This is a genomic window from Akkermansia muciniphila (assembly GCF_002884975.1).
GTDB classification, from domain to species: Bacteria; Verrucomicrobiota; Verrucomicrobiia; order Verrucomicrobiales; family Akkermansiaceae; genus Akkermansia; species Akkermansia muciniphila_C.
The window spans coordinates 172,005-228,736 of the sequence record NZ_PJKB01000002.1; the positions used below are offsets into that span (position 1 = coordinate 172,005).

Genomic DNA, 56,732 nt, shown 5'->3' on the forward strand with positions numbered 1-56,732 from the left:
TATCCTGAATTGAAGGAACGGCTGCAAGAACATCAGAGGAATGGAGACCTGTGCCTCATGGTTTCCGCCTCCCCCACGTTTTATGCGGAACCCCTGGGGGATTTGCTGGGATTTGACGGCGTTCTGGGAACGGATGTTCTGCTGGAGAGCCGCATGCCGGCGATGCCGGAATTACCTGCCGGCAACAACAAGGGATGCGTGAAGGTGGAGCGTTTGCGTGCGCAGGGCGTTCTGCCGGAGCACGGTGTGCTGCAAAACTCCACCGCCTACAGCGACAGTTCCGCGGATATGCCCATGCTGCTTTCCTGCGGGCGGCGCGTGCTGGTGAATCCGTCCCTTTCCCTGAAGGAAGACGCGCGGCTGGCCGAGGCGGAATGTCTTTATCCTCCTACTCCATGGAATGGGAAGTGTGACAAGATATGGAAAATCTTTCTTTTTGTCATAGGGATGAATAATATAAGTGATTGTAATAGAGTTGATAGCTAAACATGTGGGAGAAAAGGCTTTACATTTGTGACGGAAATGTTTCACTTTTCTTAACAAGGGGGAAAAGGTATTTTTCTTTCCTTGTTAGCAAATCAACAATTAATACCCTAACCAAGTAATAGTCATGCAAACCAAGAACATCATCACTGTGGCAGCGGCTGTGGCATCTTTTGCCGGCGCTGCTTTTGCGGGGACTCCCGTTACGGTTGTTACTCCCACTCCGGTGGCGACTGTCAGTCCGTGGTCCGGCGATATCTATGCCGGTTACGCTTCCAATTACACCAGCCGCGGCATCGTGGCTTCCCACGCCTTGGTGGGAGGGGATAGTGTTATCCCTGCCGGTGTAAACCTGAATTACAAGCTGAGCGACGCCAACTCCATTGTCGGCGCTGCTTCCTACACCTCCCTGACCTCCGGTCACGAGCTGCTTGGCAACAAGGATATTGCGTTCCACAATGAAACCAATTTCAACCTTGGCTGGAAGAACCAGGACGGTCTGCTGAAGAATCTGTCCACTACCCTTGGCTGGAATCTGATTCATGGCGGCCTGCTCGGCAACTTCGCCAAGTATGACTACAGCAACGTTCTTGCCAACGGCACCGTTGGCCAGCGTCACGCTCATTCCGTAGCCCAGGAATTCTATCTGAACCTGAACTATGACCTGTGCAACAGCTGGTTCGCCGGTGTGACCACGAGCTATGGCTTCCAGGGCATGACCGGATGGTGGTTCCAGCCGTATGTGGGTTGGAAGGCCTCCATCTGCCCCGCCACGGACATCATGATCACGGGCGGCATGTCTGCTACTGCCGGTTACTTTGACAGCAAGTCCGCTTTCATGGCCAATGGCTCACAGGCTTGGTGGGTGAAGGTTGAAATGCCTGTCAAGCTGGGTGTGCAAAACCTGGCCGTCGTTCCCTTCGTCAGCTTCAACTGGGCCGGCAACGGCGCCCTGAAGGCTAACAAGCAGTTCGTGGAAGGCAGCAAGCCCTACAAGAACTTCGGCGTGGTGGCTGGTGCCAACCTCGTTTACTCTTTCTAAGCCATCCGGCTTACGATTGAATCATGTTTCAGGAGCGGCGGAGCAATCCGCCGCTCTTTTTGTTCTTTGTTCAGATTCCCGGGAGGAAGGGACACAGGCAAAGCGGCAATCCCTGCACAAAAGCCCGGTTCAGTCCTGTTTATTCTTTCTGGAATGAATGCCTTTCAGCTGGATGAAGCCCCCGGAGCGGAGAAGAATGTTCCTGCGTCTTTTTTGCTTGTTGCCAGCGGGAGCATTTTTATTCAGAATGTTGCAGCACCGTAGTTCCGAGTTTATGCATTTTTCCTTTTCTTCTGCTCTTGGAGCGGTTCTGGCCGTTTCCATTTCAACTTCCCTGGCGGAGTCACGCATTCCGGAGGCTCCTTCCGATCCGCCCCTGAGACCCGTGAGCGGCAGTTTGAAGGCGGGCTATTCCACCAACTATGAGTTCCGCGGTTTGATTCCCGGAGGGTGCAATCCAACGGCCCCCGTGCGCCTGGACTGGAGGAGCGACCTGAATGACCGGTATTCCCTGATTCTGGCCCTGAAGGAGGAGATATTCCTGGGGCATCCGGCGGTGGACATGGAGAATGAAACGGTGGCCGATCTTGGGCTCCAGCGGAAGTTTGGAAAAGCCACTTACGCCGCGTTATCCCTGCGCATGAATGACGGCGGGATGGCGGGGTTTGCTTCCGAACGCCTGTTCGGCAACGGCGGTACGACGTATGAGTCGGCTCTGGTCCTGCGCCATGACCTGGGCTTCCTGCCCGGTTTTTATGCGCAGGGCAGCGCGGCCTATTCCTTTTACGGCATCACGGGATGGTGGTTTGACATGTGCACGGGATCGGATTTCCGGATGACGGAAAATCTTTACATGGGGTTCAAGTTCGGTGCGGTGCTGAGTTCCTCCTACTGGCCTTCCAGCGGCAATGGCTGGCAGTCCCTGTACGTCCGGGTGACGGCTAATTACCGTTTGTTCGGGAACGTTTTTGTGGAGCCGTTTGTGGGGCTTCACTGGCTTGGCAAGGGCGCCCACGGGGTGAACCGGGTATATGGAAGAACGCTGGTGAAGGGCAATAGCTGGGTGACGGGTGTCAGCCTGGTTTATTCCTTCTGAGCAGAAGGGGCCAGATCCGTACGCATGCGGATCATGTCAATGCACTGCACGCCATTGTCCCAGACGGGTTCCGGATAGTTGTCCGTAAAGTGGTTTTTGATGACGCCCGCCGTCCGGAAACCGCAGCTTTCATACAGGGCCATGGGGCCGGGGGAAGCATCGGACGTTCCCAGTTCCGCATAACGGGCGCCCTTGTCCCTGATGATGTTGAGAGCGTGCAGCACCAGAGCGGTTCCGCAACCCTGCCTTCTGTGTTCGGGAGAGACGGAGCAGTTCATGATTTCCCAGGTGTCATCCGCCGTGCGCCTGATGACGATGGCTCCGGCGAGGAGCCCTCGGCTTCGTGCAACGTATAGTTCGCCGTGGGCCAGATGCTCCGCCACCTGGCGTTCGTCCGGATCAGCATCCAGCAGAAGTTCCATCAGGGGCGCGGGGAGCGGCCACACGGCTGGTTCTTGTGCCACGTGGAAGCGGGGAGGTATTTTCATAAGGGTCCGGATGAAGTCCCCAGGGAATGCCGCAGGCTTCTGCTACTCCTGAAGGGGCATGCGGCTAAGACCTCTCTTCTTATTCTGCGCGCATGAAGATGATGGAGTCCGCCAGCAGTTCCCCCTGGAGGCTGTCCCCCTGGATGACGACGGGCTGCCCGGAGATGATCAGCCCTTTTTCCTTCAGCAGGTCCAGTGCGGTGGAAATCATGCGGGCAGGGTCTTTCAGGAAGGGGGATTCAAAGGCGGTGACGTCACGGGCCAGCGCCAGTTGCCGGACGACGACGGGATCATTGCTGAACGCGAAGATAGCCGCCCGTTCCGGCCTGAGCACGGCGGCCTGCGTGGCGGCCAGGCCGCGGCGGGTGAAGACGACCATGCAGGCGTTTTCTACGGAGTCCGCCAGGGAGATGGCCGCCTTGGTGGCTTTCTGGCGGTCTCCGCTTAGGATGGCGGACGCGGCAAAGTTGAGGTTGCCGGAACGTTCCATGCGGTGGGCGATGGAGTCCAGCACTTCCACGCAGCGCACGGGATAATTGCCCACGGAGGTTTCACCGGAGAGCATGACGGCATCTACCTGTTCAAAGATGGCGTTGGATACGTCCGTGACTTCCGCACGGGTGGGGGTGGGCTGGGTGATCATGGATTCCAGCATGTGCGTGGCTACGATGCAGCGGCGGCCCAGCCTGTGGCAGTGGCGGATGATGCGGCGCTGGATGATCGGAAGTTCTTCAATGCTGACTTCAATGCCCAGGTCGCCGCGCGCGACCATGATGACGTCTGCGGCCAGAATAATGTCATCAATATGGCGGATGGCCTGCTGGTCTTCGATTTTGGCCACAATCTGGGCCCTTCCGCCCAGGGTGTCGATGTGTTCCCGGAGCTGGGCGATGTGGGCGGCGTCCCGGACGAAGGACATGGCTACGTAGTCCGTCTCGCATTCCACGGCCACGGCCAGGTCCGCCAGGTCTTTTTCCGTAAGGGCCGGGAGGCGCAGCGCCACGCCGGGGAGGTTGATGTGGCGGCGGGAGCCGAAGACGCCTTCCGTAAGCACCTTGCAGATGAGCCTGTCCGGGCGCACTTCCTCAATGCGCATGAGGATGCCGCCGTTGTCCACCACCATGGTGTGTCCTGCCTGGACGTCCTGCAGGAGCCCGTCATAGTTCACCGTGGTGGAGAAGGGGAGCTCCGGCTTGGCGGTGCTCAGGCGGATTTCCAGCGTATCCCCTTTTTTCAGGTGATAGGGTTCGGCCAGGTCGCCGGTGCGGATGGAGGGCCCCTGGAGGTCAAAGAGAATAGCTACGTTTGCCTGCAGTTCCGCCGCCTTGCGGCGGATGCGGAACACGACTTCCCTGACCCAGTCGTGTTTGGAGTGGCTCATGTTGAGCCGGAAGACGTTGGCTCCGGCTTCAATAAGCTGGCCCAGCATGTCGGAAGTGTCTGTTGCTGGTCCAATGGTGCAGATGATTTTGGTGGCGCGGGGCCGGGAAGGTGTGCTCATGGTCTTTGTCAGTGCCCATACTGTATCCCAAGGCACATTCAAATGAAGTTTTTTGTGGTACATGGCAGGATTGTTGCATGTCACGGGGCGGCTGCGGGCGCATACTGGCGGCATGAATCAGATCAGGGTTGAATTGATCAACACCGGTACGGAGATTTTGCTGGGGAGTGTTGTGAACACGAATGCCGCGTGGCTGGGCAACAGGCTGTTTGAAGCAGGGTTCCGCGTGGAGAGGCAGACCGTGGTTCCCGACGGCTATGCCATTAATGAGGCCATGAGGGAGAGCGCCCGGCGCGCGGATATTGTGATTGTGAGCGGAGGCCTGGGGCCGACAAGCGACGATGTGACCAGGGAAGCCCTGTGCGACGTGTGCGGCGTGGACATGCACCGTGACGAGCGTGTGGCGGAGGGGTTGAAGAGTTATTTTGAGCGCAGGGGGATTTCCATTGCGGAGTGCAATTTCAAGCAGGCCATGGTCCCGGACGGAGCCGCGGTGCTGGAGAATGCCAACGGAACGGCTCCCGGCCTGGTGATGCCTGCCAGCGGCTCCCTGCCCATGTTTATTTTATTGCCCGGGCCTCCGGGAGAGTTGAGGCCGATGGTGGAGCATTCCGTGATGCCGATGCTGGAAGACCTGGCGGAGAAGGATATTCCCCATTTGCGCGTTTTCCGCCTGGTGGGCATTGGGGAGAGCGATCTTCAGGAGCTGGTGGATGGTTCCCTGCACCAGGTGCCGGGGCTGGAGGTGGCGTATTGCGCGCGCATTGGAGAGGTGGACGTGCGCCTGGTGGGGGATGAGGCGGCTTTGAAACAGGGGGAGGCGCGCCTGCGCATCCTGGCCGGGGCTTATGTGCTGGCGCCCGCAGGGGCTTCCCTGGAGAAGGCCGTAGTGCTCCATCTGGCCGCCCAGGGGCTGAAGGTAGCGACGGCGGAGAGCTGTACCGGCGGCCTGATTGCCAAGAGGATTACGGATGTGCCGGGTTCTTCCGGAGTTTTTGAATTCGGCTGGGTGACTTATGCTGACCGGGCAAAGGAGAAGATGCTGGGAGTGCCGGAGGATGTTTTGAAACTCCACGGGGCGGTGAGCGAACCCGTGGCGAAAGCGATGGCGGAGGGCGCCCTGGACCGCTCCGGGGCGGATGTGGCTGTGGCTGTCAGCGGCATTGCAGGGCCGGGAGGCGGCACGCCGGAGAAACCCGTGGGCACCGTCTGGCTTGCCTGGGCTTTCCGGGGGGGAGAAACGCGGACGGAGATGATGCTTTATCCGCGGGACCGCGATTCTTTCCGGCGGATGGTTTCCCAGAAGGCCCTGGCCGGACTTCTGGACGCCAGAAGAAGGGAGGGCGTCACGGAATGAGGAACCACACGGGGAGTATTCCCGCCTCATGCAGGCCGCTGATGAATTCAAAGATGCCGATGAACCAGATGAACCACAGGGCGTCCACGATGTTGTGCGTAAACGTCGCGGGATTGACGGAGTAGGTGGCGGGCGGCGGCTTTAACCGGGAGAGGGAGGGAATGAAGGAAGGGACGTTCCGGCAGTAGTCCCGGTAGGCGTCTCCGAACAGGGAGATGAGCCGTTCCTGTTCCTTTTTAATGACGGACGGGTAATAGATGCCGAAGGCCAGCGCCGTCAGCAGCGGGATGGTGAAGGTTTCCGTGGCGCAGGCCACGCCTATGCCGCCGATGAAGCTGAAGAAGTAAAGCGGGTTGCGGCACATGGAGTACGGGCCTTCAATGACCAGGACGTTGTTTTTATATCCTGCAATATACAGGGAGCACCAGATGCGGCCAAAGGCGCCTATGCCGGCCATGAAGCAGGCCAGCAACATGAGGCTTTCTTCAATGAGCGGGGACATTTCCCAGCGGGATTCCCCGAAGAGAAGGGCGCAGCCGATGGCGAGACCGAAGAAGAGGGAGATGAGCGTGCGGAGGCGTTCGTTGAGTGATTTGGCGCGGGCTTCCATGATTTAAAGGAATGTAGTGGAAGCATCCTACGGCTCCGGAAAGTGGCATGAAGATATTTTCCGTGACGTTTCTGTCACAAGGGGCATGCAAAAAGGGCCGTGCGCCTTGAACGCACAGCCCTTGAGTAAAAGTAAAGGAGGTTTAAGGAATCAGGCGCGCCTGCGGCGCATCATCAGCGCAGCCAGCCCCAGCAGGCTGAGCGTGGCTGTGGCGGGTTCCGGAACCGCTCCCCCTACCACGTATTGTACCTTGATGGTGTTTCCATCCTTGTAAATGTAGTATTGGCCCTGGTGGTCAGCGGCGTTTCCTTCCATTTTGGCGGAGGCTTTGGTCAGGGAACTTCCGTCCTCTGCCAGGAATTCCCCCAGGGAAACGTCACCCCCGTCAAAGCCGCCGGAATTGATCAGCGTGCGCGTGACAAACTGGAATTCCCCCGCGGCTACATCCGTGGAGGTAGTTGCGAGAAGTCCGGAGACGGAGAAACTTCCCGCGCCCCACATTTTCTGGTCCACGTTCAGGATGCCGCCGATGCCGAAGACGAGCCTGGCGCCGTCGCCGCCCGGATCAATGCCGCAGACATTAAGGTTAAGGGTGCCGTCCAGGGTGATCAGGCTGCTTTTAAAATCTACTTGTCCCAGGCTCAGGGTGGAGCCGGTGCCCACGGTGACATTGCCCGTCCAGCGGGAGCCTCCCACGGTAACGGTGCTGTTGCCCGTCACGGTGATGCTGCCGCCGTCAGAGGTATCTACCAGGCTGCCGCTGACATTGATCGTGCCGGTGTTGGCAAAGATGACGTCAGGACCGGCATTGCCGTTGCGGTTCGGAACTCCATTGCTCCAGTTTCCGGCGTTGTTCACATCATAAGTATTGCCTTCCGTAGGGCCGGCTCCGCCAGTCCATGCAGTGACCATGCTGGCAGCATGGAGTCCGGTGCACAACCCGCAGAGCAGGGCGGCAATGGATAAAGTTTTTTTCATGTTGAAAACAGAGGTGTTTTTATTTGGAATGAGTTCAGACGAGACCGCCGGAATCGTTGCGAACCTATCGGATTAACAATCCGGAGTCAATGGTAAAATTTGGGTTGCAGAGGTTTATATGAAATATACATGCCCATAATGGAGAAAATCTTTGGGTATGTGTCGGATAGGCTTTTTTATTTACTCCCCGCAGTTTCTTGAATTTTACGGCGGATTCAAGTTAAAACTACCTTTCCCGGATTGTTAATCCGCAGAGAAAACGGCCAGGGAGGTTTTAGTTTATTCGTTTTCCTGGTCGTGCTCGTCCGCTTCGCGCGTGGAGAAGCGCATGAGTTCCGCTTCAAAGTGAAGCGGAACGTCCCCCGTGGGGCCGTTGCGGTTTTTAGCCAGGTGAAGGTTGGCCCGTCCGGCCATCTGCTGGCGTTTTTCCTCGTCTTCCGCATAGTAGGCGGAGCGGTAGAGCAGGCCGATCATGTCCGCGTCCTGTTCAATGGAGCCGGATTCACGAAGGTCAGAGATGCGGGGCACGCCCAGGCTGGCTCCCGTGCGGCTTTCCGGGCCGCGGTTGAGCTGGGCCAGGACGATGACAGGGACTTTGAGTTCCTTGGCCAGGGCTTTGAGGCCGGCGGAGATTTCCGCTACTTCTCGTTCACGGCTGTTGGCGGCCTGCTTGGAATGGGAGCGCATGAGCTGGAGGTAGTCCACGCCGATGGCCGCCAGCCCCCCCTGGTCCCGCATGACGCGGCGGGCCTTGGCCCGGAGCTCGTTGATGGAGATGGCAGCGGTATCATCAATAACAAGCTGGGACGCCCCCACTTCCTTGACCGCCTGCTTGAAATGCTTCATTTCCAGTTGGGTGAGATTTCCTCTCTTGATGATTTCCCGGCTGCGGACTCCGGAGCGGGCAAAGAGGAGGCGTTCCACGATCTGGACGGCGGGCATTTCACAGGAGAAGAGCAGCGTGGGTTTTTTCTCATTCAGGGAGATGTGCTCCACGATGTTGAGCAGGAAGGAGGTTTTACCCATGGAGGGGCGGGCGGCGATGATGAACATGTCTCCCGGCTTGAGGCCGTTGCTCTTTTTGTCCAGTTCTTCAAATCCGGTGGTCAGGCCCTGGATTTGCCCTTTGCTGGCAATGAATTTTTCAAAGTTGGTGACAGCCTGCTTGAGGATGTTCGCCAGGCTTTGTTCGTCCTTGGCGCTGTTGTACCGCTCCCGGATCTGGAAGATGTGCGTTTCCACGGAATCCAGCAGTTCCGCTACGTCATCCGGGTTGTCAAAAGCCTGGGTGGTGGATTGGGTGGCTATGTCAATGATGGAGCGGAGGATGAATTTATCCTTCAGTACATTGAGGTAGTGTTCAAAGTACGCTCCGGTGGTGGTGAAGGTGTAGATTTCCGCCAGTCCCGCGCTTCCCCCCACGGCTTCCAGCTGGTGCATGTCTTCCAGCGCCTGGGTGATGGAGACGATGTCAATGGGTTCGTTTTTATTGTAGCGGCCCTGGAAGAGGCGCCATAGCAGTTTGTGTGCAGGCAGGTAGAAGTAGTCTTCCGTCATGCCGATGGTGACGCACTGCCCCACGTAGGTGGCGGGGTCCATGGCCATGAGGGCCAGCACGCCCTTTTCCGGACCGGGAGCCTGGGGAATGTCCCGGAGGTCCAGGGCCGGGGCTTTGCGGGGGGCCTTGGTCAGTTCCAGTGGGGAGGAGGATGGGGTGTCCGTAGTGTCCATGATGCGGCGGCGGGATGGGTGGCATCCGGCGGAAAAGGAATAACACAACCGGAGACTGCGGGCAAAATAAATACTGCCCGCAGTTCAGGAAATTCGGAAAAGGCCTAGGCCCGTCAGCTGGGTGAGCCTCCGTTGTTTTCCTGTTCCTTCCTCAGCCTCAATTGACCGCAGGCGGCGTTGATGTCATGGCCTTTTTCATACCGCATGGTGACGGGAATGCGCGCTTTGTGAACGGCGTCCCGGAAGGCGCGGCAGCGGCCTTCCGAGGGGCGTTCCCAGGGGAGGCCCTCCACGGTGTTGTACGGGATGAGGTTGACCTTGGCATGCAGCTTTTTGGCGATGCGGACGAGGTGGGACGCATCCTTCAGGGAGTCGTTCACATCCTTGATGAGGATGTATTCCAGCGTGGGCATCTGGTTCCTGTGCCGCCCCCATTCCTCCAGCGCGGGGATGAGCTGGGAGAGGGGCCATTTTTTGTTGACCGGCATGATCTGGTCCCTTACCTCGTCCGTGGCTCCGTGCAGGGAGACGGCCAGGCGGATTTGCTTGGGATAGGCGGCCAGTTTTTCCAGTCCGGGAACGAATCCGGAGGTGGAGATGGTGATGTGGCGCGCGCCTATTTCCAGCCCCCGGTGGGAGGTGATGATTTCCAGGGCGTCCAGCAGGTTGTCAACGTTGGAGAGCGGTTCCCCCATGCCCATGAAGACGAGGTTGTTGACCCGTTTTCCGGCGATGGATTCCGCAGAGAGGATTTGCCCGATGATTTCCCCGGTGGTGAGGTTGCGTTTGAGCCCCAGCAGGCCGGAGGCGCAGAATTTGCAGCCGAAGGCACAGCCCACCTGGGAAGAGACGCACAAGGTGACGCGGTCCGATTGTTCCCCGTCTTCCGCAGCGGCGGCGGGAATGATGACGAATTCCACCAGGCTGCCGTCTTCCATTCTGGTGAGGAATTTCCGCGTGGTGTCCGCGGAGCCGTGGATTTCCACGATTTCAGGCGAGTGGAAACGGAAGTTTTCCGCCAGCAGGGTTCTGAGCGCCGGGGAAAGGTTGGTCATGGCGTCAAAGGAGGTGACGCGCTTGCGCCAGACCCAGTCCATGACCTGCTGGACACGGAATTTGGTGTGGCCGTGTTCCGTCAGGAATGCGAGCAGTTTTTCCTCCGTCTGGGCGGTGATGAGGGGGAGCGGGGGCATGGGGAGAGTGGCCCGTTACAGCAGGGAATCTACGTAGCGGTCCCGGTTGAAGGGTTCAAAGTCTTCCGCGCCTTCTCCCGTTCCCAGGAAGGCCGGGGAGATGTGCATTTCATCCATGATGGCTACGGCCACGCCGCCTTTTCCGGAACCGTCCATCTTGGTGATGATGACGGAGTCCAGAGGGGTGGCCTTATGGAATTCCCTGGCCTGGGCCAGGGCGTTCGCGCCCGTGGTGGCATCCACCACCAGCAGGGTGCGGTGGGGCGCGGATGCATCCTGCTTGGCGAGGGTGCGGCGGATTTTGGAGAGTTCCTCCATGAGGTTGTGGCGTGTGTGGAGACGCCCCGCGGTGTCGCAGATGAGGTATTGGAAACCTTCACGGAGGGCTTGCGTGTGGGCTTCATAGCAGACGGAGGCCGGATCCTGGTTGTGGGCTCCCTTGTAGATGGGGATGCCCAGCTTGTCCGCCCAGCTCTGGAGCTGTTCCACGGCGGCGGCGCGGAAGGTGTCCGCTGCGGCCAGGAGAACACGGGAACCCTGTTTTTGCAGCAGGTGGGCCAGTTTGGCGGCGGAGGTGGTTTTACCCGTTCCGTTGACGCCTACCACCAGGATGACCAGCGGCCTTCCTTCCGGAGGAGCGGGCAGGGATGGTGCGGTGGCCGGAAAGGCCTGGCGGAGAACTTCACGGGTGGCTTCCACCAGGTTTTCCGCATCCAGGCCCTTGCTTTCCCTCAGCTGGTCCGCAATGGTCATGGCACGCCTGATGCCGATGTCCGCTGTGACCAAGTCCGCTTCCAATTCGTCCCAGTCTATTTTGGCGCCGCGGGAGAATTTGGTGAAGAGTTTTTTAAAGAATCCAGCCATGGTGCAGGGGATGGGTTACGCCGGGCGTTCCGTTTTTGAGATGCCGGCCAGCACGCCGTTGATGAAGCGGGGGGATTCCGCGGAGGAGAAGCGTTCCGCCAGCCGGATGGCTTCCGAGATGACGATGGGGGCGGGAAGGTCCTTGCGGTGCAGGAGTTCATAGGCTCCCAGCCGCAGGATGGCGCGGTCGATGGCGCTGACGCGCTCCGGGGTGTAGTTTTCCAGCGTGGCGTTGATGGCGGCGTCCAGCTCGTCCCGGCGGCGCAGGATTTCTTCTCCCAGGGTTTTAGCTTCACGGTAGAGTTCGTCCGCATCCTGTCCGGCTTCCACCACTTTTTTCATTTCCGCCAGGGAGGGACGGCCGTCCGGGTGGATGATGCAGTTAACGCGGTCGTTGATTTCCTGAAGCTTGTGGCAGGAGGAAATAAGAGGGGCCCAGATGCTGCTGTAAGCCGGGAAGTCCTTGAGCGCGTCCAGCAGGCGGCGGCGCATCTGCATCAGGGTGGTATTGAGCTCCTGGGAGGCGTCGCAGGCGGCGGAAAGCGTGCCCCTGTCATTGGAGGGGTCTTCATGCAGGGCCTTTTTCAGCTGGAGCAGGGAGGCGTTGAATTCCCCTTCCTTGACCAGAAGGTCCTGGAGCTGGTCGCGAACAGGCAGGGTGAGGGGGTCATGCTGGAGTTTGTCTGCCGTTTCCCGCGCGCGGGTGACGAAGAGGCGCAGTTTGTCCGGGTAGTCCCGGGTAAGGTGGCCGGAGACGGCCTTGGCCCTGAGTTTGCAGTAGTCCCCCCGGAAGGGTTCCATCAGGATATCCCAAATGCCCTCGTCCTGTTCCTGCTCCGTTTCCGGAGCCTGTGAGGTGGCATAGAGGTATTGGATGGCTGCTTGTCTGATTTGGTTGCGTGAGAGCATGGCGGTAGAGAAAGGGAAGAGAGTGTGAACCTTATTGCCGGGAGAGGGAGTTGAGGAAGAGTTCCGCCATACGGGCTGCGGTACGCGCCGCTTCCCGTCCGCGGTTGAGCTGGGAGGCGATGCAGCGGGCAAAGGCCTGCTTTTCATCATTTAGAAGCAGGACTTCATGAATGACGGGGGTGGTGAATTCCAGCGCCACCTGCATCAGGGCCTGGGTGATGGTGGAGCCGATGAGGTCCGCATGGTCCGTGCTGCCGCGCAGGATGACCCCCAGCGCCACGACGGCGTCAGGGCGTTTTTCCGGAGAGCGGGAGAGGACTGATTTGATGGTCACCGGGATTTCAAAGGCGCCCGGAACGCGGATGATTTCCAGCCGCACAGCCGGGAGCACGGCTTCCAGCTCTTCCGAGCAGTTGTCTACCAGGGCCTGGGTGTATTGCTCATTGTATTCCGAGGCGACGATGCAGATTTTGGCGCGCGTGCCCGTAGGCCGCTGGCGGGGAGGAAGTTCCGTGGACATGCAGAAGTGGTTGGGATGAGGTTACAGGATATGGCCCAGCTTGCACTTCTTGGTAGCCAGGTATTTGCTGTTTTGGTCGTTGGGAGGGATGATAAGGGGTACCTGTTCCGTGATTTTAATGCCGAAGCCTTCCAGGCCCACAATTTTCCGGGGGTTGTTGGTCAGCAGGCGGAGCTGGTCCGCACCCAGGTCATGCAGGATCTGGGCGCCGATGCCGTAGTCACGGAGGTCGTCCGGGTAGCCGAGCTTGAGGTTGGCCTCCACGGTATCCAGCCCCTGTTCCTGGAGCTTGTAGGCATGGAGTTTTGCCGCCAGGCCGATGCCGCGGCCCTCCTGCCGGAGGTAGAGCAGCACGCCGCCTTCCTGCGCGATGCGGCGCATGGCGGTATGGAGCTGGCTGCCGCAGTCGCAGCGGCGGGAGCCGAAGACGTCCCCGGTAAGGCATTCGCTGTGCACGCGCACCAGCGTGGGTTTGTCCGCGGAGATTTCTCCGTGGACCAGGGCCAGGTGAAGGGCTCCGTCCAGCTGGGATTCATAAAGATGGCAAGTGAATTCTCCGTAGTCCGTGGGCATCTTGACGGTTTCCACCAGGCGGATCTGCTTTTCCTTTGCCCGGCGGTATTCAATGAGCTGGGCCACGGTGCAGGCTTTCAGGCCGTGTTTTTTCTGGAAGCCTCCCAGGTCCCCCGTGCGGGCCATAGTGCCGTCTTCCTTCATGATCTCACAGCATACGCCGGCAGGCTGGAGGCCCGCCATGCGTACGAGGTCAATGGTGGCTTCCGTATGGCCGGCGCGGCGCAGCACCCCGCCGGGGACGGCGCGGAGCGGGAAGGTGTGGCCCGGCTGCACGAAGTCGTTGACGGTGGCCCTGGGGTCCGCCAGCGTGCGGATGGTCAGGGCGCGTTCCGCGGCGCTGATGCCCGTGGTGATGTCATGGGCCGCATCCACGGAGACGGTGAAGGCGGTGGACATGTTTTCCCGGTTGACAGAGGTCATGAGCGGGAGCTGGAGGGCGTCCGCCCGTTCCGGGGAGAGCGGGGCGCAGACGAGGCCCCTGGCATGGGTGACCATGAAGTTAATGGCTTCCGTCGTAGCGAATTCGGCGGCAAGGATGAGGTCCGCTTCATTTTCACGGCCGGGATCGTCCGTAACGATGATCATCCGTCCCTGCCGTATTTCTTCCACGGCTTCGTCAACGGTGCAGAATTGAAGTTGGTTGTCCATATAAGGGAGTAGAAGTGAAAGGAGGGTTATTTTTGCTTCTTGGCCCAGGAGTCCTTGAGGGCCACGGTGCGGTTGAAGACGGGGCGCTGGCCGGGTACGTGGTCCCTGCGGTCCGCCACAAAGTAGCCGAGGCGTTCAAACTGGCAGCGGAATTCCGGTTCTGCGGCGCTCAGGGAGGGTTCCAGCTTGGCGTTTGTGATGACGGTCAGGGAGCCGGGATTCATGACGGAGAGGAAGCCTTCTTCCGCCGCATCCGGGTTTTCCTCCGTAAAGAGGCGGTCGTAAATGCGGATTTCACCGTCCACGGCGTCCCTGGTGCTCACCCAGTGGATGGCCGCCCGGCACTGGATTCCTTCCGGAGGGTTGGAGCCGATGGTGCCGGGGATGTGTTCGCACAGGATTTCCGTGATGTTGCCGTCCGCATCCTGCCTGTAATCCGTGCAGGTAATGCAGTAGCCGCCGCGGAGGCGCACCGTGCGGCCCGGGGCCAGGCGGAAGTATTTCTTGGGCGGGTCCAGCATGAAGTCGTCCCGTTCAATCCAGACTTCCCTGGTGAGGGGAATCTGGCGGCTGCCTTCTTCCGGTTTTTCCGGGTTGTTCAGCACTTCCGCCATTTCCTCCGCGTCTTCCGGCAGGGTGGTGATGGTGACCTTGAGGGGATTGAGCACGGCCATGCGGCGCGGCGCGTTGGCGTTCAGGTCTTCCCTCACGCTGTATTCCAGCAGGGCCACGTCCGTGAAGCCGTTGAATTTGGTGATGCCTATAGTCTGGCAGAAGTTGCGGATGGCGGCGGGCGTGTAGCCCCGGCGGCGCATGCCGGAGACGGTTGGCATCCGGGGATCGTCCCATCCGGTGACGTGGCCTTCCTGCACCAGCTGTAGCAGCTTGCGCTTGCTCATGACGGTGTAGGTGAGGTTGAGCCTGGCGAATTCCGTCTGGCGCGGGCGTGCCGGAACGGGGCAGTTTTCAATCACCCAGTCGTACAAGGGGCGGTGGTTTTCAAATTCCAGCGTGCAGAGGGAGTGGGTGATGTGCTCGTAGGCGTCTTCCAGCGGGTGCGCAAAGTCGTACATGGGGTAGATGCACCAGGTGTTGCCTGTGTTGTGGTGTTCCGCAAACATGATGCGGTACAGCACGGGATCACGCATGTTCATGTTGCTGGAGGCCATGTCTATTTTGGCGCGCAGAATGGCCTTTCCTTCCGGAATTTCCCCATTTTTCATGGCTTGGAAGCGTGCCAGGTTTTCCTCTACGGAACGGTTGCGGTATGGGGATTCCACTCCGGGCACGTTCACGTTGCCGCGCTGGGCGCGTATTTCCTCCACCGTCTGTTCATCCACGTAGGCCAGTCCCTTCTTGATGAGGGCTACGGCGCATTCATGGAAAAAGCCGAACATGTTGCTGGCAAAGAAGAGGTTCTTCCCCCAGTCAAAGCCCAGCCAGCGGATGTCTTCCTGGATGCTGTCCACATATTCCTGGTCTTCCTTGCTGGGGTTGGTATCGTCAAAGCGCAGATGGCAGCGGGCGCCCGGGAATTCCTGGGCGATGCCGAAGTTGAGGCAGATGGATTTGGCATGTCCGATATGGAGGTAACCATTGGGTTCCGGGGGGAAGCGGGTTACCGGTGCCTGATGCTTGCCGGAGGCAAGGTCATCAGAAATCATATCGCGGATGAAATCTCGGCGTTCGGCAGGCTGCAATGACATGGCGAAAATTCTACTACCAAAATCCATCTTCTGCAAGTGTGTTCACTCGGAATGACATGAGGCGGAACGTGACGGATAAAAAGTGTTTTTTATCTTTTTCCGGAGGGCTGTGGTCATACAATTTAAATAATTTCCATACATGCATATTTGGGAATGTGCATTTTTCATGAAGATGGATAAAAAATCCCCAGTCTTTTACTAGGAAAAGACGCAAGCCCGCGCTGCGGGGTGTTTGCAGGATGCTGCGGAAAGGTTTGCTGGTTCGCAAAGTATTGTTTTTAAAAGGTATGGAATAGGTTTAAAGTGGAGAATGGAACAGGTAAAAACCCTGCGGAGGGAGAAAGCTGTTGAAATGGAGTTTAATGGATCAACCTTGAAAATTTATGCAGAATGCCCGGCAAAAGGAAAGTTTGGAAGAGAGGGATTGCAAAAGAATCAAAAACGTGCATATTTGGCTCACGTGAATCTGAATTGTCCACAGTGCAAACGACATATCAATGTTCCTTCCTCCGCGGAGGGTTCTATGGTGAATTGTAGCAAATGCGGCCATGAGTTTCTTTGCGACAGGGAAAAGCTGATCTCCAAAAAACCTTTCGCCAGGGCGAAGAAGGCCATTTCCGTCAGTACCCCCAGGGACCGGAGGGAAGTTATTCAGAGCGCTTTGATGGAGACGGGGCTGATTCAGCTGATGTGCCTTTGCGCGTCCCTGGTCATTGCCGCCGGCTGCCTCTGGCTTTTTTACAATGCGTCTTTCGAGATGGACGGAACCTCCTTCCTTTCCATGCTGCAGCAGCCCCAGCAGAAGGCGTTCGCCCTGTTTTTCGCCTGTTTGGCCGGAGGCCTGATGGCATGTGCCGGGCGGAGGCATAAAATTGTCTTCATCCTGCTGGGCCTGCTGGTCGCCGGGGGCATTGCCTCCCTGCCTTTCGTCTATCCGGTGAAACTGAACCCCTCCCTGCTTGGCGGCAGGGAAAATGCCTCCCAGCCTGAGGAGGAAGACGTCTCCGGCTTTACCAGCATGGGCTGGGAACAGGTTGCCGGTCCTGCCGCTTCCGTCCAGAATTATGGGGAAGGGGACTTGAAACCCTTGTTTGCCGCTATTGACCGCAAGGAAGACCAGGGGGTGCTGGGCGTGTGGGTGGTCGGGGTGAACGGAGCCAACCGGGACATGGTAAAGGCGTATTTGAAGAGGATGACCCAGTCCGAGGACGAGCCCATTTTTTATGACCGCAAGGGAACAGGCGGCGGGTTGTTCGTGATTACCCCCACTCCGATTACGTTCAAGGAGTTTGTGGATGTGGCGTCCAAGATGGGGAAAGTGACCTTGCAGGACAAGGAGCGCTTTTTTGTGGAAGTAGTCCTGAACCGGGACAAGTTTGAAGCCCGTCCCGCTTCCGCCGCATTGCAGGATGAACGTCACCAGTATTTTGTGCTGGCTAATCTAAAGGAATTGTCCTGCCTGGATATCCGGCGCGTCATTGCCGCGGCCAAGCGTCTGGCGTCCGTAAAGCCTGACCGGATGCGCCCTGAAGTTTCCGCCAAGCTGGTGGAGCTTCTCCGGGAGCCGTGGGGTCGTGATGCGGAGTATGTGACCGCGCTGGCGTCAGCCCTGGTGGTGTGGGGGCGTCCGGAGGATGCGGAGGCCCAGCGCGTGGTTTATTATGTAGCCACGGAGTTGAAGAAGGCGGATTGTGAGATTCCGGCTTCCCTGGTCAGGTTTTTGCTGCACGGTCCGGAAAAGAAGAATTTTGCGCTGCTTCTGGATGAGTGGAAAAAGGACCCGCAGAAGTGGGAGGAGGAGTGCGTGGCGGCAGGCCCCACGGGGGAAGCGGACATCATCCGCTTGATGAATGAGTCCGATGATTTTGTGCTGAAGCGCTCCGCCGCCCGAATTCTGGGAGAAATCGGTTCGGAAGCTTCCCTTTCTGCGCTCAAGGCCTTCACCAGGGATACGGACAATGAATTGCGCCTGTGCGCGGAGTTGTCCGTGAACCTGATTGAAAAGCGTCTGGGGATAGACTCTTCCGCCAGGTCCTCTCAATAAGGGGGGGCTCTGCTTCCTGAAGCCGGAGCTTTCCGGATGAACACGGAGCGGCGTATTTTTCCATACGCGGTTTTTTGTGTGGAAAACTTAAACGGCTTTTTTTAGCTGCGCCCCGGATGGAAGGGGAAGGAGGCTTTTTCCCATGAAGGGAAGAAGAAAATAATTGTATTTGTTTTAAAGCCCCGTTCTTTCTTTATAGCTCCCGGCTGTTTTCCTTGTGATATTTCCACTATTTGGATGCATTTCACGGAGGGAAAGTTGTTTTTGTCCCGGAAGCGTCTCTTTTTTGGTTGCGGAGAAAAGCCAATTTACTAGAATGCAACGACCATGACAGACCAAGAAAACATGAAGGCCGCCGTTCCGGATGCGGCCAGGCGATACATGCGCTACCTCCTTATCATGGCCGGTTTGGGCGGCCTTCTTTATGGTGTGGACGTCGGCGTGATTGCTGCGGCGCTCCCCTACATTGAGCAGACGGCTGGCTTTAATCCCTCCCAGCTTTCCCAGGTGGTGGCGGCCGTGCTGTTCGGCAGCGTGCTTTCTTCCCTGTTTGCCGGGTATCTGGCCGACAAGTTGGGACGCAAGGCGCTGATTACCGTAGCCGCCGCCCTGTTCACGGTGAGTATTCCCGTGATCTGCCTGTCCCAGGAAGTGTTCGGCATCATGCTGCTGGGCCGTATTCTCCAGGGCGCCAGCGCCGGTATTGTAGGTGTGGTGGTTCCCCTGTACCTGGCTGAGTGTTTGAGCGCGGAATCCCGTGGCAAAGGGACGGGGATGTTCCAGTTCCTGCTGACGGTGGGCCTGGTGTTCGCCGCCGTAGTCGGCCTGCTTGCCGCCAGCTATGTGGGCGGTGTGGAAAATTCCGGCGCGAGCGAGGAAACGCTGACTTCCGCCAAGATTTTTGCGTGGCAGGCCATTTTCTGGGTTTGCGCCGTTCCCGGCCTTTTCCTGTTCTTCGGTTCCTTCCGTTTGAGCGAATCTCCCCGCTACCTGTTCCGCCGCGGTCGCAAGGATGAAGCCATGGCCGTGCTGGTGCGCAGTTACGGAGATGTGCGCGCCAAGGAAGTGTTTGATGAAATGGTTCACATTGAAGAGGAAGAGAAGCAGAAGGCTGAGGAGCTCAAGAAGCAGAGCTCTTCCGGTGAATCCCTTCTTCAGCGCAAGTACGTATATCCCTTTGTTCTGGCGGTCCTTGTCCTGGCGTTTACGCAGGCTACGGGTATCAACTCCGTGCTGAATTACTCCGTGAAGGTATTCCAGCAGGCTGGCCTGGAAGGCACCACCGCCAACTGGGCGGACTTCACCATCAAGGTGGTGAACTGCTTGATGACCATCGTCGCCATGATCCTGGTGGACCGCAAGGGCCGCAAATTCCTCCTCAAGATCGGCACCGCCGGCATTGTGGTGGGTCTTCTCGGCACCGGCTTCCTGTTCAATAATGTGGAAAAAGCCCGCAAGGACGTGACCACGGACGTGGCCGCCCTGCTGGCCGCCCAGAGCCCCTCCGTCCAGAAGGAGTTTGAACAGGGCAAGGATGTGAGCTCCATCCGCACGCTTCAGCTGGAACGCACGCCTGATTCCCCCTTCGTCAAGGACCTGCTCGCCAAGAATGGCATGGGTGACAAGGATATCAACAGGATGCAGCTCATCATTACCTATGACCAGCCGGAAGCCAATCCCGCCTGGTACCAGTTTCTGATGGGATCCTCCACCCAGCTTTCCGTAGTGGAGTTTGCCGAGCTGACCAAGGATGCCAAGGACATCAAGAAGGAAGAGGACAAGGCTTCCCTGTCCCTGATCAAGGCCGTGCCTGATTCCACCAACAAGATGGTGGTGAACGGCAAGGACGGCTATGCCATGAAGCCTGTCTCCATCCTGAAGGCGGAACTGGGTGAAAAGCCGGATACCACCATGGGCTGGGGCGTGACCGCGTTCTTCATCATCTTCATTGCATTTTATGCTACCGGTCCCGGCGTGTGCGTCTGGCTGGCCCTGTCCGAACTGATGCCCGCCCGCATCCGCTCCAACGGCATGGCAATCGCGCTGCTGATCAACCAGCTCGTTTCCACGGTGATTGCAGGTTCCTTCCTCCCGTGGGTGGGGAGCTGCGGCTACTCCGGCGTGTTCTTTACGCTGGGCGGCATTACGGTGCTGTACTTCATCACGGTGACCTTCTTCCTGCCTGAAACCAAGGGCCGCTCCCTGGAAGAGATTGAAGGCTACTTCACGACAGGCAAGATGCCGGAAGATCTCAAGATGATCGGTGAAGGCATTGAAGCGGAGGAATAAGAGCCTCCACCTGCGTTTTTCAAAGCCGCCTCCCATGCCGGGGGGCGGCTTTTTTCATGTCCCGGGGATAACGGCGGATGGGCTCCGGCGTTTTCCCTTTTCAGACGAGAAGTGGAAAGGCAGATGCCAGGAACATGAAGAGACGGGGTCAGCGGGCGCCGTCCGCCTTTTTCCGGTTGGCCTGCCAGTTTTTAATGGCTTCCGCAATGGGAGGATACCCGTTTTTCATGTGGAAGTCATAGGCAGTCTGCCCGTCATCATTACGCAGGGAGGGATTGGCGCCGTTGTTCATGAGGCAAACGGCTATTTCCGGAGAATTGCAGGCCATCAGCGGCGTCAGGCCGTCCACGTCCGGCTGGTTGGGGTCCGCTCCAGCCTTGATGAGAAGTTCAATGAGGGGGATGAGGCGTTCCGCCGGTTTTTCCTTGGTGCAGACCAGATGCAGGGGAGACTGCTTGCTTTCAAAGAAGCGCTCGTTGACATCGAATCCTGCTTTGATGAGACGTTCATAAATGGCCGGGGAAAGACTGAGGAAGCCTACGCCGCGCGCCTGGGCGTTCAACCTGCGCTTGAGGTCCGGAGAACCCGCGTCCAGCAGGGCCAGGGCTATTTTTTCCTGTCCGGGGTCGGAATCATTGAGGGCGGCGGAGTACATGAACGGGGTGACTCCCCACGGTCCCGGCTGGTCCGGGTTGGCTCCGTGCTTGAGCAGGGCCTGCACCAGCGGCAGCCTGTCTTCCGCCGTGGAGTTCATGTAAAGGCCTGACAGGCACGCCCAGGTGAGGGGGGTGTCCCCCGGTTCCTTAGTGCCGTCATGCATGAAGATGGATTGGGCGTTTACGGGAGCGCCCGCTTCTATCATCCGGATGGCCAGTTGATTCAATCCCAGGGCAATGCAGAGATGCAGGGGCGTATTGCGGTCCGGAGCCTGAAGCTGGAGGTTGCCGGTCTGCCGGAATTGCTCCAGCATCCGGTAGCACTGGAGGATGGAGTGGAATTCCTGTTGAGCCTCTCCGGCGAACATGATTTCCAGGGGCCAGGAGTCGTGCAGGAAGCGGAGGGTAAGGCCCAGCAGCTTTTCATTTGCCGCCTGGATTTCCTGTTTTTCCGCTTCCGTGAGCTGAATCGTCCTTTCCTCCGCTTCCGCCAGGGGGGCGGCTGCGACGGCTGCTGCGGACAGAAGCAGCATGGACCCTGTCATTTGTCTCATGGCATCCTTATAGGGGAAGGAAAGTGGCCTGTCACTTCAAATAAGGGGCATTATCCCAGTTTGGAGAGGCTGACATGGACTGCTTCCACCGTACGGTCAATGTCTTCTTCCGTATGGGCCGTGGAGATGAAGCCTGTTTCATACGGGGAGGGGGCAAAGTAGACGCCCTGTTCCAGCATGTTCCAGAAGAAGGGCTTGAAGAGTTCCTTGGAGGCCTTTTGCGCGGAGTCCAGGTCATAGACCTCCTCTTCCGTGAAGAAGAGGCAGAACATGGAGCCCGCGCGGTGGAAGGTGTAGTTCCTGCCGTGCTTCCGGATGGCCTCGCGGATGCCTTCCTCCAGGCGTGCGCCGAGCTGTTCCAGGCGGTCATACGCGTTCCCGTTCAGGAGTTCCCGGAGTTGGGCCAGGCCCGCCGCCATGGCGACCGGGTTGCCGGAGAGGGTGCCCGCCTGGTACACGGGGCCCAGCGGGGAGAGGCAGTCCATGATTTCCGCCCTGCCGCCGAAGGCTCCCACGGGGAGGCCGCCGCCGATGACTTTCCCCATGCAGGTGAGGTCCGGCGTGATGCCGTAAAGCTGCTGTACGCCGCCGGGCGCGACGCGAAAGCCCGTCATGACTTCGTCAAAGATGAGCAGGGAATCATGCCGGAGCGTGATTTCCCGCAGAAAATGGAGAAAATCGTTCTGCGGGAAGTAAAGCCCCGCGTTGGCCGGGAAGGGCTCCAGAATGACGGCCGCAATATCGTTCCCGTGGAGTTCAAAGGCTTTTTTCACCGCTTCCCGGTCGTTGTAGGGGACGGTGATGGTGAGCTGGGTCATTTCCCTGGGCACGCCTGCGCTGTCCGGCTCCCCGAAGGTGAGCGCCCCGGAGCCCGCCGCCACCAGCAGGGAGTCCACATGGCCGTGGTAGCAGCCGATGAATTTGATGATTTTACGGCGTCCCGTGTAGCCGCGCGCCAGCCTGATGGCGGACATGGTGGCTTCCGTGCCGGAGTTCACCATGCGCACTTTTTCCACGGAGGGAACCATGCCCGTGATCATTTCCGCCATGTCCACTTCCGCCGGAGCGGGAATGCCGTAGCCCAGCCCCCTGTCCACGGCTGCATGGACGGCGTTCATGACGGGCTGCGGGGCGTGCCCCAGAATGGCCGGGCCCCACGTGCCGATGTAGTCAATGAGCTGGCGTCCGTCCGCATCCGTGATGTAGGCGCCTTTGGCGGACTGGACAAAGAAGGGGTCGCCGTCCACATTGCGGAAGGCACGGACGGGGGAGTTGACGCCGCCGGGGATGACGGCGCGCGCGCGGGAGAAGAGCTGGGCGGACTGATTCATGTGCTGAGGGAAGCAAAAAGGGCAAACCTTGAGAAAGGGTTGCCCTCATTGAAATGGGTTCTATTCCCGAACCAATACTGATTTAAGCTTCAGGAGCGGAAACGGGAGTTTCAGTGGTTTCGGAAGCGGTTTCTTCGCTCTTGTTGCTGTAACGCCACTTTACCTTGTTGCGCTTGCTGGCGGAACGGGCCTTGCGGCGGCGTTCGTCCATCGGGGTTTCAAAGGCGCGGCGGCGGCGCATTTCATCCAGGATGCCTTCAACATCCAGCTTGGTTTTAAGGCGCTTAAGAGCGCGGTCGATAGGTTCACCTTTTCTTACGGTAACTTCACGCATGATTTGTTTTCCTTTTTCTATTCGTCCGGGAACGGGAGACAATACGTAGTGCTTTCCTGCTTACAGGTCAAGATTTTTATCATGGCTGACCTATTTTTTGCCCCCGGAAGAAGGGTTCCGGCATCCGCAGCGGGTGTGAATGCCTGCATGATGCGGTTTTCCTGCTCCGGAACGGCCTTCAACTGTCCTTGCCTTACGTTATGGGGCATGGTAGAAAAGAACGTCTCCCATGAACCGCCTGCATACATTGATTGACGGATTTCCCCGGGTGCGGATTCTCTGCATCGGGGACGTAATGCTGGACAAATTCCTGTACGGCAGCGTCAGCCGGATTTCCCCGGAGGCTCCGGTCCCCATCATGAAGATGGACCGGGAGACGCGCATGCTGGGCGGTGCGGGCAACGTGGTGCGCAACCTGTGCGCGCTGGGGTGCGGCACCACCTTTGTCAGCGTGGTGGGCAATGACGGCCATGGACGGCAGGTGAGGCGTTTTCTGGAAGAGACGTGCTGCGTTCCTGAGCTGGTGGAGTGCGAGGGGTATGAGACGACCGTGAAGATCCGTTTTGTGGCGGGCAAGCATCATTTGCTGCGGGCGGACCAGGAACAGCCGCTGCGGATGGTCCCTGAGCTTGCCGCCCGTTTTCTGGAACGGGTGGACGTCTGCCTGCCGGAGGCGGACCTGGTCCTTTTGTCTGATTACGGGAAGGGCCTGTTTGACGGGGAAACCACCCCCGCCGTGATCGCCCGGTGCCGGGCGGCGGGCAAGTCCGTGATCGTGGACCCGAAGGGGGCTGATTATTCCCGCTACAAGGGGGCCACGCTGGTGAAGCCGAATATGAAGGAGTTCCAGGAGGCGACGGGCGTGACGCTGGACCCCTCCGTGCCGGGCTGGGAACAGGCTGCCATGGAAGGGGCGCAGCGGCTGTTCACGGAGTTCGGCATTGAGAACCTGCTCGTCACCCTGAGCGAGCACGGCATGATTTTCATTCCCTCTTCCCATCCCGCCGATTTTGTCTGCATTCCCACGGAGGCCCGCGAGGTTTTTGACGTGTCCGGCGCGGGTGATACCTCCCTGGCCAGCCTGGGCGCGGCGCTGGCCGCCGGGGCCACCGTGCCGGAAGCCCTGGTGGTGTCCAACGTGGCTGCCGGGATCGTGGTGGGCAAGTTCGGGACGGCCAGCGTGACCGGGACGGAGTTGAAAAAGGCCCTGGAGGAGAAAGCCAGGAAGGCATCCTCCTGGCATCACCGGAACAATATCCTGACGCCGGAGGCGGCAGCGGAGCTGGCGGACCGCTTCCGCCGGGAAAAGAAGGTGGTGGGTTTTACGAACGGCTGTTTTGACCTGCTGCACCTGGGGCACCTGCATTCCTTCATGAAGGCGCGGGAAGCGTGCGACGTGCTTTTTGTGGGGCTGAATACGGATGCCTCCATCAAGCGGCTGAAGGGGGAGGACAGGCCTATCAATAACGAGGAGATGCGTTCCCTGCTGCTGGCGTCCCTGGATTTCATCGATTACGTAGTGCCGTTTGACGAGGATACGGCCCTGCCGCTGATTGAAAGGCTGCGCCCGGACGTGATCGCCAAGGAAGGCTACCCGCTGGAACGCTGGCCGGAAGGGCAGTACGTGAAGTCTTACGGGGGGCAGGCTCTTGAGCTGCCGCGCCTGGAGGGATTTTCCTCCACCAATATGATCAACCGCATGAAGAACAATCCGAAATGAGCGAGTACATCAGGAATCAGATTTTAGGGATAGCGGATAATTTCAAGGCCCTGGCCGCCATGGCCGGGGAAATTGAACAGGTCGCCCGCGTCTGGACGGATACCCTCAGGGCCGGGAACAAGATCATGTTCTGCGGCAACGGCGGGTCCGCGGCGGATTCCCAGCACCTGGCCGCCGAGCTGGTGGGACGCTACAAGCTGAACCGTCCCGCCATGAATGCGCTGGCCCTGACGGTGGATACCTCCATCCTGACCGCCGTGGGGAATGATTACGGGTATGAAACGGTCTTTTCCAGGCAATTGCAGGGATTAGGCCGTTCCGGTGACCTGCTGGTGGGGCTTTCCACGAGCGGCAACAGCCAGAACATCGTCCGGGCGATGGAGCTGGCGCGCCGCATGGGCGTCAGGACCGTGGCCCTGACGGGCCAGGGCGGCGGGGAGATGAGGGACTGTGCGGATTTCTGCATAGCCGTCCCCTCCCATGCCACGAACAACATTCAGGAGATGCACATTGCCGTGGGGCATCTGGTTTGCGAGCTGGTGGAGCAGGAAATGTATGGCGTCTAAAGCTCTGTTTCTGGACCGGGACGGCGTGGTGAACGTGGACGGCGGGTACGTTCACCGCAGTGAGGATTTCCTGCTGGTTCCCGGCATTATGGACCTTTGCCGGAAGGCGCGGGAAAAGGGGTATCTGGTCATCGTGGTGACCAACCAGTCCGGCATAGGCCGCGGCATGTTTACGGAAGAGGATTTCACGCGGCTGACGGAGCATATGAAGGGCGCATTCAGCGCAGCCGGAGCGGAGGTAACGGACGTGTTTCATTGTCCCAGTGTGGATGACGGCCACCCTGACCGGAAGCCGAATCCCGGCCTGTTTTTGAAAGCCGCCGCGGCGTATGGGCTGGATATGGCGGCCTGCATATCCGTGGGCGACCGGGAGCGGGATATTCAGGCCGCTTTTGCCGCCGGAGTGGGACGGAATTTCCTGTTCTCCTGTGGGGATGCTCCGACTGGCGCCACGGCCCGCGTCAAGACCCTGGATGAAGTGGCTGCGTGGCTGTAGGCGGGGATTGGCTGTTCCGCAAACGGCCTGTCAAGGATGGCCGGGATAGTTTTTTTCGTGGCTGCCCGCGTATTTATTCCCAAAGTGTTACGGTTATGCTGCATTCTTGAAAGAAAGCTTTACACGGGAACGGATACCGTCTATAGGTCAAACAGTATGAAAACCTTGCTACCCATTCTATCCATTGCATTGTGTTCCGGCGTATGCGCCGTTGTCCAGGCCGCAGATGCGGAATTGCCCCAGGGGCTGGAGAAAAGAGAGGCCCGCGGGCGCATCACTTATGAGGGAGGCGACGGCTCCAGCTTTGAAAAGGCCGTCGTCATTGCCGGCGCAAAGAATTCCATGGATGGAGTTCCTGCCGAAAGTAAATGGCTTGAGAAAAAATACAGGAATTATGTGAAGCTCAAGCAGGCGCTGATGGAGCATGAAGGCAAATCCTTTGACGTGATCACGATTAAAACGAAAAAAGGCAAGGAAGTGGTTGTCTATTTCGATATTTCCGGCTTCTTCGGTAAAAATTAAAGAGAGAACTATTTTCCCCGTTATTTCTTGGTCCGGCCTTTCCGTTCCGCGGAACGCCTCCGGTTCTTTTTCCCGCCTCAGGAATGGAGTTTTCCTGCGGCGGGTTTTGTTGTCCGGAACAGGAGCCGCCTGTGCCACGGTTCATCAGCCGGGGGGAAGTAATTTGACATACGGGAGAGGCCCTGTTAGAAATAAAGCGATTAGTCCGTAGTTTCGTGGACTTGTCCTGTACAGGCTTTTTACTTTTGCACATATGAACCTGATTTCCTTCCGATCCATGGCGGCGGTCACAGCGCTGGGGGCCAGCCTTGCCCTCCCGGTGTTCGCCCAGTCTTCTTCCCCTTCCTCTTCCTCCTCTCCTGCGGCCTCCCGCGCCAAAAAGGCTGCCAGGATGCCGGTATATCCTATTCCGCAGAAGATGACTAGGAGCGGCGGTTCCGTGACGGTTCCGGCCCTGAAGCTGTCAGGAGCGCGGGACGAGCCTACCGTGAACGCGCTGAAGAGCATGTTTTCCATCACCCCCAACGGGTTGCCCGTGCAGATGTCCATCATCAAGGGGGGCAAGAAGCCGGCCGGAAATGTTCCACAAAAAGCCGGGGCCTATTCCCTGAGCGTGACGCCCCAGGGAATCCGGATGACGGGGTATGACGACGAAGGCCTGTTTTACGCGGCCCAGACGCTGCTTCAGCTGGCGGAGAAGACTCCTTCCGGCGTGACGCTGCCTGTGGTGGAGGTCCTGGATTGGCCGGACGTTCCCTTCCGCGGCACCATTGAAGGGTTTTACGGCCTGCCCTGGGGGCAGGAAGGGCGCATCAGCCAGTTCAAGTTTTACGGGAAGTATAAGATGAATACGTACATCTACGGCCCGAAGGACGACGTGTTCCACGGTTTTTCCAAGCGCTGGCGCGAGCCCTATCCTGCGGATATGGCCAAGGACCTGAAAGAGCTGGTGAAGGTCGCCAAGCAGAATAAGGTGAATTTTGTCTGGGCCGTACACCCCGGCGCGGATATTCACTGGGGGGAGGCGGACCGGAAGGCCGCCGTAAAGAAGTTTGAGATGATGTATGACCTGGGCTTCCGTTCCTTTGCGGTGTTTTTTGACGACATCGGCGGGGAGGGCGCCAAGCCGGAGGGGCAGGTGGAGTTCCTGAATTACCTGAACAAGGAGTTTATCCACAAGAAGCCGGATGTGACTCCGCTGATTGTGTGCCCCACGGCGTATTCCGGCGGCGGGGGCCGCTACCACGAGGTGATGGGGGAACATCTGGACAAGGACATCGGCATCATGTGGACGGGTTCCGGCATTGTGAGCGATATCAAGACCCCGGCACTGAAAGGAATCAACAAGTATTTGCAGAGGCCCGCGTTCATCTGGTGGAATTTCCCGGTGACGGATTACGTGCGCCACGCCCTGTTCCTGGGGCGCACTTATGGCGTGGATGCGGACGCGATGCCGTTCATGCAGGGGTTCGCCTCCAATCCGATGGACAAGCCGGAGGCCTCCAAGATTTCCCTGTTCAGCGTGGCTAACATGACCTGGAACGCCAAGGCGTATGATTCTGACAAGACGTGGAGGGACAGCATCCGCATCCTGTTTCCCGGCTGCGCCTCCGCCATGCAGACGTTTGCCGATCATAACAGCGACGGGGGGCCGAGCGGGCACAATTACCGCAAGGAGGAGTCCGTGGAGATCGCTCCCGTGGTGGAAGAGGTGCTGGAGCTTTGCCGCCGCGGCGGCAAGGTGTCCGAAAGCAAGGCCTTTGACCGCCTGAAGACGGAGTTTGCCAGGATGGCCCAGGCGCCGGACATGATCCGGGCCAAGGCGAATAATGCCGCCTTCATCGCGGAAGTGGAGCCGTGGCTTGTCCAGTTTGAATCCCTGGGAAAAGCCGGGGTGAACAGCATGCAGATGATTGAGGCCACGGAGGCAGGCAATGCCTCCGGAGCGCTGAATTACGCCATGGAGGCCGCGTGCCTGCTTGCCGAGATGCAGCGTTACAGCAAGGAGATCAGCAAGGCCATCAACAAGCACGTGACGGAGGTGACCAAGAAGAGTTCCCAGTGGCAGACCGCCGTGAAGCCGTCCGAACTGGTGATGGCCCCCGCCGTGCGGGAACTGCTGGACATGGGTTCCACTCCCGTGCTTTCCCGCGTGAGCGGGCAGTCCGTGGGCCGTGTGAAGCCGTACGTTTCCACCAAGTCCAAGGGAGGGATTGAGAAGATGCTGGATGATGACCCCGAGTCCTATTATTACTGCAAGGAGGTTCAGAAGAAGGGTGACTTTTTTGGCGTAGACCTGGGCGCGCCGCGGGAAATCCGCAACGTTTCCATTGTGATGGGCCGCAATGATTCCGACAAGGACGCCGTGAACAAGGGCCAGCTGGAGGTGTCCATGGACGGGCAGTCCTGGTCGCCCCTGATGCCGGAGTCCTCCGGAGTGCGCGTGGAGTACGAGGGCCGCGGCAAGAAAGGCCGCTTTGTGCGCTACCGCGCTACGGTGCAGGGCGTTCCGGGAGGAAAGTCTGATGTGTGGACGGCCATCCGTGATTTCAAGGTGAATGCCCCTGCCGCTCCTTCCGTGCTGACGGACGCTCCGGCGTTCAAGACTGCTGTGGTTGAAGCCGGGGACAAGGATATTTCCCTGAAGCGCATCATGGAGGTGCACCCCCTGCCGCCGAAGAAGTCCCTGGGACTTCAGATTCCGGCGGGGGCGTCCGTGGAGTCCGCCTCCGTCAACCTGAAGACGCCGGACATGAAGTGGGCCAGGCTGTACATTTCCATGGACGGGAAGTCCTGGACGGAGGTTCCGCTGAAGGCTGACGGTTCCGCGGAGATTGGCGGCGTGATCAAGGGCATCAGGCTGGTGAACGCCGGTTCCTCCCCTCAGGAGGTGACCCTGGAAGAGTTCAGGCTGAATCTTGCCAATAAGGGCGGCAAGTCCGCGGACAGCGGCGCGGCCGGGGATTTCAACCTGGCTACGTTCCTTCCGGTGGAATTGTCTCCGGAGAAGGTGGAGATACCCTGTGATTCTCCGCGTGCGAATTCCGCCATTGTCCTGTCGGACGGGAAGGAAGCGTCCGTGCTGGCCTGCGGGGCTGACGGGCGGTGGGTTCCCGTGGGCAACCTGGCCAAGGGGAAGAAAGTGAGCACGTTCAGCCTGAAATCCGTCAAGAAGCCGGTGAAGGCCCTGGGCCTGACCGGGAAGAAGGGGAATTCCGTCAATATCTTTGAAGTGATCTGGAAGTAACGGATTCCGGACGGGCTGCCGGCTGCGGCGGCCTTCTGCGGGTGACGCCCGCTGGCGCCGGGGCGGCTGTTTCCTCCGTGGAATGGCCGCCGCCGTCTTTTTCCGTGGCAGAGGCGTCAGGAGGCGCGTTTGGCCGCCAGGTGCATGCAGCCCAGGATAAGGGCAATGATCACGAGCGGCCCCAGGATGTCCCCATACCCCACCATGCCCGTGTTGACGGGGGCCAGGCACAGCAGGAACCACCATGCCAGGGCCAGCAGGCGCAGAAGGGGGGAAGAGCCGCTGCCGGAGAGGAAGACGTAAATGATGAGGGCCCATAGACGGGAGAAGCGCGGCAGCGTGACCAGCCATTCCCGGTGGTCCGCGCCGGGCCAGACAAGCGTGCCGTAAGAGCCGGAGGCGGGGAGGTCCCCCCACATGGTTTCTGCGGGAAGCGCCAGGTTCATCAGCAGGTTCAGGAGCAGCCCCGCGTAAACGGTGATCATCAGGGTCCTCCATTGGGCGGCCGTGCGCACGGCCAGGAACAGGAACGCGGGAACAAGCAGGAGGGGGGTCAGTTCCAGAACGCCCATCCAGGCGGGAAGGAGGGGTCCCGTTTCAGCGTGGCGCTCCGCGCCCTGGGGGATGGCGGAAAGGATGGCCCAGTACAGGAGAAGCAGGAGGATGCAGCGGTATCTGACGGCGCGGGGCACCGGACGTTCTTCATCCGGAGGAAGGCCCAGCCATGTTCCGGAGTGCGGCTGATTGGTAAGGTACGGCATGGAGGGAGTCGGCGCCTTTTTGTAGCGGGAACGCGGTAGGGTGTCAATAAAACCCGGTTCCGGTCCGTAAGGCGGGGTTGTTTTTCAACAAAATGGACATTCCTGCTGTCCATTGTGACAAAGTTGTTGCCATCGGCTTCTTGCCGCGGGCGGTTCATTTTGCTAGTCGGTGCCTGAAAGGGCGCGGAAAGACGGCTGTGCCCAGTAACCCATTCCTTCTGTTCATGTCCCATTCCAGATTCCTGATGATTTTAACGGCCCTGTTTTTCTGCCTGCTGGCTGTTTCCTGCGGAGATAAGAGGAAGGAGGATCCAAATGTCATTGAATTGAACTTCGGCCATTTCCCGAACGTGACGCACGTTCAGGGGCTGGTGGCCCACCATTTTTCCCGGGAGGGGAAGGGATGGTTTGAGGCACGGCTGAGGGAGGCCACGGGCAAGGATGTCAGGATTAACTGGTATGTTTATAATGCTGGCCCCAGCGCCATGGAGGCCGTGTTCGCCCGGTCCATAGAACTGGCTTATGTAGGCCCCAGCCCGGCCATCAACGCGTTCGTGCGTTCCCGCGGGGAGGACATCCGCATGATAGCCGGGGCCGTGGAGGGAGGCGCCGCCCTGGTGGTTCCCAAGGATTCCCCGCTGAAAGAGCCTGCGGATTTCCGCGGCAGAGTGATTGCCACTCCCCAGCTGGGGAATACGCAGGATGTTTCCGCCCGCGCCTGGTTTTCCCGCGGCGGCCTGCACGTGACGCAGCGCGGGGGGGACGTGACCATTCTGCCCACTCCCAACCCGGAGCAGCTCAGCCTGTTCCGGCAGGGCAAGCTGGACGGCGTGTGGACGGTGGAGCCATGGGTGAGCCGCCTGGTGATGACGGCGGGAGGAAAGGTGCTGGTGGATGAAAGGGAGTCCATTGCCACCGTGCTGGTGTGCGGGGCGGAGTTCCTTCAGGACAGGCCGGAGGTAGTGAAGGCCCTGGTGCAGGCGCATCAGGAGCTGAATGAATGGATACGCCTGCATCCGGAGGAGGCCCAGGCGATCGTGGTCAGGGAGCTGGAAGAGCTTACCCGTTCCAAAATAGATCCGGCTCTGATTGCGCAGGCCTGGAAGAGCATTGTCATGAAGGATAAAATTTCTCTTCCCAAGCTCCAGCAGTTTGTGCAGGACGCCCATCACGCGGGATTCATGAAGGAGGTGCCGGACGTGGCCGGATTGGTGGTTCCGGAGGCGGTGGAGGGCCCTCTGGCTGAAGAGGAGCAGTTAACCATGATGAAGGAGGCTGCCGGAAAATGATCATGGGTGAAGAACATTGCGGCCCCGGAGGGTGCAAGCTCCGCATTGTGGATGTGAGCAAGGTGTTTGAAGGGCGGCGCGGAAAGGTAGTGGCCCTGGAGGGAATCAATTTGAATATCAAGGGCGGCGAGTTCGTCTGCCTGGTAGGGGCCAGCGGGTGTGGAAAGACCTCCCTGCTGAATATCATCGCCGGACTGGAATTCCCCTCTTCCGGGGTGGTGGAGCTGGACGGGGAGCCCGTGAAGGGGCCGGGTAGGGACCGCACCGTGATGTTTCAGGAGTCCGCCCTGTTCCCGTGGCTGGACGTGATGGGGAACGTAATGTTCGGCCTGAAGCTGACTCCCGGCCTGACGCGGGGGGACCGCCTGGCCATTGCGGAGAAGAATCTGGAGCTGGTAGGGCTGAAGGAATGCGCGCATTCCCATATTCATGAGCTTTCCGGCGGGATGAAGCAGCGCGTGGCGCTTGCCCGCGCCCTGGCTACCAGCCCGCGCATCCTGCTGATGGACGAGCCTTTTGCCGCGCTGGACGCCATGACCCGCGAACAGCTTTACCAGGATCTTCAGGACATCCATTTCCGCTGCGGCATGACGATCATCTTCGTCACGCACAATATGCGCGAGGCCGTATGCCTGGGGGACCGCGTGGTGCTGTTCACTCCGCATCCCGGCCGCATCCGTGAGGAGTATTTTGTAGACCTCCCGCATCCCAGGGACATTAATAACCGTGACCTGGCGCAGTTGTCCGCCCGCATCACCCATGATTTGAAAGGAGCGATGGCATGAACAGGCACAAATGGTCCAAGTGGGCGGCCCATGGGTGTTCGCTCGTATTTTTCATCCTCGTGATCTGGATATGGCAGTATTTAAGTGACCAGAAGGTGTGGAAGCCCTATTTGTTTCCTTCTCCGCTTGAGGTATGGGAGTATTTGCGCTCTTCCTTCATGGACGGGTCTCTGGAAGAGTCTTCCTGGATTACCGTGAAAAGGCTGGTCATGGGGTACGGAATAGGGCTTGTCATGGGGATTCCCCTGGGCATGCTGTGCTCCCGCTTCCAGTTGGTTCAAAATACCCTGGGACTGGTTTCCCTGGGGTTTCAGGCCCTTCCCAGCGTGTGCTGGGTTCCGCTGGCTACCCTTTGGTTCGGCCAGACGGAGGGGGCAATGCTGTTCGTGGTAATCATGGGGACGCTGTGGTCCGTGATTCTGGCGACGGCCAACGGCATGCGGAACGTGCCGCCCATTTATGCCCGGGCGGCGCGCACGATGGGCGCGGGGCCCTTTTACTGCCTGATTCACGTGACTCTGCCCGCTTCCGCCCCGTTTGTGGTGAGCGGCATGAAGCAGGGCTGGGCCTTTGCATGGCGCTCCCTGATGGCTGCGGAAATTTTCGTGCCCATTCTGACCGGGTTCGGCCTGGGGCAGCTCCTGCACTACGGACGCGAGCTGAACGCGATGAACCAGGTGGTGGGCATCATGTTCGTGATCGTGGTGATCGGCCTTTTGTCTGACAAGATTCTGTTTTCCCCGCTGGAACGGTTCCTGCACCGCCGCTGGGGGACGGGGCAGGCGTAAAAAGGCGCGCCTTCCGGAAACGGGAGGCACGCAGATTTTCCGGCGGTGGAAGGCCCGTTACTTGCCGGGGGATTCCAGGCTCTTCTTGAGGGCATGGAATTCCTTAAGCAGCGCCGGGAGTTTTCTGAGGCAGGCGTATTGCCGGCTGGCGTCCTTGAACGGAGAAGCCGGGAAGCCCCAGTAGGTGGCGTTTTCCGGAATGTCGGAGATGGCTCCCGTTTTAGCTCCCAGAATGGTTTTTGAACCGATTTTAAGGTGGCCGGAGATGCCGACCTGTGCGGCGATGGTGGCATAGTCCCCCACCTTGGTGCTGCCGGCGATTCCGGTTTGGGCCGCAATCACGCAATGCTTGCCCACGACGACGTTGTGGCCGAGCTGGATCAGGTTGTCAATCTTGGTGCCTTCCCCCACGATGGTGCGGCCGAACCTGGCGCGGTCAATGGTGGTGTTGGCGCCTACGTCCACGTCATCCCCCAGTTCCACGATGCCCACCTGGTCAATGCCCACGTAGCGGCCATCGTCCCCCATCAGGAAGCCGAAGCCGTCGGAACCGATGACGGCTCCGGGCTGGATGGTCACACGGCTGCCGAGCTTGCAGCGTTCACGGATGGTAACGTGGGCGTGCAGGCGGCAGTTTTCCCCCATTGTCACGCCGTCTCCGATGTCGCAGCCGTTGCCGATGTCCGTGCCGTCCCCGATCACGCAGTGCGCGCCGATGCAGGTATAGGCCCCAATATGGATTTTATCCGGGTTGAAGCTGGCGGAGGGGTCAATGATGGCCGTGGGATGGATGCCGGGAGCAAACCGGTAGGCGGAAGCCATGAAGTATTTCACCAGGGCGTTGAACGCCATGGAAGGGTTGTCCACTTCCACAAAGGCGGTGTTTTCCGGGTATGCGGGCAGGCCCGGAGGCACCAGGACGATTCCCGCGGAGGTGTGCAGGAAGTCCTGGAAGTATTTCTCATTGCCGAGGAAGGAGGCTTCCTCACGGGTGGCGTCGAGAAGGGAAGCGACCCCGAACACAGTCAGTTCGGGGTCGCCTGAAAGGATTTTTCCCCCGGTAAGGGCGGCCACGGCTTCAAGTGCAAGCTTCATGGGAGTATGATTCCGCCTTCCCGGGGGTAATGTCAAGGGTTAGTTGGCCGGGGCCGCGGGAGCGGCGGGAACGGCCGGGGCCTTTTTCTTGGTGGGGTCAAAGCCCTTGGGCGCGTCCTTGTTGAGTTCCTTCATCACGGAGGGGGTGATGTCCATGCTGGGCTTCGTGTAAACGAAGACCTGGTTGGAACGGAGGGCCTGGGCGCTCTTGTCCAGAACGAGGTCATAGTTTCCCTTGGTGGCGATGCCTTCCGTGATCTTGGTGATTTCACCCATGATCTTGGTGGAGCGCACCTTCATCTGTTCCTGGAGGGACTTGAGCTGGCGTTCCACGAAGCCGCGGCGTTCCTGTTCCAGGGCAATGACTTCCTGACGCTTGATCTGGGCTTTCTGTTCCAGGTCCTTCTTATCCTTTTCATTCAGCATGGGGTCCTGAAGCTTCTTGACCATGTCATTGAAGTCCGCTTCCATCTTTTTGATGGTTTCCGCGCGGGTATTGTTGGTTTCCTGCACGGTCTGGGCGGCCTTGTCCACTTCAGCCTGGGCTTCATGGGTTTTGTAATAGTCGGCGAAGAGTTTCTGCACGTCCACCGTTGCTACTTTCAGTTCGGCGTTGGCAGTGGCGCTCAATGCCATTGCAGCGGATACACATAATGCTGTTTTGAAGAATCTCATAATTTTTAGCGTCTTCTGACTTTGCCAGTTTACATGCGGAAAAACATGCGTCAATCTTCTAGGTATATTTCAGGATTGAACTTTTGTCATCATGGGGCCACTTTAAGCGCATGCAAACATTTTCCACCAAGGCCCAGTTGAAGGGCGCCCTGCTCAAGCACCACCGCAAGCATGACCATGTGGTTCTGGTCCCCACGATGGGGGCCCTCCACGACGGGCACCGCGCCCTGCTGGAACAGGCCCGCAAGCTGGCGGGAGAAGACGGCGTGGTGGTGGCCAGCATTTTCGTCAACCCCATCCAGTTCAATAATTCCTCCGACCTCCAGACCTATCCGCGCACTCCTGAAAAGGATTTGGAAGTGTGCGAGGGCGCGGGCGTGGATTACGTGTTTTCCCCCGCTCCGGAGGAGATGTATGCCGGGGAGCGCAGCATTACCGTGGAGGAGGGCTTTTTATCCGCCACCTTGTGCGGGGCGTCCCGTCCGGGACATTTTTCCGGCGTCTGCACGGTGCTTGCCAAGCTGTTCAACCTGGTGCAGCCCACGGACGCCATTTTCGGCAAGAAGGATTACCAGCAGCTGGCGATTATCCGCCGCATGGTGCGTGACCTGGATTTTCCGGTGCATATCCACGGGGCGGAGATCGTGAGGCACGGGAATGGCCTGGCCTATTCTTCCCGCAACGCCCGGCTGACGCCCGAGCAGAAGGAGCAGGCCGTGGTGATACGGAAAGCCATGCTTCAGGCGCGGGAGGAGTTCCGGGCCGGAACGGACGTGCGGACGGTGAAGCAGCATGCCGCCGCCATGATTGGTGCGGTTCCCGGCACGCGCGTCGATTATCTGGAGATTGTGGATGCGGAGACGATGCAGCCGCTGGCGGAGAACCGGAATCCGGCCCTGATGGCCGCAGCCGTCTATTTCGGCGACGTGCGTCTTATTGACAACATAGAACTTTAATCCCGTACGGATTCCCTTATACTGCGCCCGTGATTACCGCCGCCAACCTCCACCGCAGCTATTCCATCGGCAAGAAGTCCATTGAGATTCTGCACGGGGTGGACCTGCACATCGCCGCCGGGGAAAAGGTGTTCCTGTGCGGCCCCAGCGGAGCCGGAAAGACCACGCTGATGTACACGCTGGCCGGGCTGGAAACGCCCCAGCAGGGGACCGTGACGATTGACGGCACGGATATTTACGCCTTGTCCGCCACGGCGCGGTCCGTGTTCCGGAACCGGAACATGGGGTTCATTTTCCAGAATTACCTGCTGATGCCGGAGCTGACGGCGCTGGAAAACGCCTGCCTGGCCTCCTCCATCGGCAGGAGGCCGCGCGTGGAATACGTGACGGAGCTGATGGAGCGCGTGGGCCTGTCCCACCGCCTGAACCATCTGCCCAGCGAGCTGAGCGGCGGGGAGCAGCAGCGCGTGGCGATCGCCCGTGCGCTGGCGAATGACGCCCCCATCATTTTTGCGGATGAACCCACCGGGAACCTGGACCGGAAGAATGGCGCGGAGGTGCTGGACCTTTTGTTCGGCCTGGCGGACGAGTCCCGCAAGACGCTGGTGATCGTGACGCATGACGAGCACCTGGCCCGCCGGGGAGACCGCATCATCACGATCATGGACGGAAACGCCGTTTGAGGCTGTCCGTTCCGGGAAGTTTTTTATCTCTCCGTTTTATTTGCCGTCTTGCGCCAGATGCAGCACGGCCTGGTGCACGCCCCGGACCACCTGCGCCATGCGGGCGTAGTCCAGCGTTTCCGGCAGGTCTCCGGGCTGGTGGTAGTTCGGGTTCCGGAAGAAGGAGGTGTCCGTGATCATGACGGCGGGCAGGTCTTTCGCCCAGAAGTTGCGGTGGTCGGAGAAGTCCATGCACATGCCCTTGATTTCCGGCAGGTTCAGGCGGACGGTGGGAAGGAAGGCCTGCATGTTTTTCTGAATGGTACGCGCCAGCCTGACGCTGTCCCAGTTGCCGACGATGGCGATGAAGTCCCCCTTGTCCGGGTACAGGGCGCCCATGCCCGCGGCGGGATAGGACTGGCTGTTTTCCGTGTCCGAGAAGTAGCCGATCATTTCCAGGCAGATCATGGCTTTCACGCCTATCTGTTCCGTATAAAGTTTTTGGGCGTGCTGCGCGCTGCCCATCTGTTCCGTACCGAAGTAGGGCGGTTCCTCATTGGCATACGCGATGAGTTCAATGGTGCAGTGGGGGGAGACGCCCTTGAGCATGCGTCCCAAAGCAAGCAATCCGGCCACGCCGCTGGCATTGTCGTCCGCTCCGGGGGTGTCCCCGCAGGTGTCGTAATGCGCGCCGACGATGATTCTTTTGGCGGATTTACCGGGGAAAACGGCGCTGACGTTGACGAAGGTGCGCTTGTCCGCCGTGAAAGGCTGGTACGTGACCGTGGCTCCCGAGTCCGCCAGGGACCGGGCGATGTATTGGACCGCCCTGGCCTGGTTCTTTTCATAACCCGCCGGGCGCGGGTGGCAGTCTTTGGCCAGGTAGCGGACGTCCTTTTCCAGCTCCTGCTCCAGCCCGGGACGGACGGCAGCGACGGAAGCGCCGCCGTCCGCGGGGGTGGTGCAGTGGGAAATGATGCAGCCCGTGGATACGGTGAGGATAGCCAGGGCGGAAAACAGAGAGAGATAAACCCCGAGTTTCATGCTACCTTTATAGCAATACGCATCAGGCGTGACAACTACAAGGTGGTGAACCGTTTTTATGGGTTAAATGAAAATAATTATTGTAAAAGTAATGATAACGTTTTTTCAGACAGAAATAATCTCGTCCTCGCCAAGTTCTTTTTTGAAATCAGCGGGGGCATGGAAAGTTTGTTTCGGGCTTTTACTGGATTCATCGATGAACATATAATTATTGGAACTTTCGTCTTTAGCTAGTTTCCAATATTTATTCGGGAGGTTGATGTGATTTGATTTTTTTAATTCTTGAAAATATTTATATATTTCATTGTTTGATTCATTTATTTTTAATATTTTATAAAAATCTATAGGATCGATTTTTGATAGAGTGTTAAGTCCTATTTTAATACATTCAATAATTTTATTTTGAATGATGGGATCATCAAAACTGATGATAGGATCATAATAATTTATTAATGGCTCATGGACAACTCTGCCTCTGGATATATGAGAACCTAATTTAGATGATAGTTCAAAAAGAACGCAGTTCTCTTTTGAGTCATGGCAAATGTCTGAATATCCCTTTTCCCCTGATATTTTTTCCTTAATACTTTCAAACATGTCTTCAGGCTGAGTATCAGATTTATAATCTAAATTATATCTCTTGTTAAGAAAACTTATTTTCTCATTGAGTTGTTTGGAATGTAAACCACCGTCTAATTCTTTCGCTATATTTTGTGGTAATGTACATCTGAATATATTCGTGTCGCATGCTCCGATGCCAGGACCTCCCCTATGTACAAGTCTAATTCTTCCATTTTTATAATAGATACTGCCGATTTTATTATATTCATCCATAGTGACAAATTGGAATGGCCCATAATTTTTATAATCAAATGTATAGCTCATAATTCAAATATTATTTTTATATGTTTTGAAACCCTGTATTATTGCGGGTTGCATCCTTAACATAAGTCCAGTATTTGATAATTGCTATTTTGCCCTTTTCAAGAGATGATTATACTTTTTGAACATACCTGTAAGTCGTCAAAGCTTGCGAAATTTCTCGCGACTATGCTAGCCTATAGTTTTGTTGCACAAGCCCTGCATTAGAATGAGAGTTTATGATTGTTGCTGCCTTCGAAGGAAGGTCGTGTCCTTGAGCGGTATAGGAAAGTGAAAACAATGGTTTTCTGATGCCAGCTTTATTTCAGAATTCTTTCTTACCATTGATGAAGGAATACCAAGGTTTATGGAAAAAGAAGCTTTGTAATAGATTTTTGGATTCATTTTTTCGGCTGGCGGCGATATGGAGGGAAAGGATCGGTATTGCAATCATGCGGGTTGTTGTGTAGCTTGTTGCGCATGTGGGACTGGATTATGATCAAGGATGCGCTCCGGGCGATCGTTGAAATTTTCATCCTGTGGGTATTCCTGTACCAGATTTACCGCGCTTTCCACGCGACGCGCGGCGCGCGCATCATGGTGGGGCTGTTCGCCTGTTTCCTGGCCCTGGTGGTGCTGGCTTTTTTCTTCCAGTTAAACGTGATTTCATGGATACTGACGCGCATTTTCGCCCCCGGCCTGGCGCTGGCGCTGGTGGTGATTTTCCAGCCGGAGCTGCGCGTGGGGCTGGCGAAGCTGGGCAGTCATCCGTTTTTCTCCTCCTTCGCCAAACTCCAGCGGGTGGACTTCCTGGACAATTTCTGCAAGGCGGTGAGCAAGCTTTCCAACCAGCGGTTCGGCGCCCTGTTCGCCTTTGAGCGGAGCATCAGCATGAAGCCCATTGAGGATTCCGGCGTGAAGCTGGACGCCATTTTTTCTCCTGAACTGGCCCTGACGATTTTCCATACCAAGACTGCCCTGCATGACGGGGGCGTGGTGATTTCCGGCGACCGCATTTCCGCCGCCGCCTGCGTGTTCCCGGTCTCCCAGAAGGAGATGAGCGACCGCACCCTGGGGCTGCGCCACCGGGCGGGCGTGGGCATGTCGGAGGAGAGCGACTGCGTGGTAGTGGTGGTGTCCGAGGAAACGGGGGCGATCGCCCTGGCCGTGGGCGGCAAGCTGGAACGCAACCTCACGCCGGAACAGTTGAAGGGCCGTCTTGAAGAACTGCTGAATATTTCTTCTTCCAATGAAAAAACTGCTATTGCTTAATTGGCCGGCCAAGCTGTTCTGCCTGGTGCTGGCCGTGATCATCTGGTCTTTTATCAATCACTGGGTGACGACTCCCGACGGCGTGTCCACACGGGGGCAGCTTGAGGAGATTAGAAGGTCCCATCCCTGAAATTGAATATTGATATGAGGAATTTCATTGTTACCGGAACGGATACGGAAGTCGGCAAGACTTACGTGAGCTGCCTGATTGTCAAGGCGCTGAGAGAGAAGGGCATTAATGCCGCGGGGTTCAAGCCCGTGGCCTGCGGAGACAGGCAGGACGCGCGCCATTTGCGTGAAGCCGGACCGGATGGACTGACGCTGGACCAGCTGAATCCCGTTTTCCTGAAGAATGCCACGTGTCCTTATGTGGCCGCACGGCTGGAGAATACGCAGGTGGATGAAGAGGCCATCCGCCGCGGTTATGACGCCCTGGCCGCCGTTCATGAATGCGTGCTGGTGGAAGGGGTAGGCGGCTGGGAAGTACCCATCGGGCCCGGACGGAATTTCAGCGACCTGGCGGCGGATTACAGGCTGCCCGTCCTGCTGGTGATCGGCAACAAGCTGGGCGCCATTAATCATGCCCTGCTGACGCTGAATGCGATCAAGGCGCGCGGCCTGGAGTGCCTGGGCATTGTGTTTAATAACGTGAAGGATGAGTGGGATACCGCCTGCGTGACGAACAGAAGCATGGTGGAGGAGTTTTCCGACGCGCCCATTCTTGGGGAACTGATCCATGGGCAGGATTTCATGGATATTGACGCCCTTCTGGAACGCCTGCGCTGAGGCATGGATGCGGTGTTACGGGATGGAGGGAATGCTCTTTCCTTCCCGTCCGTTTCAAGGAGTGGACTGGCGGTGTGGAGAAGCCGGCATGCCGTGTTAAAAAGACCAGAAGAAAGGGGTGGATTTTGACTCCGGCAGGCCTGTTTTGACAAGAGTTGAAACGGAATGCCGTATCTTGGAAGATGTTTTTGTCTCGAGTTTTCAGCATTCCTGTACGGTTGTTTGCCGCCCTGCTGGTTTGTTCCCCGTGGGGGCTGGCTGGCGGAGAGGTGGTAACTGCGCCTGTGCCGGAGTTTTCCTCCCCTGCGCTGATTCCTTATCCTTCCAAAGTCGTCAGGGGTAAGGGCGGGGCGCGTTTTAAAAGCGTTCATGTGCATTTAGGCCGGGATGTTCCCCGCAGGGATGACCTGGTGAAGGAAATGAAGGATGTATTCAGGATGTCCGGCATTCCGGCTTCCGTGAGCAAGGATGTCTTTGAGGAAGGTTCCCTGGCGTGGGAGTTGAGCCTGGACGCCGGAATTGAGGGGGAAGCGTATGTCCTGTCCGTCGCGCCGGAGAAGGCAACTGTCAGGGCAGGGAGCTTTGGCGGTTTTTTCAATGCCCTGCAAACGCTGCGGCAGCTGGTTTCCAAGGAGAAGGAAGGTTTTTTCATGCCCTCCGTGCAGATCAGTGACGAACCCGCCTTCGCCCTGCGGGGCATGATGCTGGACGTGGGGCGTTATTACATGTCTCCCGCGTTTATCAAGGAGCTGGTGCGCCGGGTTTCACGCTATAAGATTAATACGCTTCATCTGCATTTGACGGATGATCCCGCGTGGAGGCTGGAAGTGAAGAAGTACCCGGCCTTGACGGACCGCGCCTTTCACTGGAAGTCACGGCTGCCGGGCAAGTTTTATACGCAGGAGCAGTTGAAGGAACTGGTGGATTATTGCGCCGGGCTGAATATCCAGGTGATTCCGGAGATTGACATGCCGGGGCACAGCCAGCCGTTCTCCAAGGCCATGAAGACCGGGATGCAGACGGAGAAGGGCGTTTCCATATTGAAGGAGGTGCTGGACGAGGTTGTCCCCCTTTTTCCCGGGAGGTATTTCCATATGGGGTCCGACGAGGTGCATATTACCATGAAGGATTTTATTCCGCGCATGGCGGAGTATCTCCGGGGGAAGGGGAAGGAGGTGATTGTATGGTCGCCGGGCGGTCCCCACGACAAGGATTCCGTGCTGATGTGCTGGGGGGAGAGCGAAGCCGGAGCCCGGATGGACAAGGGAAAGAAGCGCATAGACAGCAATGGCTTTTACATTGACTGGGCGGATTCCCAGTCCGGCGTGTACCAGGTGTTTTTCCAGCAGCCGTGCGAAGTTCCCCGGGGGGATGAAAAGGCGTTGGGCGCCATCCTGCCCGTGTGGTGCGACGGGAATCTGAGCAGTGAGAAGAGAGTGCTGGAGCAGTATCCCCTTTACCCCTGCGTGCTGACGTTTGCGGAACGCGTCTGGCGCGGAGGCGCCACCAAGAGGAAGGATTACATGGCGCAGCTTCCCCCCAAGGGAACGGCCGGATGGGCGGAGTTCCGGGAGTTTGAACAGCGCCTGGCCTCCCACCGTGACAGGTTTTTCCAGGGCGTTCCCTTTGCGTACGTGAAACAGGCGGATATGGCCTGGAGCCTGGTGGGCCCGTTTGACCACCGGGGGAAGAATGACACGCCCTTTGAACCGGAACGGAAGATTGCTCCCTCCTACCGGGACGGGGATAGGACGCTGGAATGGAAGAGCACGCCCGTTTACGGCGGTGCCGTGCATATCAGGCACCTTTTTGCGATGTTCAATATGCACCGGAACCAGTACCGGCTGGACCACTGGCCCACGCTGATGTCCGGGGATGTGGGGAAGGGCGGCGGGACTTGTTACGCGCTGACTTCCATCCGCAGCCCGAAGGATCAGGAGGTGTGGCTGATGGTTGGCCTGAACGGCATGTGGGGGCATTCCGGGGGGTACCGCAGCGCGCGCGCTCCGGAGCAGGGGAGCTGGGATTTTTCCGGCGGGGACGTGTGGCTGAACGGAAAGCGCGTGAATCCGCCCAAGTGGCCGTTCAAGAGCCTGCCCTGGACGGATTGGGGCAAGGGGCGCATTGAGGAGGCTCCCCTGACCTGGGAGGGGTATTTTTTCCGCCCTCCCGTGAAGGTCAAGCTCCGCAAGGGGTTGAACCGTGTGCTGGTTCGCAGCGTGTTCGGCCACTGGAAGGGGGACAACGGGCAGAGAAGCTGGTTTTTCTGCTGCATGCCCGTCCTGTGGGACGGCATCCATTACCGGGAGGTTCCGGGGCTGGAGTACGATCCCCGGCCGGACGCCCGCTGACGGGCTCGCGCCCGGGTTCAGTCTTCCGCAAAGGCGGAGAGGATGGCTTCATGCACGTCCTGCGCGGAACGGATTTCCGGCAGGGATGCCGGACCGATGAATACGGGCTGCTGGTTTGCGGGCACCCGGTCCCTGCCGTGGGAGCCTTTCACCTGGTCTCCGTTGAGGGGGATGACTTTCATCAGGGCGCGGAAGCCCAGCTTTTTTTTCAGCAGGAAGGCGGCGGCATGGAGCATGGGGAAGGAGAGGGCCGGGTCAAAGAACATCTCCGCAGGGTCATAGCCCGGTTTGCGGTGGATGTCCACGCAGCGGGCGAAGTCCGGGGCTTTGGCGTCATCCATCCAGTAGTAGTAGGTGAACCATGCGTCCGGCGCCGCGATGGCGGTGAAGTCCGGCAGGCGTTCCTGCGCCGCGGGATTGAGGCCGGAGAAGTCCGTTTCCCTGATTTCCTCCACGCCCGGGACGGCGGCGAGCAGGGCTCTTACTTCCTCTTTCACGGAGGGATCGTTGATGTAGACCAGGGCCGTCTGGTGGTCCGCCACGGCGAAGGCGCGGGAAGCTCCGCAGTCCAGCATTTCCATCCCCATTTCCGGCTTCACGGTGATCCAGCCCCGCTCCCGGAAGAGGCGGTTGAGGGCAATGCTGCGGGAGACGTCGGAAATTCCGTATTCACTGAGGATGACGGGGGTGACGCCCTCTTGTTCCAGAAAGCCGATCAGGTCGCACAGGAGGCCGTCCATGGCCTCCGCCGCCTGTGCCGCCTGCATGGAGGAAGGGCCGAATTTCTGAAGGTCATAGTCCAGGTAGGGCAGGTAGATGAGGCTGAGGCTGGGACGGTGCTTCCGTTCCACCCACCGGGCGGAGTCCGCTATCCAGCGGGAGGACTGGATGCCCGCCATGGGGCCCCAGAAGGTGGGGAAGGGGAATTCCCCCAGGTCTTTTTTAATGGTTTCCCGGAGTTCCATGGGCTGGGTGTAAATATCGAAGACCTTGCGGCCGTCCGCCGGGTACATGGGGCGCGGCGTGATGGTCCAGTCCGCCGTGGAGTACATGTTGTACCACCAGAAGAGCTTGGCGCAGGTGAAGCCGGGGCCGTACCGTTCCCGCAGTTTTTCCCACAGGCGCGGTCCCTGCACCAGCTTGTTGGACTGTTTCCAGAACTGGATTTCACTCATGTTCCGGTTATACCATCCGTTGGCGGGAATGGCGTGCTCCCGCGGGGAAATCCCCGTGACGTAGGTGCTCTGCGCGGAGCAGGTGAGGGCCGGGAAGGAGGGGGGGAAGGAGGAAACGCGCCGTCCCTCCGCCCATGCGGTGAGCCTGGGCATGTGTTCCATCATCTGGCGGGAAAGGGCCACCACGTCAATGACGGCTACGCGGGTGCTGGGGAGTTTCATGGAGGGGATATTAGCGGTTTGGCGCGGGAATTCCATCTTTCCATTTGAAAAAAGCGCCCGCATCCGTCATGATTCCGCGCATGGAACGTCAGGATAAACGACTTGTGGACCAGTTGCGCCCGATCAGCTTTGAAACGGGCATTGCGCCGAATGCCACGGCCTCCGTGCTGGTGACTTTCGGCCGCACCAAGGTGATTTGCGCCGTTACGATTGAAGAGGATGTACCCCGCTGGATGAAGATTCAGCGCGTGGAGGGCGGGTGGCTGACGGCGGAGTATTCCATGCTTCCGTATTCCACGCTTGACCGCAAGCGCCGCGATATTACGGCAGGGAAGCTGGACGGACGTTCCAGCGAGATCCAGCGCCTGATCGGCCGTTCCCTGAGGGCAGCCGTGGACCTGGGCAAAATCGGCCAGCGCACGATCTGGGTGGACTGCGACGTTCTGCAGGCTGACGGAGGCACCCGCACCGCTTCCATCACCGGGGCTTCCGTGGCCCTGGCGATTGCCGTAAACAAGCTGCTGGCCGCCGGGAAGCTGACGGAATCCCCTCTGAAGAGGCTGGTTTCCGCCGTTTCCGTGGGCATGCTGGACGGGGAGGCCCTGCTGGACCTGTGCTATGTGGAGGACAAGGACGCGGAGGTGGACATGAACCTGGTAATGACGGATCGCGGAGAGTTTGTGGAAGTTCAGGGGTCCGGGGAGGAGGCCGTATTTACGGCGGACCAGATGAACCGGATGCTGGAACTGGGCCGCAAGGGCCTGGACGAGATTGCTGAACTGCAGCGCCAGGTCATTGCCGAGGCGGACAAGCCGGAAGCCGGCGCACTGGAAGGCTTGAGCGCCTTTTTCGGCAGCGGCAGGCAGGCATGATTTTCCATGGCGCGGGATTTTTCCGGCTCCCGGCAAACGGGGGCTGCGGAGGAATCCCGGCGCCCTTCCAGGCCCAACATTTTTATGAGAATATGCTTGTCCTGACTGGGAAATCACGTTAATAGTAGAGACGAACATAGATAACCACGTACGGTTTTCTTAAACTGTAAACATTCCATCATATCCAACAATGAAAGTATCTTTTGCAACACGCCAGTTACGCAGGGGGTTCACCCTGATCGAACTTTTGGTTGTTATCGCCATTATCGCCCTGCTGGCTTCCGTGGCGTACGGTCCTATTCTGAACCAGATCAACAAGGGCGACCAGATGCAGGCCCTGACCAACATGAAGAACGTGGGCGTGGCGATGAACGAGTTCAAGTCCAACAGCAAGCTGGGCAATTTCCCGGATGACATCACCGCCGACCGCGTGGTGGCGCAGCACAACTACATGACGGGCCTGGGCGCCCTCCAGGGTGACACCTCCAATGACTATTTCCGCCAGCTTCTGGGCAACGAATCCGTTTCCGAAAGCAACTTCTACGCCAAGGTGCAGACTCCTTCCGGCGGTTCCACCGTCACCCCCGACGGTGAAATCTATGACGGCAAGGCCCTGACCCCCGGTGAAGTGGGCATCTCCTATGTCATGCGCAAGGGTGACAACAACAAGAAGGTGGGCATCGGCAGCTCCGTGGGTGAATATCCCCTGATGGTCACTTCCGTGCTTCCCGGTGAAGACGGCAGCACCGTCGTGGCCGGCAACGCCGTCCGCTTTGACCCGGAAAGCTTCCGCGGCAAAGTTCTGATTTTCACCACCGCCCAGAGCGCCAAGACCCTGGAGCTGGACGACAACGACAACCTCCAGGACACCTTCATTCCCAAGAGAAGGGGCAAGGACATCAGCGACACGTTCCTGATCCTTACGCCTGATTTCAGCGGCCAGGAATAAGTTTTTCCACCAGCAAAGATTTGCACAGGGCGCATCCTCCGGGATGCGCCCTTTTTAATGGAATTTTATTTGGGAATTGGCCCGCTCCGTACAGCCGGAAATGGCGGTATGACAAAGATGGCCGGACGGGGAAAAGGGAAGAAAAAAGCGTGTAAGGAGCGGTTTTCCGGTGGGGAAATATTGTTGGAGTTCTTCCTTGTGATTTAACGGAGGCTTGATTGGCGCGTTTTTTGTTGTTCTGGGCGCGCCTTTCCGGCGCGGCCGGGTTCCGGAGTTCCTTCCGGGGTTAGTGTCATTTATGGGTCATCTGTTGTGCAATACGGAGCCGCGGCGGTTTCAATACACTTATCATGACCAAGATTGCCATTGCCCTGTTATCATTGACCGCGCCGCTGGTGTACGCCGCCGTGTCTCCCGGTTCAAGTCCCGGAGCTCCGGTTTCCGGTGATGAGGCGGTTATTAAAATGGATGCCGTACTCCCCTTGTCGCGCGAGATGGTGAAGGAGGTTAATGACGGAGGCGCCCTGACTGTTTCCTCCCCCGCCTTTCCCTCCGGTTATTACATTGTTTACCGGTTTGTGTCTTCCCGCGGGGATGTGGTGCAAGCCTTTTCCGTGGTAGGCGGAAAACCGCTCCAGGGCGTGGGAATGGCCCTGCCCGTGCAGGTGAAGGCCAGGGGAATCCTGAATGATGATGTCTCCTGGAAGCTGGAACGGGAAATAGCGGCCATGTTTTCCTATGGCAAGTCCTATATGCCCCATAGTGAAGAGGTCATGGCCCGTGAGGCTGTGTACGGGCCCCTGGCCGGATCACTGGTGTCCCGTGGCGGCGGGGGCGGTTTTTACGGCGGCGCCCCTAGAATAGCGGGCGGATTTGCCGCAGATAATGTCAAGCCCGCTGTTCCGGACAGCGGGGGCAGCTCCAAGCCGTCAGATGACAAGGATAAGCCTTCTGCTCCGGATAAAAATCCGGGGACCGATCCTTCTGCCGATCCGGAACAGGATGAGAATGACGCCATCGTTGATTCCGGTGAGAAAGAGCTTTCCCTGGAATCCCTGATCACGGGGGACGTTCCGGAGGCTCCTCCCCTTGAAGCCAAAAAACTTCGCCTGGAAAACAATCTGAAGGCGGAGCCCGTACCGGAACCTTCTTCAGCCATGCTGGGGGCGTTTGGCATTGCCTGCCTGCTGATGCGGCGCAAGAGGAATTAAGCCATGCCGCTCCGGCTTGGCCGGCCGCGTTTTCGCCATGCCGTTTATCCGGACGGAAAGAGAGGCATGGTTTCCCTTCAGCCATGCATGGGCCATGCAGTGTTACAGTCCGTAACAGGCAGTATCATGAAAAAGGCGTTCCGGCCTTGAAAAACCGGAACGCCTTAATGCGGAAAGGAAGCGGATTTTATTTGCCTGCCGGAGCGCCGAAGACGTTGATTTCCGCGGCGGAAGCGCTGTTGCCGTCCAGTGAGCCGGTGCCGGTGAAGCGGAAGTAGCGCACGGGTTCGTTGACGTTCCTGAGGTTGACGGATTGTTCTATGGGATTGGCGCGGAGATTGGAGAATTCCCCTTCCGCCGCCTTCGTCCAGGTTTTTCCGTCCGGGCTTACTTCAAACTGATACTTGTCCGTCATTCCGGACGTTTTCCCGTCCTGCCTGGGCAGGTAGGAGAAGCTGGAGACCTGGTAGGGCCTGCCCATGTCCACTGTAAAGGATTGAGGCGTTTCAGCCTTGGCGAACCAGGAGGTCTCCGGGTTGTCATCAATGGCCGCCGCCGCGTTGCCGGAGGTGGCGTTTTTCACCTTCCACCCGGTTTTGCTGATGCCGAACCTGGCCTGGCTCACGGGCCCCAGCTTGCCGTTGGAGAATTGGCAGCGTGCCTTGACGGTGCCGCTTTCCGCGAATTTGGCGCCCTGGCTGTATACGGAAGAGCCTTCCTTGGGTTCGCTGCCGTCCGTCGTGTACAGGATTTTGTTCTTCCCGTCCGCAATGATGATGAGGTTGTCTCCACGGCGGAAGATGGAGGGCCGCACCGCGCCCGCCGGCTGGCGGAAGAGGGAGAATTCGGAGATGCAGGGCGTCGCCTGGCTCCCCGTGATGCGCAGGCGCAGCTTCTGGGTGGTGATGGGGCGGTTCAGGCGGCGCATGACCTGGTTGCCGATGGTCTTCCCTTCATTGTCGATGCAGACCCATTTGCCGTTGATCAGGGCATCAATGTTGAAGGAGTCCACACGCTGGCCCAGGCGGATTTGTTCGCGGAGGCGGATGACGTCAAAGGTGGCGGGTTTGGGAAGGGTGATGAAGGCGGAGGGCGTCAGGTTGTCGTCCTCCACGGCCCAGTAGGTCTCCATGTTGCCGTCCGTCATGTTGGAGGGGGCGAATTTCTTGTCATTGCCGCGCGTCTGGCTGGCCGTGACGGTTGCGCCCAGGGCATAGTCCCTAGCATACAGTTTATCGCGCAGTTCCTTGAATTCCAGCAGGGATTTGACGTCCGCGGGGTCCAGCTTGCCCGTTTTGTCCGCCGCTACGTTCAGGATGAGGTTCGCTCCGCGGCCTACGGAGTCAAACCATACCTGCATGAGTTCTTCCGGAGATTTGACGCGGGACGCCTGCCCCTGGTGCCAGAACCAGCCGGAATGGTTGATGGTGGTGTCCCCTTCCGCCGGAACCCAGCGTTCTCCGCCGCGCTTGCCGGTGCCTCCGCCTCCGCCGTTCAGCGCCACCGTGCTCCAGTGGGGATAGTTGACGTGGCCTTTTTCAGAACCGCCCCAGCGGGCGTCTCCGTAGTGGCCCGCGCCCCAGATGATGCAGTTGGGCTGGATTTTGCGGATCATTTCCACGATTTTTTCAAAGTTGTAGTACTTTTCCGCATCGCCGATGTTGCGCTTTTCCCTGGCTCCGCCGTAGTAGCCGTCCCCCCCGTTGGCTCCGTCAAACCAGATTTCAAAGACGGGGCCGTAGTTGGTCAGCAGTTCGCGGATCTGCTTGTAGTAAACGTCCAGGTAGCCTTCCTTGCCGTAGTCCGCATTATTGCGGTCCCACGGGCTGAGGTAGGTGCCGAATTTAATGCCGTGCTTCTTGCAGGCCTGGGCGAATTCCTTTACCACATCTCCCTTGCCGTTTTTCCACGGGCTTTTGGTGATGTTGTGGTCCGTGGACTTGGTGGGCCACGCGCAGAAGCCGTCGTGGTGCTTGGCCGTATAAATCATCCCCTTCATGCCGCCTTTCTTAAAGGTGGAGACGATGTCGGAGGCATTGAAGTCCGTCGGGTTGAAGATTTTAGGGTTTTCGTCTCCATACCCCCATTCCCTGCCCGTGAAAGTGTTCAGGCCAAAGTGGATGAACCCGTAGAATTCCATGCGCTGCCAGTTGACCTGTGCGGGGGTGGGCACCGCTCCGTAGGGCTTGGGAGGGTCTGCGGCCCATCCGGGCAGCATGGAAGAGGAAAGAACCGTTCCGAGAAAGAGGGAGGTAAGCTTGTTCATGCAGAGAAAACGTGTGTTGCCAAATACGGGGAAAACTCATTCTTTCTTTCATACGGAGGGAGGGCTGTCAAGTTGAAAGGGTTTCGCACAAAGTGCCGGAGGAGGTTAGTAGCTTCTAACTTCGACATGCGGGGAATTCGGCTTGATACGGGCCTGGCGTCCGTTTAGCATACAGAGGACTTTTGTTCCCCATGTCCTATTTCCGTTTTTTACTGCTGGCGCTGGTTCTTCTGACCGGGTCCGCATTTATCAGCGAGAGCGCTCCCGTCTACATGGCCCGGCGGGACAGCAAGTTCGCGCTCGTCCCCCTTTGCGACGGCTTTGATTTTCCGGTAGGCAAGCCTGACGGCAACGGCTATTACCGGTCCCGCGGCCTGCGCGTGAAGAGTCCCCGCCACATGGGCGAAGACTGGAACGGCAACGGCGGCGGCAATTCCGATCTGGGGGATCCCGTTTATTCCGTAGGGCACGGGGTGGTGACTTACGCGGCGGACGCCCGCGGCGCGTGGGGGAAGGTGGTGATTGTCCGCCATGCCTTCCGGGAGCCCAAGTCCGGAAAGGTGCTTTGCTGCCAGACGCTTTACGCCCACTTGAACGATATTAATGTGGTGCTGGGCCAGCTGGTGCTGCGTGGCACGCAGGTGGGCACCATCGGCACGAACCGCGGCATGTATCCTGCCCACCTTCATATTGAATTGCATTATAATCCTGACGTGAATTGCGGCCAGCAGGGGATTCCCAAGACGGAGCGCAATTACGGGCGCCTGACGGATTTTATCACCCGTTTCCGCCGCCTGCCTCTGGAAAAGAGAATGGTGCGCGTGCCAATCGGCGGGTTCCTGCCTTACAAGGGCACGGAAGGGCTTTGATTTTTTGATGAATGACGGACGGTGAAACTGTGCATTTTCGGCGGTTCGTTTGATCCCGTGCATGAAGGGCATGTTCGCGTGGCCGCCCATGCCCGTGACTATTGCGGGCTGGATTGCGTTCTGTTCATGCCGTGCTCCCTGTCTCCGCTGAAGGAGCAGGCCCCCGCCGTAACGGATGACCAGCGCTGCCGGATGATTGAGCTGGCGCTCCAGGGATTGGACTGGGCGGTGCTGGACCGTACGGATTTGAATCTTCCCCCTCCCTCATGGTCGTGGAGGGTGGCTGAGTGCGTGGCGGAGCGGCATCCCGGAGCGGAGCTTTTCTGGCTCATGGGCAAGGACCAGTGGGATTCCCTGGAACAGTGGGGCCGCTGGGAGCATCTGGCCGGGCTGGTGACGTTCATTGTATATCACCGGGGCGGCGAGCCGCTCCCCAGGGCACGGGTGCGCGCCGTTTTCATTGAGGGGGATGAACCTTCTTCCTCCACCCGCGTGCGGCATGACCTGCGCACGGGCGTATGTCCGGTGCCTCATCTGAATCCGGAGGTGGAGGAGCTGATCCGGCGGGAAGACTTGTACGGCGTGGACCGGAGATAGGGCTGCGCGCTGTTTTTGGCTTATTCAGGCCGGTTTTCCGGGGTTTCCGCCGGGTAGTGGACCTGCATCAGCGTGAGGCCGTCCGGCGGGGCGCAGAACGGGCTTTTATCCTGCGGGCGCGGAGAATTGATGAGGCGCGCCAGCTCGTCCAGCGTGATTTTACCCCTGGCCGCTTCATGGGCCGCGCCTGCCATGAGGCGCACCATCTTGTAGAGGAAGCCCGTTCCGGTGAAGGTAATGAAGACGTGGTCTCCCTTTTGCTCCACTTCCGCCTGCGTGATCGTGCGGCGGAAGTGGTCTTCCGGGATGGGGCGCGGTTCATTGCCGCGCAGGGCCGCAAAAGCCCTGAAGTCATGCGTTCCCGTGAAAAGGCGCACGGCTCGCTCCAGAGTTTCCACGCTCCAAGCCAGCGGACGGTGCCAGGCCAGCCCTGCGTCAAACGGACTGAGGATGCGCGCGCGGGAGATGCAGTAGCGGTAGGTTTTTCCGGCGGCGCTGAACCGGGCATGGAAGCCGGGGGCCGCGTATTCCGCATGCATGATCCGGACGGTATGGGGCAGGCGCGTGTTGAGGGCGGTGGGCCATTTGTCCGCCGGAATGCGGTGGGTGTCCGGAGCGTCCACATGGAAAACCTGGCCCAGGGCATGCACGCCGGCATCCGTCCTGCCGGAACCGTGGATGCGGACTGTAGAGCCGAAGAGGGCGGAAAAGGCGCGTTCCAGGACATCCTGCACAGTACGGCCCCCCGGCTGGCTTTGCCAGCCCAGGTACGGGCGTCCATCGTACGCGGCGGTGAAGCGGATGCGGGGCATGCGGCTGATTGTGTTGGAACGGTCCGGTTTTGGCAAGAGGCAAGTGCCGGACGGTGACGGTTTGGAATGGATGCCGTGCCTTCCGTCCCCTTCCTAGCTTGGAGGCCATTAAAGATGGCTATGCGAATACAGGATTTTGGAATGCTGCATGTGGCGCCGGATTTGTCCGGCGTGGTTCCGTTGAATGCGTTTGAAGCGCAGGCCGCCGGAGTGCGGAACCTGGCTGCGGGCGTAATGGAACTGGCCGGAACGGCGGGAACCGCCGTGAAGGAGATGCAGGAGGTGAGGGACGCCGGCCAGTGGGCGGAGGCCCGCGACGGCCTGTACCGTTTTGAACAGGACGTGATGCGGGAATTGGAGGCCGGGGGGGAGCCGGAGCACGTTCAGGAAAGGTGGAAAAAGGCGCTCGCGGAGCGGCTTCCCTCCTATCTGCCCGGCAGGATGTCCGCTCCGGTACGGGAGCGGGTGGAGCTGGCGAGGGAGAGCCTGGAGTCTGCCGGAAGCATTTATTTGCAGAAGATGTCCCGCCTGGGGCAGTTGGAAGAGGCGCGCCGGGCCTGGACCGGAGGCGTGGAATATGCCGTGGCGCAGGGGGAGGCCGGACTGGCTGAACGCAGGATTGAGGAGGGCCGCGGCGTTTTTGTGACCGGGGAGGAAGCCGCCCGCATGGTGGAGGATGCCCGCAGCCGCGTGGCCCTGAACCAGGCGGTGCAGGAGGTGCGGCGTGATCCGGTCCGGGCGGTGAGTCTTGTTTCCGGTGGCGTGGAGCCGCCGCAGTCCCCGGAGGAAAGGAAAGTGGCGCAGGAGGCCGTTACGGCGTATGGAGAGCTGAAGCGGCGTTATGCGGATTCCGTGGCGCGCACGGTGTCCGGGGGCGGCCTGCTCCGGGATGACGGTCTGGCTAATGCGGAAAAGTACGGCTTGATCAGTTCCGGGCAGTTGAGGCGTTATACGGAGTCACGGGACCGGAGGCGGGAGGCGGAGTTTTCCGGCGTCAGCGTACCGGAGGACGATATGCTGTTGTGCCGCATGACCTGCCTGGTTGATGAGGACTGCGGGGGGGAGGGGGATGCGGACGCCATGATTGAAGTGGCTACTTCCGGGCTGCCTGCGCCGCAGGTGGAAAGGCTCCTCCGGAGGCGGGAGGTGATGATGCAGGTTCCGCAGGAGACGCGCCGAGCGGCTTCCCGCCGCTTGTCCTCCCTGTTCCGCAGCGGAGCCTGGGGGCCATCGGAGGACGCGCGCGCCGTGGAGGAATGGAAGCGCGTCCAGATGGAATTGATGGAAGCTGTCAGGAGGGCCCCGCAGCAGCCTGAGGCGGAGCTTGAGAAAGTTTTTGAAAAGGAAAACCGGCTTCAGGATGAGGGCTGGGTGGGATTCAGGGATATGAACAAGGGAAAGGAAGGCAAGTAATGATGGAAAATGAGATGAATCGGGAAAAGGCAGGGACTCTGTCAGTGGAAGATGGAACGCCGGAAACGGCTCCCGTACACAGGGAGGAAAGTTCCGTTCCGGCAGTGGCCGGTTCCTCCGGAGAAGCGCCCGGCATGTGGGAAAGCCCGGAGCGGGAAGCGGTGGCGCGTGAAGAGTACTGGAACAGTGTGCTGACGGGGGACGTGATGACGATTCCCCTGGAAGTGAGGCGCAAGGCGGAAGCCGTGTATCCGGCTGGAACGGCTGACCGGGAGCGGGTGGCCGCGTGCGTGATGCAGTCCTGGGTGGCGGATTCAGGGGAGATTCCCCGTGAACGCATCCGGCGGGACTGGAAGGAGATCCGGGAGCAGGTGGCGCGCCAGTACGGCGCGTCCGGCAAGTCTGATGACGAGCTGTTTGTGGCCGTCTCCATGCACAACCAGGTGCGTCTTTCCCAGAAGGAAACGTTGTTTGAACTGTATCAGGAGGAGTACGACCGGACGCTGGCCGGAAACGGGGAGGCTCCGGATGAACGGTTCCGGGAGGCCGTTTCCGCCTGGCCGCAGGATTTGCGGGCCGTAGCGGAACAGTTGAAGAACCGGGCCGTGTCTGACGCCCTGGATGACAGGAACCGCCTGGAAGAGGCCGCCGGAGTGATCCGGAAGGGGCTGGAAGGGCTGGTAGCAGGCGAAGCCCCGGCCCCCGGAGGTTTTCCCGCCGTGCAAGTGAACCGGAAGGCCGCCGCCGGAGTTCCGGATGTGGTGCGTGCCGTGGATTGCCTGGCGTCCCTGGAGGAGGGGGACCGGCAGAAGGTGTACCGTATGATGGCTCCCTGCCTGCGCTCCCGCCCCGCTTTCCGGGATGCCCTGGGAGGTGCGCTGAAACGCGGAGCGGCGGAGATGGCGGAGAATGTGGCCCAGCTGGCTGTGAACGGTGCGGCCTGGACCCTCCCGGAAGGGAGTGAAAAGGAGACGCTGGACAGGTATTCCAGAAGCTTTGAGGAGCTGCGGAATTTTGCCAGGATGGAGTTCGCCCCCCTGCGCGGGGGAAAGGATGCCCCCTGGTTCCGGGAGCTGCTGGTGGACATGGCCCAGCAGGGCGCGTCCACGGCGCTGGCGTTTGGCGGTCCGGCGGGACTGGGCGTTCTGATGGCCGGGGAAACGGGGCGCCATATGGCGGATGCGCGCCGCATGAATCCGGACGGCGTGTTTGACGCCCAGATGGGCGGGGCCGTGGCGTCCGGAGGGGTAAATACCCTGCTTTCCTTCGGAATGACGAAGCTGGGCCAGCGGATGCTGGGGCAGGGGATGCGCGCCTTCCGCGCCGTGAGGTCAGCTTCAGGGGGGATGGGCGCGGTTCTTTCAGGAACGGGCGCCATGGCGGCTGACGCCGTGAAGATGGCGGCGGAGAATAAGCTGATGGAGCTGACGCCCATGGTGGTTCAGGAGGGCGTGGGAGCGGCTACGGGCAAGGAGTCCGGCGTGGACTGGGAAGGCTGGAGGGAGAGGCAGGTATCCATGGACGACCAGTTGAGGGAGGCCGCCATGATGATGCCTTTCCTGCTGATCGGAGCCGGGAAGGCATCCCTGCACCATTTCCGCCATGCCGGAGCGTTGCTGGGTGATGGCGCGCCGCTGAAGGCGTTCGGCATTCCGGATGAAACGGCGGCCCGCATCCTGCGGGAGAAGGACGTTCGCCGCGCCGGGGAGCTGCTCCAAAAGTCCCTGCGTGGCTCCCCCCTGTGGGGGTCCCTGTACATTTCCCGGAAGGCCATGGAATGGTCCCGCGTGCTGGATGAGGCCGGAGAACCCTTTTTAAGGACGGAGCAGGATGTGCGGGATTTTCTGGAAATGCCTTCCCCCGTCCGGACGAAGCCTTGGAAGATGAGGGATTTTCCGGAGTCGGAAGCGGTGTTGAAGAAGCTTTTCCCGCACCCGGACCATGCGGAGGCCAGGACCAAATGGCTGCTGCGGGCCGGATTGCCCCGCGTGGGAGAGTCCGCCGGGGCGGACGGACGGCGCGTTTATGAGGCGGAACCCGCACCCGGCGTGGAAATGAAGAGGACGCAGGGCCGCAATTCCGTGGAGGAGGCCCTTTCTTCCTGGTATGAAGCCCTGTGCCGGATGGAGGAGGAAGACCTGGGGCTGGCGCGGAACAGGAACGGCCGGGAAATTCCGTGGCGCTTGAGGAATGCGGCGGAGTATGACGTGCAAGCGGATGACCTGCGCCGGGCGTTTGTGGAAGACAGGCTTAAAAGGCGCGCCTACCGCCCGTACAGGATGCTGCTGCTGGCTTATCCTGAGGAAACGGGCCGCGGCGCCGGTCTTTCCGGCACGGACTGGGACGCCCTCACGGTGGATATGGACCGCCGGACGCGCGCCAATGTTTACGAGGGGGTGATGGAACGGGTGCATGGCGCCTCCCATGAGGAGGTGTCCGCCCATGTGGCGCGCCGTTTGTGGGAATCGTTCTGCCGTGACGGGGGCGCCTGCTCCCGGGCGCGCCGCTGGCTGGAGGAAGGCAGCGCCCTGCTGCGCGCTCCGGAGCTGCTGGCGCAGGCTTCCGGACCGGACGGGCTTCCGTCCGCCCTGTCCCGGATGAGCTCCATGATGGCCGCCCTGGGGGACCGGGAGCGCCACGGGGTGAGTCCGGAACTGCGGGAAATGAACCGTTTTGTGTGGGGAACCCAGGCGGACGTGAACAGTTTGTTCCAGGTGCTTCCCAACATGAAGGAGTTTGACGTTCATGTGGGGCGCGGCTATACGCCGGTGGAAAGCTACGGACGGCTGCTGTCCCGCTTTCTGGAGGTGGAGCCGGAGCATGTGGCCCGGTATGCCTCCGTGCTGGATGCCGGGCGGCTGGATGCCGGTCCGGCGCAGGCCGCGCCGCGCGCCTATCCGGGTACGGAGAAGGCGGTGGAGAACCTGTCGCGCCTGACGCCGCGCCTGTTCCAGTCATCGCGCGGAAACAGGGAAGGGGAAAGGCTGTGGAGGGTGAAGTACCCCAATGGAAGGTGGTCGGACTGGCACCCTTCGCGGGAGGCCGCGGGGGCGGACCTGATGGCCCATGTCTCCATGATGTTTTCCCCGGCCTGCACGGCCAAAAGGGATTTGATCCGGAGCTGGGAGTGGCATGCCCGCAGCGGGCATCCGGAATGGGATACCAACTACCTGAGGCTGACTTCAGGGCTGGAAAACGCGCAGGGAGCGCGCCTCTCCTGCCTGTATGACAGCCTGGCGTCCATGGCGGTGGCGGATATGCTGAAGGCCGGTTACGGCGTGCGCGGGGCCGTGGGCTCCGGTGACCGCCTGGAGGTGACGGGCAGGGGGCGCGTGGCCGCTGAAACGCTGATGAGCCCCGACGCCCTGAAGGAGCGCATGGATATCCACGGCAAGTATGTAGGAGAGGTGCAGCGGCTGGGGGTGGATGCGGACAATATGCCCGTTCCCACGGCCAAGGGGCTGGTGATGCACCGGCTGCGCCTTCATAACACGGACAATCCCCTGGCCCTGATTGAGGACAAGGCGGAGGTCGTCTGGGACCGGCTGATGCGCACGGAC

Annotated in this window: 49 protein-coding genes (2 of these 49 cut by a window edge); 27 read left to right on the top strand and 22 right to left on the bottom strand. The window is 59.3% G+C overall.

Annotated elements, in window-relative coordinates; translation table 11 throughout:
• The 3 genes from CXU21_RS06820 to CXU21_RS06835 form a co-directional block, all read left to right on the top strand.
• Positions 1–486: the 3' portion of an HAD family hydrolase gene (locus tag CXU21_RS06820; protein WP_180972699.1), read on the top strand. 282 nt of this gene lie to the left of the window's left edge; 486 of the gene's 768 nt are visible here — the last part of the coding sequence; the start codon falls outside the window, past its left edge; its stop codon occupies positions 484–486.
• 124 nt (positions 487–610) lie between these two features.
• Positions 611–1,525 carry a hypothetical protein gene (locus tag CXU21_RS06825; RefSeq protein WP_102711940.1) on the top strand — a complete coding sequence of 305 codons (915 nt, stop codon included), beginning with the start codon at positions 611–613 and terminating at the stop codon, positions 1,523–1,525.
• Positions 1,526–1,799: 274 nt separating this feature from the next.
• Positions 1,800–2,621: a hypothetical protein gene (locus CXU21_RS06835; RefSeq protein WP_146016999.1), complete on the top strand. Its 822-nt coding sequence runs from the start codon at positions 1,800–1,802 to the stop codon at positions 2,619–2,621.
• Here the strand turns inward: CXU21_RS06835 and CXU21_RS06840 are convergent.
• Positions 2,609–3,085: a GNAT family N-acetyltransferase gene (locus CXU21_RS06840; RefSeq protein WP_180972700.1), complete on the bottom strand. Its 477-nt coding sequence runs from the start codon at positions 3,083–3,085 to the stop codon at positions 2,609–2,611. The genes CXU21_RS06835 and CXU21_RS06840 overlap by 13 nt on opposite strands.
• A 103-nt stretch (positions 3,086–3,188) precedes the next feature.
• Positions 3,189–4,610: a pyruvate kinase gene (gene pyk, locus CXU21_RS06845; RefSeq protein WP_102725539.1), complete on the bottom strand. Its 1,422-nt coding sequence runs from the start codon at positions 4,608–4,610 to the stop codon at positions 3,189–3,191.
• Between the two features lie 112 nt (positions 4,611–4,722).
• On the opposite strand from pyk, the gene CXU21_RS06850 reads away from it, so the two are divergent.
• Positions 4,723–5,967 carry a competence/damage-inducible protein A gene (locus CXU21_RS06850; RefSeq protein WP_102725540.1) on the top strand — a complete coding sequence of 415 codons (1,245 nt, stop codon included), beginning with the start codon at positions 4,723–4,725 and terminating at the stop codon, positions 5,965–5,967.
• On the opposite strand, the gene CXU21_RS06855 is transcribed toward CXU21_RS06850, so the two are convergent.
• The 9 genes from CXU21_RS06855 to CXU21_RS06895 all read right to left on the bottom strand — a co-directional run bounded on the left by CXU21_RS06855 (position 5,957) and on the right by CXU21_RS06895 (position 15,702).
• Positions 5,957–6,577, bottom strand: coding sequence for a methyltransferase family protein (locus CXU21_RS06855; protein ID WP_102711928.1), 621 nt, complete (start codon positions 6,575–6,577; stop codon positions 5,957–5,959). The genes CXU21_RS06850 and CXU21_RS06855 overlap by 11 nt on opposite strands.
• Positions 6,578–6,727: 150 nt before the next feature.
• Positions 6,728–7,555, bottom strand: coding sequence for a PEP-CTERM sorting domain-containing protein (locus CXU21_RS06860; RefSeq protein ID WP_102725541.1), 828 nt, complete (start codon positions 7,553–7,555; stop codon positions 6,728–6,730).
• 279 nt (positions 7,556–7,834) lie between these two features.
• Positions 7,835–9,286 (bottom strand): replicative DNA helicase, encoded by a 1,452-nt coding sequence (dnaB, locus tag CXU21_RS06865; RefSeq protein ID WP_102712247.1) that lies wholly within the window; start codon positions 9,284–9,286, stop codon positions 7,835–7,837.
• A gap of 113 nt (positions 9,287–9,399) precedes the next feature.
• A complete protein-coding gene (gene rlmN / locus CXU21_RS06870) occupies positions 9,400–10,479 on the bottom strand; it encodes a 23S rRNA (adenine(2503)-C(2))-methyltransferase RlmN (RefSeq protein WP_102725542.1) in 1,080 nt (359 codons plus the stop codon).
• A gap of 15 nt (positions 10,480–10,494) precedes the next feature.
• Positions 10,495–11,343 carry a signal recognition particle-docking protein FtsY gene (ftsY, locus tag CXU21_RS06875; RefSeq protein ID WP_102725543.1) on the bottom strand — a complete coding sequence of 283 codons (849 nt, stop codon included), beginning with the start codon at positions 11,341–11,343 and terminating at the stop codon, positions 10,495–10,497.
• Between the two features lie 15 nt (positions 11,344–11,358).
• Complete coding sequence (nusB, locus tag CXU21_RS06880; RefSeq protein ID WP_180972276.1) at positions 11,359–12,252, bottom strand: transcription antitermination factor NusB; 894 nt, start codon at positions 12,250–12,252, stop codon at positions 11,359–11,361.
• Between the two features lie 31 nt (positions 12,253–12,283).
• Positions 12,284–12,772 carry a 6,7-dimethyl-8-ribityllumazine synthase gene (ribH, locus tag CXU21_RS06885; RefSeq protein ID WP_102711918.1) on the bottom strand — a complete coding sequence of 163 codons (489 nt, stop codon included), beginning with the start codon at positions 12,770–12,772 and terminating at the stop codon, positions 12,284–12,286.
• Between the two features lie 21 nt (positions 12,773–12,793).
• Positions 12,794–13,996: a bifunctional 3,4-dihydroxy-2-butanone-4-phosphate synthase/GTP cyclohydrolase II gene (locus tag CXU21_RS06890; RefSeq protein ID WP_102711916.1), complete on the bottom strand. Its 1,203-nt coding sequence runs from the start codon at positions 13,994–13,996 to the stop codon at positions 12,794–12,796.
• Between the two features lie 26 nt (positions 13,997–14,022).
• A complete protein-coding gene (locus tag CXU21_RS06895) occupies positions 14,023–15,702 on the bottom strand; it encodes a glutamine--tRNA ligase/YqeY domain fusion protein (protein WP_102725544.1) in 1,680 nt (559 codons plus the stop codon).
• Between the two features lie 523 nt (positions 15,703–16,225).
• On the opposite strand from CXU21_RS06895, the gene CXU21_RS06900 reads away from it, so the two are divergent.
• On the top strand, positions 16,226–17,746 hold the full coding sequence (locus tag CXU21_RS06900; protein ID WP_102725545.1) for a HEAT repeat domain-containing protein: 1,521 nt from the start codon (positions 16,226–16,228) through the stop codon (positions 17,744–17,746).
• Between the two features lie 327 nt (positions 17,747–18,073).
• Positions 18,074–20,035, top strand: coding sequence for an MFS transporter (locus tag CXU21_RS12490; RefSeq protein ID WP_102725546.1), 1,962 nt, complete (start codon positions 18,074–18,076; stop codon positions 20,033–20,035).
• Positions 20,036–20,183: 148 nt separating this feature from the next.
• Here the strand turns inward: CXU21_RS12490 and CXU21_RS06910 are convergent, their stop codons facing one another.
• From CXU21_RS06910 to rpsU, 3 genes are all read right to left on the bottom strand, one after another.
• Positions 20,184–21,245, bottom strand: a complete 1,062-nt coding sequence (locus CXU21_RS06910) for an ankyrin repeat domain-containing protein (RefSeq protein WP_146017000.1) — start codon at positions 21,243–21,245, stop codon at positions 20,184–20,186.
• Positions 21,246–21,295: 50 nt separating this feature from the next.
• Positions 21,296–22,576, bottom strand: coding sequence for a glutamate-1-semialdehyde 2,1-aminomutase (gene hemL, locus CXU21_RS06915; protein ID WP_102725548.1), 1,281 nt, complete (start codon positions 22,574–22,576; stop codon positions 21,296–21,298).
• An 82-nt stretch (positions 22,577–22,658) separates the two neighbouring features.
• Positions 22,659–22,910 (bottom strand): 30S ribosomal protein S21, encoded by a 252-nt coding sequence (gene rpsU, locus CXU21_RS06920; RefSeq protein WP_102711906.1) that lies wholly within the window; start codon positions 22,908–22,910, stop codon positions 22,659–22,661.
• Positions 22,911–23,139: 229 nt separating this feature from the next.
• Between rpsU and CXU21_RS06930 the strand changes: the two genes are divergently transcribed.
• From CXU21_RS06930 to CXU21_RS06950, 5 genes are all read left to right on the top strand, one after another.
• The gene (locus CXU21_RS06930; RefSeq protein WP_102725549.1) at positions 23,140–24,630 is read left to right on the top strand and encodes a PfkB family carbohydrate kinase; all 1,491 of its coding nucleotides are present in this window, start codon (positions 23,140–23,142) and stop codon (positions 24,628–24,630) included.
• Positions 24,627–25,196, top strand: coding sequence for a D-sedoheptulose 7-phosphate isomerase (gene gmhA, locus CXU21_RS06935; protein ID WP_102711900.1), 570 nt, complete (start codon positions 24,627–24,629; stop codon positions 25,194–25,196). The genes CXU21_RS06930 and gmhA overlap by 4 nt, the downstream gene beginning before the upstream one ends.
• Positions 25,186–25,692 (top strand): D-glycero-alpha-D-manno-heptose-1,7-bisphosphate 7-phosphatase, encoded by a 507-nt coding sequence (locus tag CXU21_RS06940; RefSeq protein ID WP_102725550.1) that lies wholly within the window; start codon positions 25,186–25,188, stop codon positions 25,690–25,692. Before gmhA ends, CXU21_RS06940 begins: the two co-directional genes overlap by 11 nt.
• Before the next feature lie 156 nt (positions 25,693–25,848).
• Complete coding sequence (locus CXU21_RS06945) at positions 25,849–26,214, top strand: hypothetical protein (protein WP_146017001.1); 366 nt, start codon at positions 25,849–25,851, stop codon at positions 26,212–26,214.
• A gap of 277 nt (positions 26,215–26,491) precedes the next feature.
• The gene (locus CXU21_RS06950) at positions 26,492–29,461 is read left to right on the top strand and encodes a beta-N-acetylglucosaminidase domain-containing protein (protein WP_180972701.1); all 2,970 of its coding nucleotides are present in this window, start codon (positions 26,492–26,494) and stop codon (positions 29,459–29,461) included.
• Positions 29,462–29,577: 116 nt separating this feature from the next.
• Here CXU21_RS06950 and CXU21_RS06955 read toward each other — a convergent pair whose 3' ends face one another.
• On the bottom strand, positions 29,578–30,222 hold the full coding sequence (locus tag CXU21_RS06955; RefSeq protein ID WP_102725553.1) for a hypothetical protein: 645 nt from the start codon (positions 30,220–30,222) through the stop codon (positions 29,578–29,580).
• 224 nt (positions 30,223–30,446) lie between these two features.
• Between CXU21_RS06955 and CXU21_RS06960 the strand changes: the two genes are divergently transcribed.
• From CXU21_RS06960 to CXU21_RS06970, 3 genes are read left to right on the top strand one after another with little or no spacing between them, the layout of a single operon-like run.
• A complete protein-coding gene (locus tag CXU21_RS06960; protein WP_102711891.1) occupies positions 30,447–31,511 on the top strand; it encodes an ABC transporter substrate-binding protein in 1,065 nt (354 codons plus the stop codon).
• Complete coding sequence (locus CXU21_RS06965) at positions 31,508–32,296, top strand: ABC transporter ATP-binding protein (protein ID WP_102711889.1); 789 nt, start codon at positions 31,508–31,510, stop codon at positions 32,294–32,296. The genes CXU21_RS06960 and CXU21_RS06965 overlap by 4 nt, the downstream gene beginning before the upstream one ends.
• Complete coding sequence (locus CXU21_RS06970) at positions 32,293–33,084, top strand: ABC transporter permease (protein WP_102725554.1); 792 nt, start codon at positions 32,293–32,295, stop codon at positions 33,082–33,084. The genes CXU21_RS06965 and CXU21_RS06970 overlap by 4 nt, the downstream gene beginning before the upstream one ends.
• 57 nt (positions 33,085–33,141) lie before the next feature.
• Here the strand turns inward: CXU21_RS06970 and lpxD are convergent, their stop codons facing one another.
• Together lpxD and CXU21_RS06980 are read right to left on the bottom strand one after the other, a co-directional pair.
• The gene (gene lpxD, locus CXU21_RS06975) at positions 33,142–34,179 is read right to left on the bottom strand and encodes a UDP-3-O-(3-hydroxymyristoyl)glucosamine N-acyltransferase (RefSeq protein ID WP_102725555.1); all 1,038 of its coding nucleotides are present in this window, start codon (positions 34,177–34,179) and stop codon (positions 33,142–33,144) included.
• 39 nt (positions 34,180–34,218) lie between these two features.
• On the bottom strand, positions 34,219–34,815 hold the full coding sequence (locus tag CXU21_RS06980) for an OmpH family outer membrane protein (RefSeq protein ID WP_180972274.1): 597 nt from the start codon (positions 34,813–34,815) through the stop codon (positions 34,219–34,221).
• Between the two features lie 149 nt (positions 34,816–34,964).
• On the opposite strand from CXU21_RS06980, the gene panC reads away from it, so the two are divergent.
• Positions 34,965–35,810, top strand: a complete 846-nt coding sequence (gene panC / locus CXU21_RS06985) for a pantoate--beta-alanine ligase (RefSeq protein WP_102725556.1) — start codon at positions 34,965–34,967, stop codon at positions 35,808–35,810.
• Between the two features lie 29 nt (positions 35,811–35,839).
• Positions 35,840–36,493: an ABC transporter ATP-binding protein gene (locus CXU21_RS06990; protein ID WP_102725557.1), complete on the top strand. Its 654-nt coding sequence runs from the start codon at positions 35,840–35,842 to the stop codon at positions 36,491–36,493.
• 36 nt (positions 36,494–36,529) lie between these two features.
• Here the strand turns inward: CXU21_RS06990 and CXU21_RS06995 are convergent, their stop codons facing one another.
• Positions 36,530–37,516 carry a M28 family peptidase gene (locus CXU21_RS06995; RefSeq protein ID WP_102725558.1) on the bottom strand — a complete coding sequence of 329 codons (987 nt, stop codon included), beginning with the start codon at positions 37,514–37,516 and terminating at the stop codon, positions 36,530–36,532.
• Between the two features lie 105 nt (positions 37,517–37,621).
• The gene (locus CXU21_RS12180; protein WP_146017002.1) at positions 37,622–38,401 is read right to left on the bottom strand and encodes a hypothetical protein; all 780 of its coding nucleotides are present in this window, start codon (positions 38,399–38,401) and stop codon (positions 37,622–37,624) included.
• A gap of 456 nt (positions 38,402–38,857) precedes the next feature.
• Between CXU21_RS12180 and cdaA the strand changes: the two genes are divergently transcribed.
• The 4 genes from cdaA to CXU21_RS07015 all read left to right on the top strand — a co-directional run bounded on the left by cdaA (position 38,858) and on the right by CXU21_RS07015 (position 42,786).
• Positions 38,858–39,649: a diadenylate cyclase CdaA gene (cdaA, locus tag CXU21_RS07005; protein WP_257996465.1), complete on the top strand. Its 792-nt coding sequence runs from the start codon at positions 38,858–38,860 to the stop codon at positions 39,647–39,649.
• Positions 39,627–39,779 carry a hypothetical protein gene (locus CXU21_RS12380; RefSeq protein WP_180972273.1) on the top strand — a complete coding sequence of 51 codons (153 nt, stop codon included), beginning with the start codon at positions 39,627–39,629 and terminating at the stop codon, positions 39,777–39,779. The genes cdaA and CXU21_RS12380 overlap by 23 nt, the downstream gene beginning before the upstream one ends.
• A gap of 14 nt (positions 39,780–39,793) precedes the next feature.
• Entirely contained in the window at positions 39,794–40,435 is a 642-nt protein-coding gene (gene bioD, locus CXU21_RS07010; protein WP_102725561.1) for a dethiobiotin synthase, read from the top strand.
• Between the two features lie 182 nt (positions 40,436–40,617).
• The gene (locus CXU21_RS07015; protein ID WP_102725562.1) at positions 40,618–42,786 is read left to right on the top strand and encodes a family 20 glycosylhydrolase; all 2,169 of its coding nucleotides are present in this window, start codon (positions 40,618–40,620) and stop codon (positions 42,784–42,786) included.
• A gap of 17 nt (positions 42,787–42,803) precedes the next feature.
• Here CXU21_RS07015 and CXU21_RS07020 read toward each other — a convergent pair whose 3' ends face one another.
• Positions 42,804–44,183 (bottom strand): alkaline phosphatase family protein, encoded by a 1,380-nt coding sequence (locus CXU21_RS07020; protein WP_257997366.1) that lies wholly within the window; start codon positions 44,181–44,183, stop codon positions 42,804–42,806.
• Between the two features lie 80 nt (positions 44,184–44,263).
• Here CXU21_RS07020 and rph point away from each other — a divergent pair, with 80 nt between their 5' ends.
• The 3 genes from rph to CXU21_RS07035 all read left to right on the top strand — a co-directional run bounded on the left by rph (position 44,264) and on the right by CXU21_RS07035 (position 47,215).
• On the top strand, positions 44,264–45,055 hold the full coding sequence (gene rph, locus CXU21_RS07025; protein WP_102712239.1) for a ribonuclease PH: 792 nt from the start codon (positions 44,264–44,266) through the stop codon (positions 45,053–45,055).
• A gap of 190 nt (positions 45,056–45,245) precedes the next feature.
• Positions 45,246–46,004: a type II secretion system protein gene (locus tag CXU21_RS07030; protein ID WP_102711869.1), complete on the top strand. Its 759-nt coding sequence runs from the start codon at positions 45,246–45,248 to the stop codon at positions 46,002–46,004.
• 350 nt (positions 46,005–46,354) lie between these two features.
• Positions 46,355–47,215 (top strand): PEP-CTERM sorting domain-containing protein, encoded by an 861-nt coding sequence (locus tag CXU21_RS07035; RefSeq protein ID WP_102725563.1) that lies wholly within the window; start codon positions 46,355–46,357, stop codon positions 47,213–47,215.
• Positions 47,216–47,402: 187 nt separating this feature from the next.
• On the opposite strand, the gene CXU21_RS07040 is transcribed toward CXU21_RS07035, so the two are convergent.
• The gene (locus tag CXU21_RS07040) at positions 47,403–49,481 is read right to left on the bottom strand and encodes an alpha-L-fucosidase (RefSeq protein ID WP_102725564.1); all 2,079 of its coding nucleotides are present in this window, start codon (positions 49,479–49,481) and stop codon (positions 47,403–47,405) included.
• A 191-nt stretch (positions 49,482–49,672) separates the two neighbouring features.
• Between CXU21_RS07040 and CXU21_RS07045 the strand changes: the two genes are divergently transcribed.
• Both CXU21_RS07045 and nadD read left to right on the top strand, forming a co-directional pair.
• Entirely contained in the window at positions 49,673–50,350 is a 678-nt protein-coding gene (locus CXU21_RS07045; RefSeq protein ID WP_102712237.1) for a M23 family metallopeptidase, read from the top strand.
• Between the two features lie 21 nt (positions 50,351–50,371).
• Positions 50,372–50,947 carry a nicotinate (nicotinamide) nucleotide adenylyltransferase gene (gene nadD, locus CXU21_RS07050; protein WP_102725565.1) on the top strand — a complete coding sequence of 192 codons (576 nt, stop codon included), beginning with the start codon at positions 50,372–50,374 and terminating at the stop codon, positions 50,945–50,947.
• Positions 50,948–50,967: 20 nt separating this feature from the next.
• Here the strand turns inward: nadD and truA are convergent, their stop codons facing one another.
• The gene (gene truA, locus CXU21_RS07055; RefSeq protein WP_102725566.1) at positions 50,968–51,759 is read right to left on the bottom strand and encodes a tRNA pseudouridine(38-40) synthase TruA; all 792 of its coding nucleotides are present in this window, start codon (positions 51,757–51,759) and stop codon (positions 50,968–50,970) included.
• A gap of 114 nt (positions 51,760–51,873) precedes the next feature.
• Between truA and CXU21_RS07060 the strand changes: the two genes are divergently transcribed.
• Positions 51,874–53,172, top strand: a complete 1,299-nt coding sequence (locus CXU21_RS07060) for a hypothetical protein (protein WP_180972702.1) — start codon at positions 51,874–51,876, stop codon at positions 53,170–53,172.
• Between the two features lie 14 nt (positions 53,173–53,186).
• Positions 53,187–56,732, top strand: partial view of a hypothetical protein gene (locus tag CXU21_RS07065; protein WP_146017004.1) — the 5' portion only. The gene runs 1,626 nt beyond the window's last position; 3,546 of the gene's 5,172 nt are visible here — the first part of the coding sequence; it begins with the start codon at positions 53,187–53,189; its stop codon lies off the right edge, out of view.

Excerpts from the sequence above, each read along its gene's own strand:
- CXU21_RS12180 (WP_146017002.1), bottom strand. The coding sequence starts at position 38,401 with ATGAGCTATACATTTGATTATAAAAATTATGGGCCATTCCAATTTGTC.
- rph (WP_102712239.1), top strand. The coding sequence starts at position 44,264 with ATGGAACGTCAGGATAAACGACTTGTGGACCAGTTGCGCCCGATCAGC.
- CXU21_RS07040 (WP_102725564.1), bottom strand. The coding sequence starts at position 49,481 with ATGAACAAGCTTACCTCCCTCTTTCTCGGAACGGTTCTTTCCTCTTCC.
- CXU21_RS06825 (WP_102711940.1), top strand. The coding sequence starts at position 611 with ATGCAAACCAAGAACATCATCACTGTGGCAGCGGCTGTGGCATCTTTT.
- lpxD (WP_102725555.1), bottom strand. The coding sequence starts at position 34,179 with ATGAAGCTTGCACTTGAAGCCGTGGCCGCCCTTACCGGGGGAAAAATC.
- ftsY (WP_102725543.1), bottom strand. The coding sequence starts at position 11,343 with ATGGCTGGATTCTTTAAAAAACTCTTCACCAAATTCTCCCGCGGCGCC.
- CXU21_RS06930 (WP_102725549.1), top strand. The coding sequence starts at position 23,140 with ATGAACCGCCTGCATACATTGATTGACGGATTTCCCCGGGTGCGGATT.
- CXU21_RS06965 (WP_102711889.1), top strand. The coding sequence starts at position 31,508 with ATGATCATGGGTGAAGAACATTGCGGCCCCGGAGGGTGCAAGCTCCGC.
- CXU21_RS07020 (WP_257997366.1), bottom strand. The coding sequence starts at position 44,183 with ATGAAACTCCCCAGCACCCGCGTAGCCGTCATTGACGTGGTGGCCCTT.
- CXU21_RS07015 (WP_102725562.1), top strand. The coding sequence starts at position 40,618 with ATGTTTTTGTCTCGAGTTTTCAGCATTCCTGTACGGTTGTTTGCCGCC.
- CXU21_RS12490 (WP_102725546.1), top strand. The coding sequence starts at position 18,074 with ATGACAGACCAAGAAAACATGAAGGCCGCCGTTCCGGATGCGGCCAGG.
- panC (WP_102725556.1), top strand. The coding sequence starts at position 34,965 with ATGCAAACATTTTCCACCAAGGCCCAGTTGAAGGGCGCCCTGCTCAAG.
- hemL (WP_102725548.1), bottom strand. The coding sequence starts at position 22,576 with ATGAATCAGTCCGCCCAGCTCTTCTCCCGCGCGCGCGCCGTCATCCCC.
- CXU21_RS06890 (WP_102711916.1), bottom strand. The coding sequence starts at position 13,996 with ATGGACAACCAACTTCAATTCTGCACCGTTGACGAAGCCGTGGAAGAA.
- CXU21_RS07060 (WP_180972702.1), top strand. The coding sequence starts at position 51,874 with ATGGCTATGCGAATACAGGATTTTGGAATGCTGCATGTGGCGCCGGAT.
- CXU21_RS12380 (WP_180972273.1), top strand. The coding sequence starts at position 39,627 with ATGAAAAAACTGCTATTGCTTAATTGGCCGGCCAAGCTGTTCTGCCTG.
- pyk (WP_102725539.1), bottom strand. The coding sequence starts at position 4,610 with ATGAGCACACCTTCCCGGCCCCGCGCCACCAAAATCATCTGCACCATT.
- CXU21_RS06895 (WP_102725544.1), bottom strand. The coding sequence starts at position 15,702 with ATGTCATTGCAGCCTGCCGAACGCCGAGATTTCATCCGCGATATGATT.
- CXU21_RS06955 (WP_102725553.1), bottom strand. The coding sequence starts at position 30,222 with ATGCCGTACCTTACCAATCAGCCGCACTCCGGAACATGGCTGGGCCTT.
- CXU21_RS06960 (WP_102711891.1), top strand. The coding sequence starts at position 30,447 with ATGTCCCATTCCAGATTCCTGATGATTTTAACGGCCCTGTTTTTCTGC.
- gmhA (WP_102711900.1), top strand. The coding sequence starts at position 24,627 with ATGAGCGAGTACATCAGGAATCAGATTTTAGGGATAGCGGATAATTTC.
- CXU21_RS06855 (WP_102711928.1), bottom strand. The coding sequence starts at position 6,577 with ATGGAAGCCCGCGCCAAATCACTCAACGAACGCCTCCGCACGCTCATC.
- CXU21_RS06945 (WP_146017001.1), top strand. The coding sequence starts at position 25,849 with ATGAAAACCTTGCTACCCATTCTATCCATTGCATTGTGTTCCGGCGTA.
- CXU21_RS06835 (WP_146016999.1), top strand. The coding sequence starts at position 1,800 with ATGCATTTTTCCTTTTCTTCTGCTCTTGGAGCGGTTCTGGCCGTTTCC.
- rpsU (WP_102711906.1), bottom strand. The coding sequence starts at position 22,910 with ATGCGTGAAGTTACCGTAAGAAAAGGTGAACCTATCGACCGCGCTCTT.
- CXU21_RS07030 (WP_102711869.1), top strand. The coding sequence starts at position 45,246 with ATGAAAGTATCTTTTGCAACACGCCAGTTACGCAGGGGGTTCACCCTG.
- ribH (WP_102711918.1), bottom strand. The coding sequence starts at position 12,772 with ATGTCCACGGAACTTCCTCCCCGCCAGCGGCCTACGGGCACGCGCGCC.
- CXU21_RS06995 (WP_102725558.1), bottom strand. The coding sequence starts at position 37,516 with ATGAAACTCGGGGTTTATCTCTCTCTGTTTTCCGCCCTGGCTATCCTC.
- truA (WP_102725566.1), bottom strand. The coding sequence starts at position 51,759 with ATGCCCCGCATCCGCTTCACCGCCGCGTACGATGGACGCCCGTACCTG.
- CXU21_RS06950 (WP_180972701.1), top strand. The coding sequence starts at position 26,492 with ATGGCGGCGGTCACAGCGCTGGGGGCCAGCCTTGCCCTCCCGGTGTTC.
- CXU21_RS06860 (WP_102725541.1), bottom strand. The coding sequence starts at position 7,555 with ATGAAAAAAACTTTATCCATTGCCGCCCTGCTCTGCGGGTTGTGCACC.
- rlmN (WP_102725542.1), bottom strand. The coding sequence starts at position 10,479 with ATGCCCCCGCTCCCCCTCATCACCGCCCAGACGGAGGAAAAACTGCTC.
- bioD (WP_102725561.1), top strand. The coding sequence starts at position 39,794 with ATGAGGAATTTCATTGTTACCGGAACGGATACGGAAGTCGGCAAGACT.
- CXU21_RS06910 (WP_146017000.1), bottom strand. The coding sequence starts at position 21,245 with ATGAGACAAATGACAGGGTCCATGCTGCTTCTGTCCGCAGCAGCCGTC.
- CXU21_RS06970 (WP_102725554.1), top strand. The coding sequence starts at position 32,293 with ATGAACAGGCACAAATGGTCCAAGTGGGCGGCCCATGGGTGTTCGCTC.
- nusB (WP_180972276.1), bottom strand. The coding sequence starts at position 12,252 with ATGCTCTCACGCAACCAAATCAGACAAGCAGCCATCCAATACCTCTAT.
- dnaB (WP_102712247.1), bottom strand. The coding sequence starts at position 9,286 with ATGGACACTACGGACACCCCATCCTCCTCCCCACTGGAACTGACCAAG.
- CXU21_RS06980 (WP_180972274.1), bottom strand. The coding sequence starts at position 34,815 with ATGGCATTGAGCGCCACTGCCAACGCCGAACTGAAAGTAGCAACGGTG.
- CXU21_RS07045 (WP_102712237.1), top strand. The coding sequence starts at position 49,673 with ATGTCCTATTTCCGTTTTTTACTGCTGGCGCTGGTTCTTCTGACCGGG.
- CXU21_RS06940 (WP_102725550.1), top strand. The coding sequence starts at position 25,186 with ATGGCGTCTAAAGCTCTGTTTCTGGACCGGGACGGCGTGGTGAACGTG.
- CXU21_RS06900 (WP_102725545.1), top strand. The coding sequence starts at position 16,226 with ATGGTGAATTGTAGCAAATGCGGCCATGAGTTTCTTTGCGACAGGGAA.
- CXU21_RS07035 (WP_102725563.1), top strand. The coding sequence starts at position 46,355 with ATGACCAAGATTGCCATTGCCCTGTTATCATTGACCGCGCCGCTGGTG.
- cdaA (WP_257996465.1), top strand. The coding sequence starts at position 38,858 with ATGTGGGACTGGATTATGATCAAGGATGCGCTCCGGGCGATCGTTGAA.
- CXU21_RS06850 (WP_102725540.1), top strand. The coding sequence starts at position 4,723 with ATGAATCAGATCAGGGTTGAATTGATCAACACCGGTACGGAGATTTTG.